Raw genomic sequence first — 41,904 nt, forward strand, 5'->3', positions numbered from 1 at the left:
TGAATCTTTTGTAAATTTGCTCTTTTACTTGTCTACTTTATTGACTATGGTCCAATGATGCTTATTGGCAGAAAAAAGTGTATGTTATGGTAAAACCGTAGAAGTAAAATTATAATTTGGCAGATGGATGCCATAGAACACCAAATGAGGGTAAGGATAAAATGAAAGATTTAATGATATATGTCCACGGAAAGGGCGGTTCTGCGCAGGAAGCCGAACACTACAAAATGCTCTTTCCGAATGATGAAGTGATTGGGTTTGATTACCGTTCCAAAACACCTTGGGAAGCCAAAGAAGAATTTTTCGCATTTTTTGCTGAAAAGAAAAACCGGTGCAAGCACCTCACCTTGATTGCAAACAGCATCGGTGCCTATTTTGCGTTATCCTCGTTGGATGAAACGCTGGTTGACAAAGCTTTTTTTGTCTCCCCGGTCGTGGATATGGAAAACCTGATTTGCAAGATGATGCAATGGTCAAATGTGACCGAACGGGATCTTGCAGAGAAATTGGAAATCGCCACAAATTTCGGGGAAATGCTGTCTTGGTACTACCTTTGTTATGTGCGTGAACACCCGGTTTTATGGAATGTTCCCACCTGCATTCTGTACGGCGAGCACGATAACCTGACATCTATAGAAACGGTATCCACATTTGCAAAGCAGCACCATGCAGATCTGACTATCATGCCCGGCGGCGAGCATTGGTTCCATACCGAGGAACAAATGCAGTTTCTGGACAATTGGATTAGAAAGACTGAGAACTGAACGAACATTGTAAGCGTATTCTCTTGACATTTTGCAAAAAATGATTATAATATAACTAACGAATATTAGTTAGCGAGGCTTGGTTATGAAACAGGAGGATACAAAGCAGAGAATTTTGGATAAAGCCTTGGAGCTGTTCTCTACGCAGGGATACGATTCCGTCAGCGTGGGAGAAATTGCAAAAGCGGTGGGCATTAAAGCTCCTTCGCTTTATAACCACTTCCCAAGCAAACAGGCTATTTTTGACGCCATCGTAGAATCCACGGCGGCGCAGTATGAGGCGGATACAGATAAGATCAACATTCATGTGCAGAATGCGCAAAAAGATATTCCAGTTTTTACGGAGATCACCGAAAACGCCCTTTTTGAAAAGGTACAGCAGATCTTCGAGTATTCTCTCCACAACGAAGCGATCAGCCGATTTCGCCGCATGATGACCATTGAACAATTCCGTTCACCGGAGTTGGCGACGCTCTACTCCAAACGATATGTGGAACGCATCCTGAACTATCACGCTGATATTTTCCGTACCCTGATCGCCTCCGGCGAGATCTGCGCAGAAAATCCGGATGCACTGGCCATGATGTATGTGGCTCCGGTAGTAACGCTCATAGGAGTTTGTGACCGCCAGCCGGAAAGAGAGCACGAGTGTTTGGATAAGCTCCAAAACCATGTGCGGCTCTTTTTTCGCATGGTTCATGGCAGCAGTTCGCAAAGAGGTGAAAGCCGTGAGTAAGTCGGATGAAAAATGGATCCTTTGCCCGGTTTGCGGAGCAAAAACACGGCTGCGACTCCTGCAAAGGACGGTGCTGAAGGACTTTCCGCTCTTTTGCCCCAAGTGCAAACAAGAGCGTATCATAAATGCGCAAAATTTTCAAATAGAAATCATCAATCAGCCAGACGCAAAGACGCAGTGCTGACCGCAATTTTTGTGGTCACGCACTGCATTTTTTTAGGAGGAAAACCATGAAAAAATCTTTGATACAAAAACTTGGACTATTGGGTGTTGTCAGCTTTCTTTCGTACACGGCGGCCGTGGTGTTTGCACCGCTGGCCTATCCAGGGTACAACTGGATGTCGCAGGCAGTCAGCGATCTGAGTGCTACCAATGCACCGTCGCTAGCACTGTGGAATCAGCTCAGTGCCTTTTACAATGTGTGCGAGGTTGTCTGTGCAACTGTTGTCTGCATCGGCATCCATGGGCAGAAAACCAAATTGCTCCGTTCCGGAATTTATCTGTTTGCCGTGATGGAGTGGATCTCAGCGGTCGGCTACCGGATGTTTCCACTCAGTGACAGCGGCTATGCCGGTGCGTTTCAGGATGTTATGCACATGGTCATCACCGCTTTAGTGGTGATGCTGTCCATCGTATCGCTGACCGTTATCATCGTCGCCGGAACGAAAAATAAAGCCTGCCGCTCTTACGGAGTATGCGCGGCGATCGCCCTCGGCATGATGCTCGTCGGCGCAATGGGCATGAAAATTGTACCGGTCGATTACTTCGGCATTGTTGAGCGCTTCAGCGTGTTTGCCGCGACGGGATTTAATGCAGCGCTGGGCATTCACCTGTTTTGTATGAAACCAAAAGAGATAGAGGAGTAAAATTTATATGAGTATCATTCCTTATGTGATAGAACAAACCAGCCGCGGCGAGCGGAACTATGACATCTTTTCTAGGCTGCTATCCGACCGAATCATTTTTCTCGGCGAAGAAGTGACGGACACATCTGCCAGTTCGATTATTGCCCAGATGCTTTTTCTAGAAGCACAGGATCCGGACAGAGATATTCAGCTTTATATCAACAGTCCGGGCGGATCGGTCACAGCCGGTTTTGCAATTTACGACACCATGCAGTATATCAAGTGTGATGTATCTACCATATGCATCGGTCTGGCCGCAAGCTTCGGCGCCTTCCTGCTGGCAGGCGGCGCAAAGGGCAAGCGGATCGCGCTTCCCAATGCAGAGATTATGATACATCAGCCGCTAATCGGCGGAAACGGTGTGCACGGCCCAGTTACGGACATTCAGATCGTATCTGAGCAAATGCAAAAAAACAAACAGCGGCTTACCCGCATTCTTTCAGAAAATACGGGAAGATCCTTTGCGGAGGTTGCCGCCGATACAGAACGCGACAATTATATGTCGGCGCAGGAAGCCCTTGCCTATGGGCTGATCGATAAAATCATTGATAAGAGATAAAGAGAAAAGCTATGTCAGAAACGAATATAACGATCCGCCTTGAAACTAAGAACGATTACAGAAAGATCGAAAACCTGCCTCGTGAGTCATTCTGAAATGTCTACCGCCCCGGCTGCATGGAGCACTATGTGCTGCAATACCATCGGAATGACCAAAATGCCTTTATCTGACTTCTTATGGTGGCAAAGGACCAGCAAGGAAAAGGGAGCAGCACTTTTATTGTGAAAGCAATATCTAAAACATTAAATGCCGAAAGATATATACGGATTATGTTGAACTATACCAAAACCAATCTATCTGCATAAAAATTTTGGCTCAAGCAGCATTTTTTGGTAACTGAAGCAAAGCTTGCGAAGGAATATTTTATACAGTTATTGAAGCAGAAAAAATGCTTTAGTTACACTTTGATAGTGTACGAAAAAAGTAATTTCAGTTTTCATAACCGCTGATAAAAGAAATGCAAGGATAAGCTATGGCTTTTGATTTTAAGAAAGAGTACAAAGAATTCTACATGCCAAAAACAATCCAGAGCTCGTAACAGTTCCGATGGCGAACTATATTGCTGTGTGCGAGACAGGCGATCAAAATCAAGAAGGCGGCGTTTATCAGCAGACCATCAGCGTTTTGTATTATACCGTTGCCTTTAATATTTTTATTAAGTTTCGTTACCTAAGGCAATATTATTTTCAAAAATTTTTTAAATAACTTTTTAGACAAATAAGCTCTGTCAGCAAACAATTTTTCATATAACTCTTTTGTTAATCGTGAAACGACTTGCCAATTCCTGTCATCAACATTGCCAAAAGTAAGGCAAACTGACAAAATTTCTTCCATATCATTGATAACCAAGTAAAGCTTGAAATCATAAAACCAGCCTGTAGAGCTTTTTCCACGCTGTGCAAAGTCTTTGAATACTTTATGGGAATAAATTCTATAAGAATTGTAAACATCCAGAGTGGTAGAATCAATAAAACTTATTCATGTACGCTTGCTAACTCTATACTTCAATAAGGTATAATGTTAATGGAACTATTGACATTTTCATAATTTCTACAAAGCGGTTATAGCTGACTATTTTAGGAAAATATCGCAAAATATTGCTAATAGTTCTTCCATGAAAATCTGTCCTTTCTTTTGGTTGGTGTTTGTTTTATGTTTCCATTATATCAAATCTTGGGCAGTTTTTCTTTTTTCTATTTTTTCATCGAACTCACGGATTTTAAAAAGACCTCCTGATATTCTTATTTGTGCAGTCGGCCAACCGCACTTCTATCATACCAGAAGGTCTTTTTACTATGTAATTTTTTACCTCCCTAGCAGAGCTAGGGTTTTATTTTGCTAAAGTTAACCAATAAAAAGTGTAGCAGATTTCTCTACTACACTTTTTAGTCCAACTTATTTTATGCACATAATTTGCTCCATTATTCGTGGCATCTTTATTATTCGTCCTTTTTATCAATATAATAAAGTTTTAACATATTTGTATCATGCCCAAGAGTAAGTACGCTCCTTGTCTTTTCGATCAGAAGCTTTAAGCCATATCCAAACATAGCACCGATAGTATACATTATAATATCATCTAAACATACTGAACCGGTATTAAGAACAAGTTGACAAAGCTCTAAGAATGCTCCACTAGCTATTCCTATAAGAATTATGGGAACAAGTCTGATTTTAGAGATAAATATAGGTAGGAAAAATCCTATCGGAATAAACAAGACGCAATGCCATAGAATATAGAAAATACCGGTAGTATGTTCCTCTGTTAAGCATTTTACTATCCGCATAAATGGCACAACTACAACCTGTCTGTCACCACTGAAATTACTATTAAACGGAAATATATCTTTACAAAAAATTATCATAACATAGATAATAAGCAATGCCATACTGCTCAGAAATAAAAACTTTGAAAAGCCATATCGCTTTTCTCTTGTATTCCATGAAGCAACTGCGAAAAGCTTTATGCTTGTAGTTATTGCAAATGGTATAAACCATATCAGCACCCATGAAATCATATCATAAAGCGTAAGTTCCTCGCCGAGTGGCTTTGAATTTCCGTTTATTGCTGAGGCTATGGTTTCAAATACAAACCGTATCGCTAAAAGACTCGTTGCCGTTATAAGTGCAACTCCCATAACGTCATATTTTTTTACAATCAAAAGTAAAACAACTGTAATTGCAACAGAAACAGAAAGAACATATAGTAACCAGAATTGCTGTTCGCATTGAACCTTAGCTTCTGTCGGAAGCAAAAAGAGCATAAGCCCTGCGGCTAATGCAAGGAAAAAATGCCCTATAGGCAACTTTTTCCCTTTTAAAAAATTCATAGCCTGCTCCTTTCACTATCAAGATAATCCTGTAAAATAATAACCGCCGCAACGCTGTCAACAACAGCCTTACGCTTTTTTCCTCTTGTATTGGTTTCGTTTAAGTATTTGTGAGCGGTCATAGTCGTACCACGCTCGTCCTGCATAATAAGCTCTAAACCCGTTTTTTGCTTCAAAAGCTCACCAAAGCTTCTTGCATTTTTAGCACTGTCGCCCTCAGAACCGTCCATATTTTTAGGAAGTCCGAGGACAATTTTTTCCGCTTTAAGTTCCTTTGCTTTCTCTGCAATCTTATCTGCAAGCACTTCGGGATTTCTTTCTGTAATCACACCAACAGGTGATGCAAGAAATCCGCTCTTATCGCATACAGCTAAGCCCGTTCTGACTTTTCCTAAATCGACCGACATTATAATCATAACGATATTTCCTTTGAATATATTATTTTCCGAACCGAGCTATAACTGTTCTGCAAGCTCGTTTAACTACTGTATATCCTTGAGATGCTCTGTATCATTTTCAGTTACGACTTCAATCCAATCATCATCAGCAACAATGGTGCTTATCGCACAATTTGTTCCCCAAGGCACTGTTTTAAGCTCATCAATCGGCTTTCCATAGGCATTGCAAAGCATATTTCTTATAGCACAGCCATGCGATACAACGCATACGCATTTGCCCTCATTGTTATCAATAAGCTTTCTCAACATTCTGCCGGCACGCTGATAAACGCTTTCCATTCCTTCGCTTTTTTCGGGATTAAAGCGTTCTGGGTGATTATCCCAGTTATCGCTCTGTTCAGGAAAAAGTCTTACAATATCCTTTATATACATTCCGTCCCAGATTCCTGCGTCTATTTCCATAAGGTCATCATCAAGAATGATTTTATCCTCAGAAATATTATGGCTTTCCGCAATACTTTTAGCCGTAACAAATGCACGTTTCAAGGGACTTGAATAAACAACATCTATCGGCTCATCTTTAAGCTTGTTTACAGTAGCCTCAATCTGTCTTTTACCCTTTTCGGTAATCTCTGTATTTATTCTTCCCTGAAAAAATCTCTTTTCGTTTCCCTCTGCCTGACAATGGCGGACTAAAATTATCTTTGTCATTACTATTCTCCCCTATACCAACGACTATATGAATCATCAACTCAGCCTGTTATAACAGTACCTGTAAGTTCTGTTACAGACTTCATACCGTTTCTATCGAGATAATCATTCAAGCCTTGTCTGATTTTTACTGGAGAATATGGGTCTGTGAAAAGTGCTGTACCGATTTGAAGTGCGTCTGCACCTGCCATAAGCATTTCAACAGCATCTTTCCAAGTAGTAATACCGCCCATTCCTATTATAGGAATATCAACAGCATTAGCAACCTGCCATACCATTCTTACTGCAACAGGAAATACAGCCGGACCTGACATACCGCCTGTAATATTTCTTATAATTGGTCTGCGTGTATTTATATCAATTCTCATACCTGTTAGAGTGTTTATAAGGGAAAGTGCGTCTGCACCCTCTGCCTCTGCTGCTTTTGCTATGGAAGCTATATCAGAAACATTCGGTGAAAGCTTAACTATAAGTGGCTTTTTGCAATATTTGCGTACAGCCTTTGTAATAGCACCAACGGATTCGCAAGAAGTACCGAACTGAACTCCGCCCTCTTTGACATTTGGGCAAGAAATATTCAGTTCAATCATATCAATATCAGTGTCGGAAAGTCGCTCAGCCATTTTGCAGTAATCTTCCTGAGTGCTTCCTGCAACATTTGCAATTATAACTGTGTTCTGCTCGCGAAGCCAAGGCAAGTCCTTTTCTATAAAATGCTCTACACCGGGGTTTTGAAGTCCGACCGCATTAAGCATACCTGATGGAGTTTCTGCTATTCTTGGCGGAGGGTTTCCCAAACGCTCCTTAAGGGTAATTCCCTTACAAGAGATTCCTCCCAATTCTTCAAGCGGATAGAACTCGCTGTATTCGTGGCCAAAACCGATAGTTCCCGAAGCTGCTATAATCGGATTCTTAAATTCTACACCTGCAATATTTACGCTTAAATCTGCCATCAGAATACAACCTCCTCTGCATTAAATACAGGACCATTTTTGCAAACATGCTTATAGCCTTGTGTGCCGTCTTCTCTATTGACAAGTACAGCACAACCTAAGCAAGCACCAACGCCGCAAGCCATTCTTTCCTCCAAAGAAATCTGGCAAGGCACACCTGCTTGACGAGCAATTTCTGCAACGCCTCTGAGCATAACCATTGGTCCACAAGCACAAACCATATCAGCATTTCCTATAACATCTTTCAGAGCCTCTGTAACAAAACCCTGTCTACCTGCCGAGCCATTATCTGTCATAAGAATATGTTCGTCGATTGATTTAAAATCTTTCTCAAGTATAACGGCACTCTTATCTCTGAAACCTGTAATAGTAACTGCATTATTGCTCTGTTTTGCCGCATATAACATAGGAGGTACACCAATACCTCCGCCGATAAATACTGTTCTTTGGTCCGGCTCTATCTTAAAGCCATTTCCCAAAGGAGCAATCATATCGACCTCTCCGCCAACTTCTGTTTGCGAAAGTATATCAGTACCCTCTCCACGAACCTCGAATACAAGACGAAACTCTGAACCGTTTATATCACAAATTGAAATCGGACGGCGGAGAGTTTTTCCCGGAACACGAATATGGACAAATTGTCCGGGCTTAGCAATTTCTGCAAGCTCTTTATTCAGAATTCTAAAATCAAAAATTGTGTCAGTCAGCTGAGTTTTCTTAACCAGCGGACATGGACGGGCATCGTATTTCATCAAATTCAATCCTTTCGGTATGATATAAATTGATTATAGCATATTTTTCCGTTTGAGGGAACATCTTTTTGAAATTCTAAGCAAAATTTAATTGCTAATTAACAGGAGCTTGATAAAAATTAAAAGTTTCGCTCAAGCCTTTTTAAAGGCTTGTAGTTTCCAAAGATGCTTACCTACAACAGAGCCTTTGGGTACAAATTCACAGCAAGGACGCACAATCACTCAATAAATCTTGTATAAACTAACATTTAGCTTTCATACAAAAAGTGCAGCAGATTTCTCTGCTACACTTTCTCACACAATTTTTAATTTTTTTTATTTTGGATATAATATTCGCAAAAACCATTCATACAACATTTATCGCATTTGGGTTTTCGTGCGTCACAGACAGCCCTGCCGTGAAGCACAAGTCTATGACAAAAGTCATTACTTTCTTCTGACGGAAGAACATCTCTCAATATCTTTTCTATCTTAGTTGCATCCTTAATTGAATGAAATCCAAGCTTTGATGTTATTCTTATGCAATGAGTATCGACAACCACAGCAGGTTTTCCGAAAATATCCCCCACAACCAAATTTGCTGTCTTTCTTCCTACACCCGGAAGCTTTATTAGCTTTTCGATTGTATCAGGTACTACTCCGCCAAAATCTGAAACAAGCATCTTACACATAGCAACTATATCTCTCGCCTTAGTTTTATAAAGTCCGCAGGAATGAATATATTTTTCCACCTCAGACACATCGGCTTCTGCGAAATCTTCCGCTGTTTTAAAACGTTCAAATAATGCCGGAGTAACCATATTTACTCTTGCATCTGTGCATTGTGCAGCAAGCCTTGTCGCTATAAGAAGCTGTAATGGCTCAGTATAAACAAGCGAACATATCGCATCAGGATATTCTTTTTTTAAAGCCTCAACCGCAAGCAATGCTCGCTGTTTTGAATCCATCTAATCACCTTTATTTTGATTTCTTTTCTTTGAGGTCTACTTTTCTTATTTCAGAACGCATTTCAAGTATCTTGCTCGGAATAACTGAAAAGCTATCGGCACCATATTTCAAGAATTTTTCTGTAAGTCGTTTATCAGCGGCAAGGTCACCACATATCCCAACAGGAATTTCCGCCTTATGAGCGTTTTGTATGGTAAGCTTAATAAGCCTTAGAACCGCTTTATGTGCTGTTATATAGAAATTTATAAGGTCCTCATTATTTCTGTCAACAGCTAAGGTATATTGAGTTAAATCATTAGTGCCTATGCTTATAAAATCTACCATTTCGGCAAGAATATCGCTTATAACCGCCGCCGCAGGTGTTTCTACCATTATTCCTATTTGTGTTGACGGGTCATAATTTATACCCTCTCGCTTTAATTCATCACGAACTTCTTTAGCTGTCTTTTTGAATGAGCGTACCTCGCTTACAGATGATACCATAGGAATACATATAGAAACCTTGCCAAAAGCTGAGGCTCTGTATATAGCTCTTAACTGCATTTTAAGTATGCTTTGATTTTCAAGGAGAAGTCTTATTCCTCGCATACCCATAGCAGGGTTATTTTCCTTTGATATATTAAAATAGCTACACTCCTGTTCCGGAAGCATATCGAGCATACATATTCTCGTAACCTTTTTTCCCATAGTTTTTGAGATTGCTCTATATGCCATAAATTGCTCTTCTTCACTTGGTAAAGAGGCTCTACCCGCAAAAAGAAAATCACTCTTTAAAAATCCTATACCCTCTGCATCATTATCTATTGCAACTTGAGCGCCGTCTATAGAACCTATTGTTGCCAAAAGTCCTATTTTCTTTCCATCTAAAGTTACGGTAGGAAGATTTTTTTGACTATTAAGCATATTGCGATATTCTTCATATCTTTGTTTCTTAGATTTGTATTGCAAAAGCAAGCCTTCCGGTGGGTCGACATATAGTATTCCCTGCTCTCCGTCAAGAATAGCATACCTGCCATTCAGACGCTCTAAAACCGCAGTAGTATTAGACATAGAAGGTATACCCATAATCCTTGATATAATAGACGCATGAGAAGTAAAAGAACCAACATTAGTAACAATACCAAGAATATTTTCTTTCTTAAAAGAAAGTGTATCGCTTGGATAAAGCTCTCTTGCTGCAATAATAAGAGGTTCAGTTATATTAACCTTATTTGCCTCATTTTCTGACATAAGCACATTGAGTAATTTATTAGATAAATCAACAATATCATCTGCACGCTCTCTCATATAATCATCTTCTAAGTTAGCGAAGATATTATAAAAATGCTCATAAGTTTTTTTAACCGCATATTCACAATTCATATGTTGATTTACTATTATATTTTTCGAATAATCTCTAAGGGAATTATCATTCAAAAGCATCTGATGAAATTGAAAAATCAAGGCGTTTTTATTTCCAATACTCTCTTTCGCCCGTTCATTCAAAACAGTTAGCTGGTCATAAACTATATCTATTGCTTCCATCAGTCTTGCCATTTCTTTTTCTGTATCTTGTATTGTATATCTTGGGATATTTTTCTTAGGATTGTTCAAATAATGAATCTTTCCGATAGCGTAACCCATAGATATAGCCGTTCCTTCAAATTTCAGCATAAAATTCACCACCTGTCATTTGCCGACAAAATACCGGTTTCACTTCGGAAGTTTAATATGTTAAGTTTGAATGTTATATCACACGAAATTATATATTTTCTATTGTATAGATTTTTTAAAAATAAATTTCCGAATTTACACCAAGATAAGTTCGACGAAATTTTAAAAAGCATAATATTTATCAAACAATACTATTTTATTATGCAATAATATTTATCTACCACTATAAAAATATAGTTTCTCAATTTCCTTAATCTTATTAAACACGATTTCATTCAATTTGTCAATACTTACAGAAAACTTTACATTTTCCGCTATCACATTCGTGCGGTATGCTATATCAAGTTGAAGACTTTTAGTATAAACTAACAAAAATTAAATTATAATATTGTATAAAAATACAGAATAATTTTGTTATTTTTTACTGATTTCTGCTAAAAATCAAAATGTTTTTATCAATAATATTTAAAGATGATATATAAAAAAAGCACAGCCCGAAACCCGAGCTGTGCTGAATATAGATAAATAGCTAATTTAATAATAGAATTTCAGAATTAAGACAAAGATTATTTTTCTTTAGTATCAACCTCTGTTTTAACCATATTGATAAATTCATCAACAGGAGTATTAGGCATCTCGCCTCTTTTTCTTGAACGAATTGTAACTGTATTAGAGGCAACCTCATTATCACCGATAACAAGAATATATGGTATCCTCTCAAGTCTTGCATTCTTAATCTTAGGGCCGATATTTTCTTCTCTGCTATCAACAGTTACTCTCATTCCGAGTGCTGTCAGCTTATCTGCGATAGACTGTGCATATTCGTTATGAACTGACTTGATAGGAAGAAGTCTTACCTGCTCAGGTGCAAGCCAAAGTGGAAGTACACCATTAAAACGCTCAAGCATATAAGCAAGAGTTCTTTCATAGCAACCAAGTGAAGTTCTGTGAATAATATAAGGAATTTTCTTTTGACCGTCCTTGTCGATATAGTACATTCCAAATCTTTCTGCCTCAAGCATATCAATCTGAATGGTAACGATTGTATCTTCCTTACCGAAAACATTCTTATACTGAATATCAAGCTTAGGACCATAGAATGCAGCCTCGTCAATACCGATTTCGTAATCGAGTCCAATATGGTCGAGAATCTTCTTCATAACAGCCTGAGATTCTTCCCACTGTTCCTTTGTACCTTCATACTTATTATTCTTATTTTCAGGGTCCCACTGAGAGAATCTGAATGTGCAGTTCTCAAGAAGACCTACTGTATCAAGGAAATATTTTGCAAGCTCAAGGCAGTTCTTAAATTCTTCCTCAAGCTGGTCAGGACGGAGAATATAGTGTCCCTCAGAGATTGTAAATTGACGAACCCTGATAAGTCCGTGCATTTCGCCACTTGCTTCATTTCTGAAAAGTGTAGATGTTTCTGTCAATCTCATAGGAAGTTCTCTGTAAGAACGCTGTTTATTGAGGAATACCTGATACTGAAATGGGCAAGTCATAGGACGAAGTGCAAAGCACTCTTTCTCCTCGTCATATGGGTCACCAAGAACAAACATACCATCAAGATAGTGGTCCCAGTGTCCTGAAATCTTATAAAGTTCTCTCTTTGCGAGAAGTGGTGTTTTTGTCAACAAGCAGCCCTTTGATTGCTCAACATCTTCAACCCATCTCTGGAGCAGCTGAATAACTCTTGCACCCTTAGGAAGAAGTACAGGAAGTCCCTGACCTACATAGTCAACAGTTGTGAAGTACTCAAGTTCTCTGCCTATCTTGTTGTGGTCACGCTCCTTAGCCTCCTCAAGCATCTTGAGATGTTCCTCAAGCATAGATGCCTTAGGGAAAGAAACACCATAAACTCTGCAAAGCTGGCGATTATTTTGGTTTCCACGCCAGTATGCACCAGTACAGGCTGTGAGTTTAATAGCCTTTACAGGAGCAACAGACATAAGGTGAGGACCTGCACAAAGGTCTATAAATTCGCCTTGCTTATAGAAACTGATTGGCTCTCCCTTATCTGCGTGTTCCTTGCAAAGCTCAACCTTATATGGCTCGTCTTTTTCCTCAAGAAGTTTAACAGCCTCATCAGGAGAAAGCTCAAACTTTTCAAGCTCAAGTCCTTCCTTAACGATTTTCTTCATCTCCGCTGTAATCTTTTCTAAGTCCTCAGGAGAGAATGGTTTTTCTACATCGAAATCATAATAAAAGCCTGTGTCAATCGCAGGGCCAATAGCAAACTTTGCCTCAGGATATAATCTCTTAACAGCCTGAGCAAGAATATGAGATGTAGTATGCCAGAAAGCCTTTTTACCATCAACATTATCAAAAGTGAGGATAGCAAGCTCACAATCCTCTGTAAGTGGAGTTCTTACATCACAGACATTACCATTAATCTTACAGGCACACATAGACTTATAAAGTCCTGCACCAAGTGACTTTGCAACCTCTGCAACTGTTGTTCCGCTCTCATACTCTTTAACAACTCCGTCTTTAAGCATTACCTTAATCATTTTTCAACAGCTCCTTATTAAAATAGAATTTACCAAACAGACAAAATAAAAACCGCCCCAAAACATCACTAAGGATACATTGGGACGGGGAATTTTCACCGTGGTTCCACCCAAGCTTAACGGATAATATAATAAAAATCCGTCATCTCGTTAATGTCCATAACGCAGGCAGGCGTTACTGCTTATTTCGCAGTAATGTTCAAAGGCGGTGTCGTTAATCATAGTTTCCACAAAGGCTTTCAGCCGATGACCTCTGCTCTCTTTTGAAACCGTATTTGAAAAACGCTTCCTTATCATTACATTTAATCTATTTGATTTCTAATGCTAATATAACACTTTAAAAATGCTTTGTCAATAGATTTTTTTAATCTCATTTCTTAGTTGTAATAGATAAAGTTTTTGAAGCATCTCCTTTTAAAGTACCGCTATTTGTGCTCTTAAAGGCCATAACTTTATAACTATATTTTGTATTTGAATTAAGACCAGTCACTTTTACAGAAAGGCTATTTGCACTATTCAGTGTTATAAGCGTTTTATATCTCTTTGATTTTGCATCATATTTATATACATAATAGCCTGTAGCTCCTGAAACTTTATTCCATTTAAGAGTTATTGTATTTTTAGTAGCTGTTCCTGTAAACTTATCTGTCGCTTTAAGAAGTGTTGAGCAATTTATATTATTAGCATAGCTTGAGTTTATAACATTATTATTTGATTTATAATAGGCAGTGACTCTGTAAGAATAAATTTTATTCGGAGTCAATCCGCTATCTATGAAAGAAAGTACCGAACCTCCCTCAATAGTTTTTATTTTTTTATAAGTACCGTTGCTGTCTTTGCGATATATATAATATCCGCTTGCATTTTTACTTTTACTCCATTGAATTTTAATTTTATTAGATGTACGACTTCCAAGCTTAGCATTTTGCGGAACGCTCGGAATCATACCCTTTGCCTCACTGCTTGTCCTTATTACATCAACATTATTGTTACTTGATTTACCTGTAATATCAATTTGACCTTTTTGGTTATTACTTGAATTACATGAAGTTACTTTATTCGATTTACTGCTTCCTGAAATTGTAATTCCGTAATCATTATTAGCTAAGAAAGAAGATGGATTTACAGTGTTATTGTTAGAATTATAAATCAAAATACCATTTCCGCCATTGTTTTTAGAAACATTATTTGTAAGTATATTATTTGAGCTTGAACCACGTATAGCTATTCCGCTCTTTTTGTTTGAATCAGCACTTACATCTGTAACTTTATTACCGCTTGAAGAACTACTTAGCGCAACTCCATAATTACCATTACCCTTAATTTTGCTTATATTCTTTATAGTATTTGCATTGCTTGAATTTAAAGAAATCCCATTTACAAGGTTTCCGAAAACGCTACCGCCTATAATCTGATTTTCATTTGAATAAGTATTAAGTGAAATACCGCTTCCGGTACATTCGGTAACAGTATTTGTCTTTATAATATTTTTATCGCTTGCCGAAAGATGTATACCATTTCCGCCGGAACCGTTAATTTTATGGCAATTATTATTTTCTATTCTATTACCATTACTTTGTTTTAGATAGATACCTCTGCTATCTTCACTTCCTTTAGAATTTGAAAAATCTATTACATTTTCATAGATTTTACTATCATTCATTAATCTTCCGGAAATTCCGGCATTAACCTTGCCAAATGCAGTAATATTATTATCAGAAATATTCACATCCTCAACATAGTAATTTTCTTCCGGAAGTGAATTTTTATTATTTGATTCTGTAATAGTCATACCCCATGCACGAATACCAAAAACATATGGAAGATTTGTATCTGCATTTTTACTTAATGATATAATATTTTTTGAGATAGTTGCTTTAGCATTTGAATCTATTTTTGCATTGCCAACCTTAGGATTATTATACAAATTTGGTTCCATATACTTAAAATCCACACCAGAACCTACATTTTTCATAGTATTGCCTGATATATTACAATTTTTCCAGTTTAGTGCAATAACTGATTGTTGTGTAATATCTTCAAAAATATTGTTTGTAACCTCTATATTTTCAAAATAAACTCCGTTTACGGCAGTATGATTTCCCACACCTCTGTTTACATTCTTAAATTTATTATTCGATATTTTCACATTTATACAAGGCGTATCATCAAAAGCAGGATATCCTATAAAAACATCAGAACTATACATAACATCAAGCTGAATCGCTTCTTTGCCGCCAGAAATGCCACCGTCCTTATAACCTTCAAAAGTACAGTCTGTGATTGTAACGCCATCAATACCTCCAAGCTCCACATGATGTGAACCTACATTATTGGTTACAGAAAGATTCTCAAGTGTTATATTGGTAGCGTGTGCAAATCTAAAGCTTGAAAATACCTTGCACTTTCCTTCTCCATATTTAGGACTTTCTGAATTTCCGTCCCAGATTCCGCCAACAATCTTAATATTCTTATATCCTGAATATCCATAAAGTTGATTTCCACCTCTTGGAAAAGCTGTCCTTAGCATACCTCCTGAAAGGTTTTGCTTGATTATATGAGCCCCTACTGCATAAATCTGTGTATTACTATAAATCTCAAGTGTGGAAGAAATAGTATAAGTACCCTTAGGAATAATAATTCTATACGGTACACTATCCATCGCAAAATCTCTTGCGACATTAAGGGCCTGTTGAACTTTAGATGTAATATCCGAACCACTTTTTGCTTCAATTTGAATATCAATAGTTTTTATGATTTTATCCGGTACAGTATTTTGTGTGACTATTGATTTCGAAGTATCATTGTCTGTTTTTGCATTTGCAGTTATAGGAACTGCCTGAATCATAGTTGCTGCAACTAATGCTGCCAAAATAATTTTAAATTGTTTCATTAAATCTCCTCATAAATAATATAATAACAGCTTAAAAAATCGTACAAGAACATTATATACAATATTTACATATTTTTCAAGAATTTGTTAATAAAAAAATATGCAATTTAGTACAAATTTTTCAATAAATTTTTGTCACCGCTCTGTCGAAACTTTGAATTTATAGAGGTATTATGTTATAATTAAATTAGATGCTTTTTATGGGGGTAAATTTATGAAAAAGCAATATCTTGATGAATCCTTTGAACTTTTACAGCAATTTCTAAGCTATATGCAGAATGTAAAAGGCCGCTCAGAAAATACTGTCAATGAATACTTTATTAGTTTGCGTACATTTTTCAGATATATGAAAAAGCACAAGGGAATCGTAGACCAAAATATCGACGAAGAAAAAATCACAATAGATGATATAGACCTTGATTTCATAAAAACAATCAGTTTTAATGATATAAGCTATTTTATGAACTATTGTATCAATGCACGACATAACGGAGCGGCGGCCCGTGCAAGAAAATCTTGTGCGATAAGAGTTTTTTTCAATTTTTTATATCAAAAGCTTAATTTAATCGAATACGACCCCTCTAAGGGACTTGATACCCCAAAATTATCAAAAAAGCTTCCGAAATTTCTATCTTTAGAGCAAAGCATAGAACTTCTCAATACTGTTGACGGAAAATATAAAGAGCGTGATTATTGCATATTGACACTATTTCTGAATTGTGGTATGCGTCTTTCTGAGCTTGTCGGAATAAATCTCACCGATATAAACTATGAAGAAAAAACTCTAAGGCTTTTCGGTAAAGGTAGTAAGGAACGAATAGTTTATCTGAATGAAGCCTGTATATCTGCAATTAAAGACTACCTCCCCCTTCGCCCTAATGGAAGCATTAAGTCATCTAAGGATAAAAACGCTCTGTTTATCAGCAGAAATGGAAATAGAATAAGCCCTAAAACTGTTCAATGGCTTGTCAAAAAATATCTTTCCGAAATCGGTCTTACATCATTAAATGGTTCTACAGGATATTCTGTTCATAAACTAAGGCATACCGCCGCTACTCTTATGTATCAGCACGGAAATGTTGATATTCGAATACTCAAAGATATTCTTGGTCACGAAAGTCTCAGCACAACAGAAATCTATACACATCTTTCAAACACACAAATGGAAAAAGCTGCTGAAAGCAATCCTCTTTCCAAAATCAAAAAAAGAAAAGATTAAAAATAAAAGACAGTACAACTTGTCCATAGTTTACAAATTGTACTGTCTTATTTATTTTCTTAAAATGTATTAATTTTATTCAGTCGTATCCGAATTATTATATCCGCAGTGGCAAATAGAAACAAAGTTATTGTTAAGTTTTCCGCACTGAGGGCATTTCCAAGCATTTGATTTAGGAATGAATGAAGTATCTTCTTCCTTAGTAGTTGCTCCGAAATCAAAATCAAACGGCTTTGTTTCACCACAACCACAAGTACCAACATAGTTATGATTATATTTTCCGCATTTTGGGCATTTCCAGAATTTAGTCATATCAATTTCTTGCTTAACTTCCTCTTCTTTCTTCTTGCGTCCGAAGAATGACCTCTTTTCCGGTTTTGTTTGAACCGACTGCGGCCCTGATTTCTTAGGCTCGTTTGAAGCTGATTTACCAAAGCCTAATTTATGTTCACCAAATTTCAAATCACGAATCTTTTCTTTATCAACTGAAGAAATTTCCATTGGAGCAGGTTTAGGCATATCTGTACCTATTTCTCTTTGAGGTTTAGATTCAATATCAACCGCTCTCATAGGAGCAAATGGCGGAAGATTATTTGAATTATCAGAGTTCAAACCACCTACCAATGGATTTACTGTGAAGCCATCAGGCTTAACATAACCGCATCTGCAATCAGTTATAAAATTCGCATGTAAAGCGCCACACTTAGGGCATCTCCATGCGTTTGATGGTGTTTCTTCATGTGCTGGCTTTGTTTCAGGCTTAGACTCCGAGCTATTATCTGTTGACATAAAACCAAAATTATCTAAAGGCTTAGATGCGCCACAGCCACAAGTACCAACATAATTAGCATTAACACGACCACATGATGGACAACGCCATTTGTTTGTCATATCAACTTCTTTTGAAGTATTCTCTTCCTCTTCTTTCTTGCCACCAAACAAACGAGATTTTCTATGTTTTACAGGTATAGGAGGAATATCTGCTTCACTTACTTTAGGTTTTGATTCAAAAGGCATCGGAGTAGTTTCCACTGATTTTGCAACCTCAACCGGTTTTTCAGCTTCAACCGGATTTTCAGCCTCAACTGGCTTTGCAACCTCAATCGGATTTTCAGCCTCAACTGGCTTTGCAACCTCAATCGGATTTTCAGCCTCAACTGGCTTTGCAACCTCAACCGGATTTTCAGCTTCGACTGGCTTTTCAACCTCGACTGGCTTTTCAACCTCGACTGGCTTTTCAGCCTCAACTGGTTTTTCAACCTCGACTGGTTTTACAACCTCGACTGGTTTTACAGCTTCGACTGGCTTTTCAACCTCAAATGGTTTTACAGCCTCGACTGGTTTTACAGCTTCGACTGGCTTTTCAACCTCAAATGGTTTTACAGCCTCAACCGGCTTTTCAACCTCGATTGGTTTCTCAGGCTCACTCGCAACTTCAAAGCCATAAGGGTCTTCTTCATCAACAATAGCCTCTAAAACATCATAATCTTCCTGAGCTTCTTTAATAGACTTCTGTATAAAATCAGGGATAATATTATAATCTGGTTCAGGCTCTTCTGTTGGCACAAAATCAATTGGAGCATTTATACCCGGAATAACAGGCCTTACAAGACTTTGATATTCATTTGAAGAGGTTTGAATATCAGAAACATCTATCTGCAATTTTTTATCATCAGATTTTGGTGCTTCTATCTTTTCAATAGGCGGTTCGGCAAGTTTAGGCTCTCTTATATCTACAACTGGTATAGGCTCTTTTTTCTTTTCAAAATCAAGTATGTCAGGTTCTATATCCAAGAAATCAGGGTCCTCTGGCACAAAATCAAAAGCTACTCTTTTTTCTGCAATAGTTGAAATAAATTTTTTACACTTAACATGGTCTGGGTGATTCTGATAGAATTTCAAAGCTCCGGGAGATTTAAAAACAGAATATAGAACAACATCATATTCCGATGAGGAATCTAAATTGTAGCCAAGTTCAACAGACTCAAGACCTTTAATCCTTCCGTCCAATGAATAAAGCATCTTGACCATTTGTTCCATATTTTTTTCTTTATCTTCATTGTCTTTGATTTTCCAAAAAACAATATGTTTTAACATATTGATCCTCCTAACAATAAAGTTTTTAAAACAATTCAAGTACCATAAATTTTACCATATTTTATTAATAACTTCAAGCACTTTTGAATAATTTTAATATATTTTTATTTCAAGACAAAAATCAAATTTATTTTATCTATATTATTCTATAAAAGCATTTTAGAAAGCAATTTTGCACTCTCCATAAGTTCTGAAACATTGTTAAAATTAGTTCTATAAACTTCTATAATAATATCTCCGTCGTAACCAATCTTTTTACATTCTAAAAAAAATTCTTTATAATTAAAGTTTCCGCAAAACGGAAGAAGACAATCTTTTTCGTCCATATGGTCATTTATATGAATATGTTTCAAGCCATCTCCCATTGAATTTAGAATTTCAAAGGGGCTATATCCCGAACGCACAGCTTGTTTTAAATCGAGCGTAAATTTTGCATTATCCGGAATTATTCTTTTCATAGCTCTTATAAAATCAGGCGATGACGCACGAAATTTATTTACATTTTCGTGCAGAATATCTACTCCAAAATTCTCTCCCCTTTTTGCAAGAATTTCAAAGCGTCTGCAATATTCTTCATCAGAAAGTTTATATCTATCCGGAAAAGCACCTCCATGAAGTATAAGTTTTTTGGCGCCTAAAATTTGAGCCGCCTTATAAAATTTCTCGTAAAAATCAACAGTATCATAAAATCTCCGTTCATAATTTGAAAAAAACAGAAATGGCTCTATTCTCGATAAAAAAGGATGTATAGACACAACCTCACAATCATATTTCAGAATATATTCATGAAGTTCTTCAAGATATTCAGGCTCAAGTTCAGAAAATGAATTGAAAAAAATTTCTATTATGCGAAATCCATTTTCTATAAGCGTAGCTACGGCATTTTCTGTTTCCATAGGATATAAACAAGCTGTCGACGCACCAATTCTCACAACTTTCTCTCCAAACTTATAAATTTTATTATAATTTTATGATATATTTAGGTTTTATTCAAGCTTTTTTTCAAAAATATGCTAAAAACCCCTCGCCTTTTGGCAAGAGGTTTTCTCTGATTTATTAAGAGTTTGAACTTGTTTAAGATTTGCTTGATTCCGCACTTGAAGAACCATCTATTGTATATGAATATTCTTTTGCCTGAACAAGCTTGTAATTTGATGGATAATCAAATTCTCCATTAGGAATTTCATGTGTCATAGAAGCAATTCTGAGGGAATAATAATCATTTCCGTTAATAATTTTCATTCCCTTGAATTCTTTGTTATCGAAATAATATCTTACATGCTGTTCCTCAGCTTTTGAAGCATCAGAAGATGTTGAAGACGATGAGGAGGCTAAGATTTTATATTCTTCATATTCCATTTCCTTATCGCCAAATTTTTCCTTTCCACTCTTAATCATTTCTATATCGGTAATATAGAAAAGCTGTGCAAGATATTCTGTATAGTTTTCTGCATAGCCTTCCTCAAACTCAGACCAAGTTACAGTCTTTTCTGTATCATCAATAACATAGCCCTTGTTATCCTTAATGATAGATTTGCTAAGATTATCCTTAGAGTCGCCTGTTGCCGCAGAAATATCATTTCCTTCACGAGTTATTATAACAATCTTAGATTTATCAGATGTGGTTGTAGACATATCAATCTCAAGACGATATTTATCCTCGTCAAGCTCTACAAAGAAATTATGTAAGCCATCTTTGAGCAAAGCTCCTGCAGCCTTTGCCATAGAAGCGTTTGAAAGCTTGTTTGTATTAGAAGTTTCTGAGGAAGATGCGGTTTCTGAAGATTTACTTTCTGATTTTGAAGAACTGCTATCAGTTTCAGAAGAAACCTTACTTCCTGAATTTGAATCTGAGGAACTCTTGTTTCCACTCTCTGATGTAGAACTTGATGTTCCGCCTTCTGCTTTAGAAGTGTTTGTTTCAGTTGCAGAATTATTATTGCAAGCTGCAAAAGAAGTTAGAATAAGTGCTGATAATATAATTGCAAAAAATCTTTTCATTTTAATACTCCTATTTTAGTTTGATGAAGTTGAAGATGATGTTGAAGAAGCAACTGAATCCTCAGAAAGTTCACTTCTCTCTGTAAGTTTATAATCTGATGGATATTCAAAATCAGAATCACTTACATTTTGGCTAAGCTCAAGAATCATTGTTGTATAGTAATAATCTCCCTGTGTATGCTTTAAGCCTGCCAACTTTCCGTCACTATCAAAATAATATCTTGCCCTTACAACGCTATTTTCTCCCGATGATTCAGAAGATGTCGTTGATGATGCAGAACTGGCATTCTCAGGTTCTTTATATTCTTCGTAATCATATTCCTTGCCATTTATTGTTTCTTTGCCACTTCCGCAAAGTTCAAGCGTGTTGATATAGAAAATATTTGCGGTATAAACTGTAAAGTTATCAACAAGGCCTTCCTCTACATTTGCCCATGTTACAGTCTTTTTGTTGTCATCAACTTCATAGACTTTATTATCTTTAACTATTTGGAGATTTGCGTCATAGTCTTCTGTTTCCATAAATGAAGATATTTTGTCGCCACTTCTCTTAACAGTATTTACACCTTTAACAACCTTGCCATTCGTAGATTCTGTAAGATATTCAACAGAATACTTTATGAGATATTTTTCTGAATCCATTGTGTTCATAAATTCCTGCAACGCCGGCTTTAAAAGCGGTCCACAACTGTCTGGAATTTTCAAATCTGAAATTGAATACTTAGTAGATTGGCTTGTTTCAGATGATGTGGTGCTTGATTCTGAATTTGATGTAGTCTTTGATTCGGCTTCTGATGCAACGCTGCTTTCTGCGGAAGATGATGTATTAGTAGATTCAACAGAAGATTCTTCATTGGAGCTACCATTACAAGCTGTAAACGACATAGCAATCATCGCTGCCATAATTAGTGCAAGTGATTTTTTTATCAAGTAAATAACCTCATTTCATTTATTGCATATTTCAACAAAAATTTTAAAAATCTATATTTTATAATATCATTCATAAATTTGTGTGTCAATACACAAAAAAAGAACAATTCGTAAATTATGAGTAATAAAGAACTATTAACAACGCAAGTAAAAAGGGCCTTGGCAAAAGCCAAAACCCCTATTATCATATAAAATTTGACATTTCTAAATCTTTTTTCAATCTTGCAATTATCTTTTTTTCAAGCCTTGATATGTAAGACTGAGAAATTTTCAGCTTATCTGCAACCTGTTTTTGAGTATGCTCGCATTTACCATTCAAACCAAATCTGAGTTCCATAATCTCCCGTTCTCTTGCTGATAGCTTATCTACAGCCATAAGTAACAGCTTATGTTCGGATTCGCGCTCAATATTGCAGTTTACACTATCTTCATCACAACTCAATATATCTGAAATAAGAAGTTCGTTGCCGTCCCAATCAACATTAAGCGGTTCATCTATAGAAATTTCGTTTTTTTGCTGTGAACTTTTTCTAAGAAACATAAGAATTTCATTTTCGATACAGCGAGAAGCATAGGTCGCAAGCTTAATGTTTTTTTCGGGATTAAAGGTTCTCACCGCCTTTATAAGACCTATCGTGCCAATAGAAATCAAATCCTCTACGCTTGCCGATTTTGATTCAAACTTCTTTGCAATATACACTACAAGCCTTAAATTATGCGTAATCAAAGTTTCTCTTGCTGATTCGTCGCCCTCGGCTAATTTTTTCATTACCAACTCTTCCTCGTTTTTTTTGAGTGGTGCAGGAAGTGTTTCTGAACCGTTTATATAATGAACCTCACCGAATTTTGAAAGCTTATACTTTAGCAGCTTAAATTTGACTATACATATAATTTTCTGAAAAATATTCATACTGTTTTCCTCCGCTAATTTAATATAATTTCTGATGGAATTATTGCTGAAAAACTTTCCGATAGTTTTCTATTTGTTACTGCGATATACGCCTCTGACTTTATACTTTTTCCGTTTAAAATAACTTTTATAGAATCAGGTTTAAATGCCGGTAATAAACCTTCTCCGCCCACACTATTATATGGAACAAGTCTTATACCGCTTACATAATCACAAGAAGTATTGCTAACCGAAACAGTCTTTGCAAGATAATTTGAAATCTCATTTGGCAAAATTACTTCGAGCTTTTCTCTTTCTGCGACTATAACAGGTAGATTTGAGAACGGTTCTTTCAGCATATTTCCCGTATCCGTTTTAGCAATCAGCTTAACGCTTTTTTCATTATTCTCAATCATAAGCCAACAAATTTCCTGACTTGCTAAAGAACGACCGCTTACTCTGCAAATAATCCGAATAATTATGTAACAGGCTAAAATTATTCCTACAAGCATAATCGGTGAAATATCTATATAAACAGCACCGTTCCTTATAGCAACAGGCGGTGAAAACAGCATAAAAAAAGCAATACAAGCTCCGCAGAAACAAAAAGTTATAAGAAAATATGCTGATACTGCTTTCAGAAAAGATTTTCTGCTTGTCGGAAAAAATGTTGCAAAAACTACCGCAAAAGCCGTCACAAGCCGAATTATAAGGCTTAGAAATTCATTCATCGGCGGCAGAAATATTACAAATGACGAAATTGCTCCAACTAAACTTCCTAAAACCATTCTTCGGTATCTTGCTTTTAGAGAAAGAAATTTCCTTACCGACAGCAACAGCATAAAATCGACAATGAAGTTCACGCAAAACAGTATGTCTATGTATATAACCCTATGCAAAAAAATCACCCCCGACTGCGTTTATTATCTCACAGTCGGGGGCTGAATTTATGTCATATTTTAAGGTCAGAATAATTACTTTCTTGTTCTGCCTATGTCTTTTCTGTAATGAGCGCCGTCAAAGTTGATTTTCTCAACAGCCGCATAAGCGTTGTCAAGAGCTTTCTCAAGAGTTTTTCCCTTTGCAGTAACACCTATGACTCTACCGCCGTTTGTATAGAACTTTCCGTTTTCAAACTTAGTTCCTGCGTGGAAAACAACTGCACCGTCAACCTGACCGTTCTCGTCAAAGCCGTTCATCTCGATACCCTTTTTGTATGCTTCAGGATAACCACCGCTTGCCATAACTATACAAGCAGCATTATCATTTGACCACTTGATGTCTACTTCGTCAAGCTTTTCATCAATAACAGCATTGACAATATCGACCAAATCGCTGTCAAGAAGTGTAAGAACAACCTGTGCCTCAGGGTCTCCGAAACGAGAATTGTATTCGATAACCTTAGGTCCGTCCGGTGTAAGCATAAGTCCGAAGTAAAGACATCCCTTGAAAGGTCTGCCCTCTTTGTTCATAGCCTCAACAGTCGGCATAAAGATTGTCTTCATACAAACTTCTGCAATATCGTCTGTGTAGTAAGGGTTAGGACTAATTGTGCCCATACCGCCTGTGTTAAGTCCTTTATCGCCGTCTAATGCACGTTTATGGTCCATAGAGGAAATCATAGGTTTGAGTGTCTTGCCGTCAGTAAATGCAAGAACAGAAACTTCAGGACCTGTAAGAAATTCTTCGATAACAACATTGTTTCCGGATTCACCGAACTTCTTATCTTCCATAATTTCCTTAACTGCGTCCTTAGCTTCCTCAAGGTTTTGTGCAATAATAACACCCTTACCAAGAGCAAGTCCGTCAGCCTTTATAACTGTCGGAAACTTATTCTGCTCCTCAATGTATGCAATAGCCTTTTCAGGGTCAGAGAAAACCTCATAACCAGCAGTCGGAATATTATATTTTTTCATAAGGTTCTTAGAGAAAACCTTACTGCTCTCGATTTCAGCAGCCTTTGCAACAGGGCCGAAAGCTCTGATTCCTGCATCGTTAAGAGCGTCAACAACACCTGCAGCAAGTGGGTCATCAGGTGCAACGAAAACAAGGTCTATATTCTTTTCTTTAGCAAAAGCAATAATGCCTTCCTTATCCATAACGCTGATATTAACACACTCAGCGTCTTTTGAAATACCGCCATTACCTGGGGCACAATAAATTTTTCCTGCTTTAGGACTTTCCTTTAATTTCTTGATAAGTGCGTGTTCTCTGCCGCCACTTCCAAGCATAAGTATATCCATTTTATATACCTCTTTTCTATGAAGTTAAGGTTTTTTATTAGTGATGGAAAAGTCTGATTCCTGTAAATGCCATTGCGATATTATACTTGTTGCAAACCTCAATAACATTATCATCACGAATAGAACCGCCCGGCTGTGCAATAAATTCTACACCACTCTTATGGGCTCTCTCAATGTTGTCACCAAATGGGAAGAATGCGTCTGAACCAAGAGATACTCCACTGAATGTCTTGAGCCATTCTTTTTTCTCCTCACGAGTAAGAGGCTCCGGTTTTTCTGTGAAAAACTGTTCCCAGATACCGTCTGCAAGAACATCTTCATAGTCGTCAGAAATATAAACATCAATAGTGTTGTCACGGTCAGGACGGCGAATATCCTCCTTGAATGGAAGTGCCATAACCTTTGGATTTTGGCGGAGATACCATATATCAGCCTTGTTTCCTGCAAGTCTTGTGCAATGGATTCTTGACTGCTGACCTGCACCGACACCAATAGCCTGTCCATCCTTTGCATAACAAACAGAATTTGACTGTGTATACTTGAGTGTAATCAAAGCGATAATTAAATCACGCTTTGCCTCATCGGTGAAAGTCTTGTTGTCTGTCGGGAAGTTCTTAAGCAATTCCTCGTCAATCTTGAGGCTGTTTCTGCCCTGCTCAAAAGTAACACCGTAAACCTGCTTATGCTCAATAGCTGCCGGAACATAATTAGGGTCAATCTTAACTATATTATATGTTCCTCTTCTCTTGCTCTTGAGGATTTCAAGTGCTTCATCTGTATAACCGGGAGCAATAATACCGTCAGAAACTTCACGCTTGAGAATTAAAGCTGTTTCCTTATCACAAATATCAGAAAGGGCTGCCCAGTCACCGTATGAGGACATTCTATCTGCACCACGAGCCTTTGCATATGCACTTGCAATAGGAGAAAGCTCCAAATCGTCAACAAAATAAATCTTCTTGAGAGTATCAGAAAGTTCTGTTGCAACAGCTGCACCAGCTGGGCTTACATGCTTGAAGGACGCTGCTGCCGGAAGTCCTGTTGCTGCTTTAAGCTCTGAAACCAACTGCCAGCTATTGAAAGCATCAAGGAAGTTAATATATCCGGGCTTACCATTGAGAACTTCAATAGGTAAATCTTCTCCGTTTTCCATAAAGATTCTTGATGGCTTCTGGTTAGGGTTACAACCGTACTTGAGTTCTAATTCGTTCATTCTGCTCATTCCTTTTATTATGAATTTTTGTTTACAATACGAGATTCAGTCTTGCCTGTTTTGATGTCGATATATCTTGCAAAGAATGAAACCTTATTATCAGGATTAAGGTTTTCCCAAACCTGTTTTGTAAATTCGTCAATATTGCCTGAAAGCTTTATACGCTTTGGCTCACCCTTAAATGACGGAATAGGACTACCGTCATGCTCATATGTGTGGATAAAATGTCCCTCGCCGGAAATAGGCTCTGCATACTCATAGAAAAATCTGAGTACAGCTTCTTCTCTGTTATTATCGCTCTTGAGAATAGACATCTTATATGAGAATGTTCCGTCGTGACGATTTACGATACCCGAAATTCTTGGTGTGAAATTCGGTGGGTCCGGCTCAAATGTACGAGTTCTGAGAGCGTCCTCAAAGGATTTTCCCTCAAGAATGAAATCACGAACAGTGTCCGTTTGGTCGCCGTTTGTAACAACTGTTGTTTCACCGATTTCTCTTACCGGTGCATAAATAATCAAAGATGGATCTTGAAGCTTTGATTCATCGAAAGCCTTTGTTTTAAGGTCTGCACCCTCAGCAACAAAAATTCTGTTACGGCTGTTTTCGCTTCTGCCCATAATGAAATAGCCAATAACTATTTTCTCGCCGTCATCACTTTTTCCTATAATAATTCCTCTGCCGGGATATGTGTTTCCGCTTAATTCTTCTTTAATATCTATCATTTTCGACTTCCTTTCGTTTACTATTTTATGCTTTTTCACCCATTTGGTAATTACTTCCTCCGCATGAATAAAAGTCGGTTTAGAATATCGAGGTTTTGCTTGCAAAACCGACTACGCGTCTTGGGGGCGGCGGCTCGCCGCTTTAAAAAGGCTTGAGCGAAACTTTTAACTGTCTTAAATTAAGTTGGTTAACAAATCGCAGGGGCGAACTGTGTTCGCCAGTTCAGTAGCATATTTTTTATTATTTACTACGAATATGAACCTTTCCATCTACAACTTCAAGTCTATCCTGACAGAAAAGTGATACTGCCTCAGGGAGAATCTTCCACTCACACTGTTCCATAACTCTGCGTTGAAGTGTTTCAGGTGTATCGTCCTCAAGAACATCAACAGCTTTTTGCAGAATGATAGGTCCTCCATCGCATACCTCATTGGCAAAATGGACTGTCGCACCTGTAACCTTAACGCCCTTTTCAAGTGCGGCTTCATGAACTCTAAGTCCATAAAAACCCTTTCCGCAGAATGATGGAATAAGTGCAGGGTGAACATTCATTATTCTATTAGGATACGCACGAGAAACCATTTCATCAAGGATAATCATAAAGCCGGCATAAACAATCAAATCAGCCTTTTCTTCTTGAAGAAGTCTTAGAATCTCCTTGCTGTAAGAAACTGAATCAGGATATTCCTTTCTTGGACAAACTATTCCCTTGATATTATGCTTTTTTGCTCTTTCGAGAGCATAAGCACCCTCTTTAGAAGCTATAACGCAAGTAATTTTGCCACCCTTGATTATTCCGCTCTCCTGTGCGTCTATCAAAGCCTGAAGATTAGTACCACCGCCAGAAACGAGAACAACTATATTTTTCATATTATACTCTCCCGAAAATTAGCAGATGATAACACCCTCGTCACTTTCAACAAGTTCGCCGAGAACATAAGCTTCTTCGCCTGCTGCCTTAATTGCTGCGATAGCCTTATCTGCGTCAGCCTTGTCTACTACAACTGTCATACCAACACCCATATTAAATGTGTTGAACATATCATGCTCAGGAATGTTACCAACCTTAGCAATCAAATCAAATATTGGAAGAACCTGTACATCAGCTCTTGCAATCTTAGCAGAAAGTCCCTTTGGAAGTGAACGAGGAATATTCTCATAGAAACCTCCGCCGGTGATATGAGAAATAGATTTAACCTTAACTGCGTCAAGTAAAGACTGAACAGCCTTAACATAAATCTTAGTTGGTGTAAGAAGTGTTTCGCCAAGAGTTGCACCAAGCTCATCATAGTATGTAGAAAGAGTTTCCTCGTTTACATAGAATACCTTACGGACAAGCGAAAAGCCATTTGAGTGAACACCGCTTGATTTAATACCAATCATTACATCTCCGGCTTTTTGTGTTGATGGGTCAAGAATCTTATCCTTATCTACAACACCGACAGAGAAACCGGCAAGGTCATATTCATCAACTGGATAGAAACCGGGCATTTCAGCAGTTTCTCCACCAATCAAAGCACAACCACTCTGAATACAGCCTTCTGCAACGCCAGAAACGATTGAAGCAATCTTCTCAGGAACATTCTTGCCTACTGCTATATAGTCAAGGAAGAATTGTGGCTTTGCACCGCAGCAGATAACATCGTTTACGCACATAGCAACACAGTCGATACCAACTGTATCGTGCTTATCCATAAGGAAAGCAATTTTCAACTTCGTGCCAACACCGTCTGTACCGGAAACAAGAACAGGCTTTTTGATATTTTCAACATCAAGCTCGAAAAGACCGCCGAAACCGCCTATTCCTGAAAGAACACCGGAAGTCATTGTCTTAGCGACATGAGCCTTCATAAGTTCAACCGCCTTGTAACCTGCTGTAACATCAACACCCGCAGCCTTATAGCTGTCACTGTAGCTTTTCATATTGTACCTCCGAAAAATATATTAAAATTATTTTAACAAGCAAATTTTAGCTTAGAGCTTCTTTGAATATTTATCCTCGTGTGATTGTCTTGAAGCCTCTATTGGATAATTTCCGCTGAAACAAGCGTCGCAGAAATCAATCTTACATTCATCAGCAATTCTATGCAAACCGTCTATGCTTAAGAAACCAAGAGAATCTGCACCGATTTCAGCACACATCTCATCAATGCTCTTATGTGCAGCTATGAGATTATCTGTGCTGTCAATATCTGTGCCAAAATAGCAAGGATACTTAAATGGTGGAGAAGAAATTCTAAGATGAACTTCCTTAGCTCCTGCTTTCTTTAGCATTGAAACAATATGCTTACTTGTTTCACCCTTAACTATAGAATCATCAATGAGAACAATTCTTTTGCCCTGAACATTTGATTTCATAGCGTTAAGCTTGATTCTCAAATTATACTGAGCGTGCTTCTTTCTATTGTTGTGGGCTCTGCCGATAAATCTGTTCTTTACAAGTCCAACGCCGTATTGAATACCTGATTGCATTGAATAACCGATAGCGGCGTCAATTCCGCAGTCAGGAACAGCACATACCATATCAGCCTCGACAGGGTGTTCCTTAGCAAGCTCAATGCCCGCTCTCTGTCTTGCAATATTTACACACATACCGTCAAGAACTGAATCAGGTCTTGCGAAATATACAAACTCGAAAAGACATAGGCTTGTTTTACCACCGCAATTATTCTTATAGCTGTGTACGCCCTCGTCATCAATTACAACCATTTCGCCCGGTTCGACATCTCTTACAAATTCTCCGCCAAGGCTATCGAAAACGCAAGATTCACTTGTGATAATATAATTCTTACCAAGTTTACCAATGCAAAGTGGTCTAAATCCTCTCGGATCACGCACACCAATTAAGCGTGATGGTGCCATCATTACCATTGAATACGCACCCTTAATTTTATCCATAGCATTCAGAACAGCTTCTTCTATGCTTGCAGTTTTAAGTCTTTCTTGAGCTATGATATATGCGATAACCTCAATATCACTATTTGATTGGAAAATCGCACCGCCACGATGAAGATATTCTCTAAGCTCAGAATAATTAGTCAAAGCACCATTAAGAGCAAGTGAGAGCTGACCATTGACATATCTCATAAGAAGAGGCTGAATTGATGTTCTGTCGTTTGCAACAGAAGCCGTTGTATGACGGACATGACCAAGAGCAATTTTAGCCTTTTTAAGCCTTGAAAGTTCCTTTTCGGGAAGAGCCTCCGGCACAACACCAAAGCCCTTGACAACGCTCATATTGCCGTTATCATTTATCGCAATACCGGCACCGAGAGTTCCTCTGTGCTGTAAAGCATAAAGTGCAAGATATGTTTCGTCAATAATATCAGTTGCATCATTTCCGAAAATACCAAACACACCACATTCATCGTGGATTTTATCCTCAATAAATAAATCTGTCATTATTTTAACTCCTATTTATTTCAAGGTGAATCAAAGTAATTAATTTTTGCCCAAAAGTTCCTTAACCTTATCTTGAATAGCCTTGTCCTTAGCCTCTACGCCATTCTTCATCTTGACCTTCTCGTCCTCAAGCTTTTTAGCAAGCTCATCATCAGAAAGTGCAAGCATCTGTACAGCGAGGATTGCAGCATTTGCAGCACCGTCAATAGCTACTGTTGCAACAGGAATACCAGAAGGCATCTGAACAGTTGCGAGAAGTGCGTCAAGTCCGTCAAGAGTTGAGGACTTTATCGGAATACCGATTACAGGAAGTGTAGTATTAGCCGCAAGAACTCCGCCAAGATGTGCTGCCTTACCTGCTGCTGAAATAATTACACCAAAACCATTTGCCTTAGCTGTTTTAGAGAAATTCTCCGCAGCCTCAGGTGTACGGTGTGCAGACATTACATGAACCTCAAACGGAACTCCGAAAGAATCAAGAGTCTTAATTGCTCCTGAAACTGTTGGAAAATCGCTGTCGCTTCCCATAATAATAGCTACTTTTTTCTTTTCTGACATTTTAATCTATCCCCTTTTTAATAATTTATGATTTATCAAGGCTGCATTTCGCAAAGTGAAAACTCATCATTATTTCCGCTCCATTTTCCATGGAAGAAATCTAAGAATAATTTTCTGCCATCTTCCATAGGCATATCGCTTTCATAAAGAGCAAGCTTTGGATTTTCCTCTGTTAATACGCCTATTTCCATATGTAATATATCATCATTCCAAAATGCCTGTACAAAAGAAACACTGTCTATCGGAACATCTTCTGCCGACAATACTATAAATTCGTTCCAATCGCTATAAAGATTTTCGAGAAAATCAATTATATCCTCGTCTGTGAAATTATCAAGTTCCTCTTGCTGATTTCTCAAAGTAAATCTTTTATTTTCTTACATTCTAATTCATCTTCTTTTTATTATACAAATTGTAATTTACCAACCTTTTATACTGCATATAAGTACTAATATCCATAATATCAGATTAACAACGCTTGACACAACATAATATCCACATATAATACTCACAATACTTGATACTATCATTACAATAGATAATACTGCCGTTAATTTGCTTCCTTTTATCTTTTTAAAAAAATTTTTAAACATAAATAACATATCCTCCTTACAAGTTACTATTTGTACAGATAGATATTATCATAAAATTATATTTTTCAATGAAGCTACAAATAATTATTTATCATAGCAAAACCATACCGAAAATCTAAATTGGGATTTATCACTTTACAACAAATGATAACACTGTCTCAGTTTCATCAAATGACGATATTTGAGGTACAAAATTTTTTGTTGCCTTTAGCCAAAGGGCTTTTGCCGGTATATTATAATTACTGAATTTAATCTCCCATCTGCCAAGATATGATTCAAAAATACGACAGATTGATTTTATAGCATAATGATTTTTTCTATACTTTGGAAATATAGTAAATTCTGCTATTGAATAATCTATTACCTCATTTAGACACGAATGCTTGTTTATCATAACAAAACCTATCAAGGCTTTATCATCAAAAATAAAATTAGCAATTCTACTATTTTCCTCAAAATATGCATCGAAGTATTCATATTCATAATTACCATTTGAATCTAAATCCATATCATAAAACGCTGACATTTCATAGCAATACTTTTGAAATATATTCCAAAATTTATCTTTATCTGCTAACTCAACTTTTTTTAGTGTAATCATACTATATTCTCCTTAAAGTTTCAATTCACGACAAAATAATATTAACAATAAACAACACAAGGCTGTGGATATGCTCCACAGCCTTAGTTGTCATCTGTTTTTGAATACACTTATACACCCTACGCCAAAAATTGAATTTTCACGCAATGTAAAGTGCATTGTCATAACCTCCGAGAATTAGTTTTTCAGTTATTTGTTTCAGTTGTCTGAATCTGTTGTTTAGGCTTTTCAGACTTCGGGGAAATATCTATATTTTTATCCGAAACCATTTCTTTCAATGTTGCGGCAAGAGTTGCCATAGATTGAATCTCGGACGGAATAATAATCTTTGTTGCTCTGCCGTCGGCGGCTTTTTCAAAAGCTTCAAGACTCTTAAGTGCGATAACCTTATCTGTCGGAGAAGCCTCGTTCAACATCTTCAAGCTGTCAGCATAGGCTTTTTGAACTGTCATAATAGCCTCAGCTTCACCCTGTGCCTCACGAATCTTACTCTCCTTGATAGCGTCAGCCTTGAGGATAGCAGATTCCTTTAAGCCCTCTGAAACAAGAATCTGAGAACGCTTATCGCCTTCTGCGTCAAGAATCTTTGCTCTTCTTTCACGCTCTGCCTTCATCTGCTTTTCCATAGCAGCTTGAATTTCTCTCGGCGGAAGAATATTTTTAAGCTCAACACGCTTAACTTTAATGCCCCAAGCGTCTGTTGCTTCATCGAGGATAACCTGAATCTTAGTGTTGATAACATCTCTTGAAGTAAGAGTATTATCAAGTTCAAGGTCGCCAATGATGTTACGGAGAGTTGTTGCAGTAAGATTTTCAATAGCTGCGATAGGGCTTTCAACACCATAAGCATAAAGCTTAGGGTCTGTGATATAGAAGTAAACAACAGTATCAATCTGCATTGTTACATTATCACGGGTAATAACAGGCTGAGGTGGAAAATCTACAACCTGCTCTTTTAAGGAAACTTTTTTAGCAATTCTCTCGATAAAAGGAATTTTTAAGTGTAAACCTGTTGACCATGTGGTCTTATAAGCTCCAAGTCTTTCTATAACATATGCGTGTGACTGCGGAACAATCTGAAAGTTTTTTACAATAATAAGAATTATGATAGCTGCAAGAATCAAAAGTACCCAACCTATAGGTTGCATAATAACACTTCTTTCTTAAAATTTATTATTTTTTAGTTTCTACAATTAGCTTTACTCCCTCTATGCTTTTAATATGAACCTCTGTATTTTCGGGAATAATTTCATCATTATCTGCGACAGCACTCCATACATCGCCCATAACCTTTACTCTGCCGACTTCTTTTCTGCCGTTTATCTGCGTAAGAACCGTACCCGTTTTTCCGATAAACATATCTGCATTTGTTGCTGTTTTTTCAAATTTCATTAGCTTTTTGGCAAGCGGTCTCGTAAGTATAATCGCAACAGCCGTTACCACTAAGAAAATTATAATCTGCAAGTAAATCGGCGCGCCGCAAAATTCTGCAATAATAGCGGCGACGCCACCTAAAGCCATCCAGATAGCTGTCAACTGAACAGATGTAATAAACTCAATAAAGCATGAACAGATAATAATACATAGCCAAATCCAAGGCATTTGCTCTTCCATATTCTCACCTCACAATCAGGATAACATTCATTTCATATCAAGCAATACACCTCGATATGAAATAACCGCTATACAGTTGAATACAAGGCATTGATTTTATATAGATTTATTTTACCATATATGCCGTAAAAAATCAAATAATACATAAAAAAGATAATTAAAATTTCTTTTAAAATTCTATTTTATGGAATCCAAAAAATTGTTGGTAAAATAAATGGCGCTGAAGAAATTATTGTATTATATAAAAATACTTTCCAAAAACTCATGCTAATATTTTCTCTATTCTTAATATATACTTTCATATTTACTATTAAAGTAATTATAAATAATATGCCAATTAGTATCAATGAGATATTGAAATATTTAATATATGTACTTCTCATATCATTCGTACTATCAAGATTTTGCATAATATTCAGCACAATAATTCTGCCAAGACCTGAAATAATTGAAATTAAAACTGTATTTATAATTGTTAAAATTATAATTTCTTTAAAAATTTTCATTTTTTCTTTCATAATTTTTCTCCATAAATTTTTAATATATGTTAAAACACACTGCTAAAATATACTGAGTAAACCACATTATAAAAAGTATATTAAATCCAAGTATTGCTAATATAGTATACTTCATTATATCAATTTCATATTTCTTACGAAGCCAACCATTTAAAATACATACATTAATTAAAACAACAATTATAATATAAAAAACTAAAATCAAATACATCATATAATAAGACCTTGCTGGTGCATATATATATATATGCTTCTTTTGATGAATATGTAAAATCACCTAAACCCGTTGCAAAGCTCATAACAAGTTGCCAAAACCAATATATAAAGCTCATAAAAAAATTAAGCAAAAATATCGCAGTATATTTTAGTACCTTTTTCATCATCAATCATTCCTATATTTAAATTTCCGTAAAGATATAAACATCAAATTATCATTAATAAAAGAATTATATCGCTTATACTGAATTTTTTCAATAAATTTATTAATCTTTAGATAAAATTATATTATATCGTAACTAAAAGTATATTTTTTAAAAAATTCTTTAAACTATTTCAAATTTCACCCAAAATATGCTATAATATGATTGTTATATCTACAAAATATATAAAATCAAATTTTAAGTATATATCACGAGGTGTAAACTATGGATTTTGACGCATTTACAGGCGGAATAGAGCCAGGTGGTCTACGAAATAAAAGCGATATATGTATCCTTATCTGCTATCTTATAAACTCAGCAAACAGACCACTTAAAAAAGACGATATTGTTTCTGTCATAGTAAATAATGGCCTTGCCAACTATTTTGAAACAAACGATGCAATGTATGACCTCCTCCAGAGCGGAAATATTGCAGAATTTGAGAATAAGAAGGATTATTATATTCTTACCGGCAGAGGAAAAATGATTGCAAATCAGCTTGATACTACATTACCATTCACAACAAGAGATAAGGCACTTTCTGCCTGCATATCGCTTCTTGCCAAACAAAAACTTCAAAAAGAAAACCCCGTTAAGGTTGAAAAGCTTGAAAACGGCGGATATAATGTTTCCTTCTCAATTACAGACGGAAGTATGACGCTTATGAGCTTTACAGTATTTATGCCTGATTATTCACAGGTTAATCTAATCAAACGCTCATTCTATAACGACCCACAATATATTTATACTGTTTTGCTTGCCGCTCTCACAGAAAATCGTGAAATGATAAAAGATTCTCTTGATAAGCTGATAGCAAAATAAACTTACTTTTAACATATCAGTTGAAGTAGTAGCATAGCTGTAACCCCTGGAATACCAAGAGTAGATGAAATTCCGAGAGAAAGCGGGCTTATAGGTATGCTTACACTTGTAAAAATAGAAATTATATTTATCACAAGCATACACGCAGGACCTAAAAGCAAGCCCAAAAGAGCCGAACGGATAGGGTGCTTCGACTTCATAATCTTCCGTATAGCAACCAATGCTAAAAATACTCCACCACATACCAATAAAATAGCCCACCACGGCATAAAATCAACCCCTCATACACTTTTTTACAATGTATGAGGGGCTGTCTTTTTTTATGCAGAAAATTTATATCGGAACAGCGTTATTTTCGTCATAAATTCCATAATAGATACTAATAGCTGATGATACTGCAAGACTAAGCAATGTATAATCCTCGTTTAAAATTTCAAGCTCGTGGCATTCGCCAAGCTTACACCAGCTATGCTTTTGAGCAGCAACAATATTTTTGCCATGGTCTGTAAGCGTATAATCTCCTGTCAATAATACTCCGTCAAAATATGCACTTGCTCCATAGATTGCCATAGGCGATTTTGCCTGAGGTGTCATTATAAATATAATTCTTTTCCTGCCAATCCTTACCCTAAAATGTGGAAATGCAAACGGAGATGAGGTTATTGCGACAAACTCTTCGCCATTCATATTTGAGATTTCCATTTTCTGATTATTGCCCGAATTTTCGCCGGAAACCTTAAAAATTTCATTGCCATTGGAATCAAATATAGCAAGTCGTGAATCAACATCAGAATTATCACGAATTATAAAATATTTCATAACACCCACCTCCAAGCAATAAATTACTCAGGAAAATATTTCAGCATAATAAGTTTTAATGGTATATGTGTGATTCTTGAAATTTCCTCAGCACTAAGGTTATCATCTGTCGGAAAAATTTCGCCTTGTAAAAGAAGATTAACTGCGAACAAATCCGCTTCACGCTCATATTTTGATGTGCAAAGATAAGTTCTGCTATTAAGGCTGATTGAATTTGTTTCGCTATGTAAAATTATATGTCCAAGTTCGTGAGCACATACTACTTTTGCTTCATCTTCATCAACGGTATTATTTATCACAACAACAAAGCTTTTCAAAATCTTTATAAAAAAGCCGCGAACACAATCAGGTAATTCCTGATATATAACATTAACGCCGAGATAATCGCAAAGTTCAAACGGCGAATTAGTATTATATTTTTGAACAAGATTAGAGGTAATTCTTTCAATATTCTCCATATCTAACCTCCGTTTCTATTCCGACTATTTACCGCAACGGCGGCGGCAACCTTTATTGCGTCAATAATCTTTCGCCTGTCATCGTCAGTCATCGGTTCTCCGTCAAACATAAGACCACTCTGATTAGCAAGCATTTCAGTAAATTCATCTATAACCTCACTAACATCACGATTTTCATTTTGGTTTAAAGACTTACCATCATCTAAGCCAAGAAGATAATCTGTAGTAGTATTTAGTACAGCACAGATTTTTAAGAGCATTGTACTATCAGGCTCTCTCCTGCCCTGCTCATACATTCCTACTGCTGAAGATGCCACACCTAATTTATTAGCAAGCTCCCTTTGTGTAAAACCACATCGTTTCCTGCAATCTTTTAGTCGTTCTGAAAATATGCTCATATCAGACACCTCTCAAATTATTATAACCATAAAATAAATTACTATTATTTTGCCTTATCAGCTAATGCAAATATTATACCACACGCTGTGTGTAAAATCAACTATTTATAAAAATTTTTTAACGAACAAATTTTCGAGAAATCTATTGACATTTGTTAATCACTTTGCTAAAATTAAATCATAGAGAGAACATAGATTCAAAAACTTTATTGTTCTCTCATTATTTTTAATTTCTCATAACACAATTCGTGTATGAAAGGGGTATTTATATGAATTATAATGAAATGTCAAGAGAATATAAAATAACTGCTAATGAACTTATGAAAAAAATAGAAAATCTAAAGATCGAAAAAAAAGGTAGCTATGGAGCTCATCTTAAAGAGCTTAACCATAGAATTAAAATACTTGAAGAAATGTATGTCGACTGCGATTTTACCGCAAGAATTATGAAAGAGCGTGCAACAAAGAATCTCAAAAATTAAACTTATTATAAGTAGGTGGTCAAAATGCGTAAAAAACTTCTTTCCATATCAAGCGAAATTGATAATTATACATCATTCATAAAATATCAAAGCAAGGGAACAAATTCAAGCAAGCTAAATGAATATAAAGACGGACTTCGTAAAATAATAGATAATGAGCTTACCGAAAAACAGCGTTTCTGCTTTTATCATCGTTATTATGAAAAACAAAGTGTAAAAGAAATCTCAAATAATCTCGGAATAGCTGATGCAACTGTTTACAAGCATATACGCAACGCTATGAAAACAATAAAAAATTTTGTAGCAATTTATGGAGATGAATATTTTAAATAAAGCCTGTCAATATTATTATCAGGCTTTATCAGCGTTATTCAAAACGCATAACAAAGGAGGTCATTTATTATGATGGATAAAATCGCGCTAATACTTCTGATAATCGGAGGTCTTAACTGGGGTTCTGTCGGAATTTTTCAGTTCGACATTGTCGCTTGGATATGCGGCGGTCAGACAGGAATTGTCAGCAGAATAATCTATACGCTTGTTGCTCTTTCAGCAATATGGTGCATATCACTTCTTTTCAGAGATAATGCCGAAAAAAGCGATTCTAACCACGCCCAACAACAATAAACCTGACATAGAGCATAAAAATAGCGGAGTAACATATAATCAAGTTACTCCGCTGATTTTTTATTATTTGCTTATTAAATCTCTTGTATCTCTTGCGATAAGAAGCTCTTCGTTTGTAGGAATTACAAATACCTTAACAGCAGAATCAGGTGTAGAAATCAATCCGCACTTGCCTCTCTTTGTTTCAGCATTAACCTTTTCATCAATCTTAATGCCAAGATACTCAAAGTATTTGCATACGCCTATTCTATGGCTTGCTTCGTTTTCACCGATACCGGCTGTAAAGATAATCGCATCACAACCACCAAGAACTACCATATAGCTACCGATGAACTTTGCAATTTCATATTCGAGCATTTCCTTTGTAAGAATTGCTCGTCTATTTCCCTTAGCAGCAGCAACACAAATATCTCTGTCATCGCTTGAAATACCGGAAACACCAAGCATACCTGATTTTTTATTGAGTAGGTCGCTCATCTCTGATGGTGTAAGACCTTCCTTTTCTGCAATAAATGTAACAACCGATGGGTCAAGAGTACCTGTACGAGTTCCCATCATGAAGCCGTCAAGTGGTGTAAGTCCCATACTTGTATCTACAACCTTGCCGCCATTTACCGCAGTTATTGAAGAACCATTGCCAAGGTGGCAGCTTATAATCTTTGTATCCTTAACATCTTTACCGAGAAGTTCTGCACACTTTGCAGTAACATATCTATGTGAAGTTCCGTGGAATCCATAGCGGCGAATACCATATTTTTCATAGTATTCATAAGGAATAGGATACATGTAAGCCTTGGGAGGCATTGTTGAATGGAAAGCTGTATCAAATACAACAACCTCAGGTACATCTTTACCAAAAACACTTCTGCAAGCTAAGATACCCTCAACATGAGCTTTATTGTGAAGTGGTGCAAGAGGAATAAGGGATTCAATTCCCTTGATAACATCATCGTCTACGATTACAGACTTGCTATAAAGCGAACCACCCTGAACAACTCTGTGACCGATAGCAGCAATATCAGAAATATTCTTAATAACACCATTTTCAGGGTCGAGCATAGCCTTTACAACACAATTAAAAGCGTCTGTGTGGTTATTCATAGGCACAGGCTCGTCCTTAATCTGAAAACCTGTGTGTGACTTAAAGGTAAAAATACTACCCTTTGTACCAATTCTCTCACAAATGCCCTTTGCGAGAACTTCTTCGTTCTCCATATTTATAAGTTGGAACTTTAATGAAGAACTTCCTGCGTTAATAACGAGAATGTCCATTATAAATACTCCTTTTTGTTGCAAATTTGTTTTTAATTTATTATAATAATAATACATTCTACGGCACATTTCAACTTTTTTTTAATATGAGGGGTGATTTTTTGAATCTTTTTTCTGTAATCAGCGAATTTAATCCATTTCACAACGGACATAACTATCTCGTAAAATCTATGCGTGAGCAAGGTGCAACTCATATTGCGGCAATTATGAGCGGTAACTTCACTCAGCGTGGCGAACCTGCAATTATCGACAAATATATCCGAACAAAAGCCGCACTTGAAAGTGGCGTTGACCTTGTCTTGCTTCTGCCTGTAACATATTCAACCGCTTCAGCGGAGCAATATGCCTTTGGCGGAGTTACTATAGCAGATGCTTTGGGTTGTTGCAATTCACTTTTCTTTGGCAGTGAGTGCGGAGATATTAAAAAACTTGAAAAAATATGTGCAACCTTTGAAAGTATAGAATTTAAAGCTTGGTTTGCGGGATATGTTTCAAGCAATGAAAGCTATGCACGGGCAATCGAACTCTCGTTGACAAATATGCTTGGAAGCGAATATGCCGATATTATTCGTGCTCCAAATAATCTTCTTGCGGTTGAATATGTCAAAGCCATTCGTGATATAGGAAGTTCTCTTATACCTAAAACAATCGTAAGAAGTGGCGTTGCACACGATTCTAAAATTCCTAACGAAAGCTATGCCTCTGCATCATTTATACGCTCTTTAATTAAATCTAATTCCAGCTATGAAAAATTTGTTCCAAAAAGAAGTTATGAACTTATTCAAAATGCTATTCGTCAGAAATCTGCTCCTGTAGATTTTTCAAATTTTGAAAAGCTTATCATTTACCGCCTTAGAACAATGACAGAAAACGAATATAAGGAACTTCCGAATATCAGTGAGGGTATAGAAAACAGACTAAGAAATGTTTCCCTAAACGCTACAACACTCGAAGAGCTTTTCGATAAAATCAAAACAAAACGCTATCCTAATTCAAGACTAAGGAGACTCGTTCTAAGAGCTTTGCTTCATATTACAGACAATGACTGTTCCTCTAAACCTCAATATATTCGTGTGCTTGGTTTTAATGAACGAGGTAAGGAAATATTGAGAGAGATGCGCACAACGGCAAAGCTACCGGTAATTATGAAAGCTCAAGATATAAAGGCGCTTAGCTTAGAGGCGAAACGACAGTTTGAGTGTGAAAGCATAGCTGATGATATTTACGCTCTTGCATTGCCCAAGACCGGAAAATTTGGCAAAAACTTTACGGAGAATATAATTATAAGATAATTATGCTTGATTTTACTAAGTTAAACATGGAAGAAATCCAAGCCTACTGCAAAAGCGATAGGGCTATCATAAATTTTCAACTTCTTCCGTCTTTTATGATAATACAAGAAATTGCTATAATTCTTGCGTCATATGGAATCACAAAATTTTCTGCTGAAGATGTAAAGGAACTCTTCATTGCACTTGATATGCACAATGAGAAAGGTCGCAGTATCATTCCTTCACGCAAAAAAATTGCTGGCGTTCTTGAAACTCAGCCACGAAATTCCATTATCACATTAACAGAAAAAGACGGAATTTTCACTGTAACAAAATTTGATGATTCGGGTTATCGTTGCGAAGTTGAAAGATTAGTGGCGTGCCACCACTGCGGCGAGCCGCCGCTCCCAAGACGCGTTCCGCTTTTTCATTAAATTATCATTTGCTATTCGCGTCGAAGTTTTTTAATTGAAAACTTCGCTTAAGGTGGCGAACCGCCGCTCCCAAGATACATTCCGCTTTTTCATTAAATTATCATTTGCTATTCGCGTCGAAGTTTTTAAATTGAAAACTTCGCTTAAGGTGGCGAACCGCCGCTCCCAAGATACATTCCGCTT

45 protein-coding genes and 1 other annotated feature are annotated in these 41,904 nt (G+C 36.8%); of the genes, 12 read left to right on the plus strand and 33 right to left on the minus strand.

The window, feature by feature from the left end:
* Positions 1–161: 161 nt before the first annotated feature.
* The 5 genes from ACLU24_RS06075 to ACLU24_RS06095 all read left to right on the plus strand — a co-directional run bounded on the left by ACLU24_RS06075 (position 162) and on the right by ACLU24_RS06095 (position 2,964).
* Entirely contained in the window at positions 162–764 is a 603-nt protein-coding gene (locus ACLU24_RS06075) for an alpha/beta hydrolase (protein ID WP_412611054.1), read from the plus strand.
* An 85-nt stretch (positions 765–849) separates the two neighbouring features.
* Complete coding sequence (locus ACLU24_RS06080) at positions 850–1,500, plus strand: TetR/AcrR family transcriptional regulator (RefSeq protein ID WP_412611055.1); 651 nt, start codon at positions 850–852, stop codon at positions 1,498–1,500.
* Positions 1,463–1,684, plus strand: coding sequence for a cysteine-rich KTR domain-containing protein (locus tag ACLU24_RS06085; RefSeq protein WP_412611056.1), 222 nt, complete (start codon positions 1,463–1,465; stop codon positions 1,682–1,684). Before ACLU24_RS06080 ends, ACLU24_RS06085 begins: the two co-directional genes overlap by 38 nt.
* Before the next feature lie 46 nt (positions 1,685–1,730).
* Positions 1,731–2,366, plus strand: a complete 636-nt coding sequence (locus ACLU24_RS06090; protein ID WP_412611057.1) for a DUF998 domain-containing protein — start codon at positions 1,731–1,733, stop codon at positions 2,364–2,366.
* 7 nt (positions 2,367–2,373) lie between these two features.
* On the plus strand, positions 2,374–2,964 hold the full coding sequence (locus ACLU24_RS06095; protein ID WP_412611058.1) for an ATP-dependent Clp protease proteolytic subunit: 591 nt from the start codon (positions 2,374–2,376) through the stop codon (positions 2,962–2,964).
* Positions 2,965–3,633: 669 nt separating this feature from the next.
* Here the strand turns inward: ACLU24_RS06095 and ACLU24_RS06100 are convergent.
* The 10 genes from ACLU24_RS06100 to ACLU24_RS06145 all read right to left on the minus strand — a co-directional run bounded on the left by ACLU24_RS06100 (position 3,634) and on the right by ACLU24_RS06145 (position 16,115).
* Positions 3,634–3,942 (minus strand): transposase, encoded by a 309-nt coding sequence (locus ACLU24_RS06100; protein WP_412611327.1) that lies wholly within the window; start codon positions 3,940–3,942, stop codon positions 3,634–3,636.
* A 461-nt stretch (positions 3,943–4,403) separates the two neighbouring features.
* Positions 4,404–5,294: a VanZ family protein gene (locus tag ACLU24_RS06105; protein WP_412611059.1), complete on the minus strand. Its 891-nt coding sequence runs from the start codon at positions 5,292–5,294 to the stop codon at positions 4,404–4,406.
* A complete protein-coding gene (gene ruvX, locus ACLU24_RS06110) occupies positions 5,291–5,710 on the minus strand; it encodes a Holliday junction resolvase RuvX (RefSeq protein ID WP_412611060.1) in 420 nt (139 codons plus the stop codon). The genes ACLU24_RS06105 and ruvX overlap by 4 nt, the downstream gene beginning before the upstream one ends.
* A gap of 66 nt (positions 5,711–5,776) precedes the next feature.
* On the minus strand, positions 5,777–6,403 hold the full coding sequence (locus ACLU24_RS06115) for a histidine phosphatase family protein (RefSeq protein WP_412611062.1): 627 nt from the start codon (positions 6,401–6,403) through the stop codon (positions 5,777–5,779).
* Between the two features lie 41 nt (positions 6,404–6,444).
* Positions 6,445–7,356, minus strand: coding sequence for a dihydroorotate dehydrogenase (locus ACLU24_RS06120; protein ID WP_412611064.1), 912 nt, complete (start codon positions 7,354–7,356; stop codon positions 6,445–6,447).
* The gene (locus ACLU24_RS06125; RefSeq protein WP_412611066.1) at positions 7,356–8,108 is read right to left on the minus strand and encodes a dihydroorotate dehydrogenase electron transfer subunit; all 753 of its coding nucleotides are present in this window, start codon (positions 8,106–8,108) and stop codon (positions 7,356–7,358) included. The genes ACLU24_RS06120 and ACLU24_RS06125 overlap by 1 nt, the downstream gene beginning before the upstream one ends.
* Positions 8,109–8,413: 305 nt before the next feature.
* Positions 8,414–9,055 carry an endonuclease III gene (nth, locus tag ACLU24_RS06130; protein ID WP_412611067.1) on the minus strand — a complete coding sequence of 214 codons (642 nt, stop codon included), beginning with the start codon at positions 9,053–9,055 and terminating at the stop codon, positions 8,414–8,416.
* A 10-nt stretch (positions 9,056–9,065) separates the two neighbouring features.
* Positions 9,066–10,709 (minus strand): phosphoenolpyruvate--protein phosphotransferase, encoded by a 1,644-nt coding sequence (ptsP, locus tag ACLU24_RS06135; RefSeq protein WP_412611068.1) that lies wholly within the window; start codon positions 10,707–10,709, stop codon positions 9,066–9,068.
* Between the two features lie 566 nt (positions 10,710–11,275).
* A complete protein-coding gene (thrS, locus tag ACLU24_RS06140; protein ID WP_412611070.1) occupies positions 11,276–13,222 on the minus strand; it encodes a threonine--tRNA ligase in 1,947 nt (648 codons plus the stop codon).
* A gap of 77 nt (positions 13,223–13,299) precedes the next feature.
* Positions 13,300–13,528, minus strand: a binding site (T-box leader).
* Positions 13,529–13,592: 64 nt separating this feature from the next.
* Complete coding sequence (locus ACLU24_RS06145; RefSeq protein ID WP_412611072.1) at positions 13,593–16,115, minus strand: right-handed parallel beta-helix repeat-containing protein; 2,523 nt, start codon at positions 16,113–16,115, stop codon at positions 13,593–13,595.
* A gap of 214 nt (positions 16,116–16,329) precedes the next feature.
* On the opposite strand from ACLU24_RS06145, the gene ACLU24_RS06150 reads away from it, so the two are divergent.
* Complete coding sequence (locus ACLU24_RS06150; RefSeq protein ID WP_412611074.1) at positions 16,330–17,334, plus strand: tyrosine recombinase XerC; 1,005 nt, start codon at positions 16,330–16,332, stop codon at positions 17,332–17,334.
* 75 nt (positions 17,335–17,409) lie between these two features.
* Here the strand turns inward: ACLU24_RS06150 and ACLU24_RS06155 are convergent, their stop codons facing one another.
* From ACLU24_RS06155 to ACLU24_RS06240, 18 genes are all read right to left on the minus strand, one after another.
* A complete protein-coding gene (locus tag ACLU24_RS06155; RefSeq protein WP_412611075.1) occupies positions 17,410–19,431 on the minus strand; it encodes a Dabb family protein in 2,022 nt (673 codons plus the stop codon).
* A gap of 146 nt (positions 19,432–19,577) precedes the next feature.
* Positions 19,578–20,363 (minus strand): sugar phosphate isomerase/epimerase family protein, encoded by a 786-nt coding sequence (locus tag ACLU24_RS06160; protein WP_412611077.1) that lies wholly within the window; start codon positions 20,361–20,363, stop codon positions 19,578–19,580.
* A 142-nt stretch (positions 20,364–20,505) separates the two neighbouring features.
* Positions 20,506–21,432, minus strand: coding sequence for a hypothetical protein (locus ACLU24_RS06165; protein WP_412611079.1), 927 nt, complete (start codon positions 21,430–21,432; stop codon positions 20,506–20,508).
* Between the two features lie 15 nt (positions 21,433–21,447).
* Positions 21,448–22,362 carry a hypothetical protein gene (locus ACLU24_RS06170; protein ID WP_412611080.1) on the minus strand — a complete coding sequence of 305 codons (915 nt, stop codon included), beginning with the start codon at positions 22,360–22,362 and terminating at the stop codon, positions 21,448–21,450.
* Positions 22,363–22,546: 184 nt separating this feature from the next.
* On the minus strand, positions 22,547–23,272 hold the full coding sequence (gene sigE, locus ACLU24_RS06175; RefSeq protein WP_412611081.1) for an RNA polymerase sporulation sigma factor SigE: 726 nt from the start codon (positions 23,270–23,272) through the stop codon (positions 22,547–22,549).
* A 14-nt stretch (positions 23,273–23,286) separates the two neighbouring features.
* A complete protein-coding gene (locus ACLU24_RS06180) occupies positions 23,287–24,150 on the minus strand; it encodes a sigma-E processing peptidase SpoIIGA (protein ID WP_412611082.1) in 864 nt (287 codons plus the stop codon).
* 75 nt (positions 24,151–24,225) lie between these two features.
* On the minus strand, positions 24,226–25,494 hold the full coding sequence (gene purD, locus ACLU24_RS06185) for a phosphoribosylamine--glycine ligase (RefSeq protein ID WP_412611083.1): 1,269 nt from the start codon (positions 25,492–25,494) through the stop codon (positions 24,226–24,228).
* A 37-nt stretch (positions 25,495–25,531) separates the two neighbouring features.
* Positions 25,532–26,707, minus strand: coding sequence for a phosphoribosylaminoimidazolecarboxamide formyltransferase (locus ACLU24_RS06190; RefSeq protein WP_412611084.1), 1,176 nt, complete (start codon positions 26,705–26,707; stop codon positions 25,532–25,534).
* Between the two features lie 17 nt (positions 26,708–26,724).
* Positions 26,725–27,432: an IMP cyclohydrolase gene (locus ACLU24_RS06195; protein ID WP_412611085.1), complete on the minus strand. Its 708-nt coding sequence runs from the start codon at positions 27,430–27,432 to the stop codon at positions 26,725–26,727.
* 241 nt (positions 27,433–27,673) lie between these two features.
* Positions 27,674–28,303, minus strand: a complete 630-nt coding sequence (gene purN / locus ACLU24_RS06200) for a phosphoribosylglycinamide formyltransferase (protein ID WP_412611086.1) — start codon at positions 28,301–28,303, stop codon at positions 27,674–27,676.
* Positions 28,304–28,321: 18 nt separating this feature from the next.
* Positions 28,322–29,356, minus strand: coding sequence for a phosphoribosylformylglycinamidine cyclo-ligase (gene purM, locus ACLU24_RS06205; RefSeq protein WP_412611088.1), 1,035 nt, complete (start codon positions 29,354–29,356; stop codon positions 28,322–28,324).
* A 51-nt stretch (positions 29,357–29,407) separates the two neighbouring features.
* Positions 29,408–30,835 (minus strand): amidophosphoribosyltransferase, encoded by a 1,428-nt coding sequence (purF, locus tag ACLU24_RS06210; RefSeq protein WP_412611089.1) that lies wholly within the window; start codon positions 30,833–30,835, stop codon positions 29,408–29,410.
* Between the two features lie 39 nt (positions 30,836–30,874).
* Complete coding sequence (purE, locus tag ACLU24_RS06215) at positions 30,875–31,393, minus strand: 5-(carboxyamino)imidazole ribonucleotide mutase (RefSeq protein WP_022264805.1); 519 nt, start codon at positions 31,391–31,393, stop codon at positions 30,875–30,877.
* 35 nt (positions 31,394–31,428) lie between these two features.
* Entirely contained in the window at positions 31,429–31,752 is a 324-nt protein-coding gene (locus ACLU24_RS06220) for a hypothetical protein (RefSeq protein ID WP_412611091.1), read from the minus strand.
* Positions 31,753–32,116: 364 nt separating this feature from the next.
* Positions 32,117–32,587 carry a hypothetical protein gene (locus ACLU24_RS06225; protein WP_412611092.1) on the minus strand — a complete coding sequence of 157 codons (471 nt, stop codon included), beginning with the start codon at positions 32,585–32,587 and terminating at the stop codon, positions 32,117–32,119.
* 185 nt (positions 32,588–32,772) lie between these two features.
* On the minus strand, positions 32,773–33,735 hold the full coding sequence (locus ACLU24_RS06230) for an SPFH domain-containing protein (protein ID WP_412611093.1): 963 nt from the start codon (positions 33,733–33,735) through the stop codon (positions 32,773–32,775).
* A gap of 25 nt (positions 33,736–33,760) precedes the next feature.
* On the minus strand, positions 33,761–34,201 hold the full coding sequence (locus ACLU24_RS06235) for an NfeD family protein (RefSeq protein WP_412611095.1): 441 nt from the start codon (positions 34,199–34,201) through the stop codon (positions 33,761–33,763).
* Positions 34,202–34,383: 182 nt separating this feature from the next.
* Positions 34,384–34,719 carry a hypothetical protein gene (locus tag ACLU24_RS06240; protein WP_412611097.1) on the minus strand — a complete coding sequence of 112 codons (336 nt, stop codon included), beginning with the start codon at positions 34,717–34,719 and terminating at the stop codon, positions 34,384–34,386.
* Between the two features lie 644 nt (positions 34,720–35,363).
* Between ACLU24_RS06240 and ACLU24_RS06245 the strand changes: the two genes are divergently transcribed.
* Positions 35,364–35,960 (plus strand): DUF4364 family protein, encoded by a 597-nt coding sequence (locus tag ACLU24_RS06245; protein WP_412611098.1) that lies wholly within the window; start codon positions 35,364–35,366, stop codon positions 35,958–35,960.
* Positions 35,961–35,968: 8 nt separating this feature from the next.
* Here the strand turns inward: ACLU24_RS06245 and ACLU24_RS06250 are convergent, their stop codons facing one another.
* The 4 genes from ACLU24_RS06250 to ACLU24_RS06265 form a co-directional block, all read right to left on the minus strand.
* Positions 35,969–36,229: a pro-sigmaK processing inhibitor BofA family protein gene (locus ACLU24_RS06250; RefSeq protein ID WP_412611100.1), complete on the minus strand. Its 261-nt coding sequence runs from the start codon at positions 36,227–36,229 to the stop codon at positions 35,969–35,971.
* Positions 36,230–36,293: 64 nt separating this feature from the next.
* A complete protein-coding gene (locus ACLU24_RS06255; protein ID WP_412611102.1) occupies positions 36,294–36,779 on the minus strand; it encodes an LURP-one-related family protein in 486 nt (161 codons plus the stop codon).
* 23 nt (positions 36,780–36,802) lie between these two features.
* The gene (locus tag ACLU24_RS06260; protein ID WP_412611103.1) at positions 36,803–37,237 is read right to left on the minus strand and encodes an ImmA/IrrE family metallo-endopeptidase; all 435 of its coding nucleotides are present in this window, start codon (positions 37,235–37,237) and stop codon (positions 36,803–36,805) included.
* Between the two features lie 2 nt (positions 37,238–37,239).
* Positions 37,240–37,635 (minus strand): helix-turn-helix domain-containing protein, encoded by a 396-nt coding sequence (locus ACLU24_RS06265; RefSeq protein ID WP_412611104.1) that lies wholly within the window; start codon positions 37,633–37,635, stop codon positions 37,240–37,242.
* A 269-nt stretch (positions 37,636–37,904) separates the two neighbouring features.
* Between ACLU24_RS06265 and ACLU24_RS06270 the strand changes: the two genes are divergently transcribed.
* From ACLU24_RS06270 to ACLU24_RS06280, 3 genes are all read left to right on the plus strand, one after another.
* On the plus strand, positions 37,905–38,117 hold the full coding sequence (locus ACLU24_RS06270; protein WP_412611105.1) for a hypothetical protein: 213 nt from the start codon (positions 37,905–37,907) through the stop codon (positions 38,115–38,117).
* Between the two features lie 24 nt (positions 38,118–38,141).
* The gene (locus ACLU24_RS06275) at positions 38,142–38,450 is read left to right on the plus strand and encodes an RNA polymerase sigma factor (RefSeq protein ID WP_412611106.1); all 309 of its coding nucleotides are present in this window, start codon (positions 38,142–38,144) and stop codon (positions 38,448–38,450) included.
* A gap of 69 nt (positions 38,451–38,519) precedes the next feature.
* Positions 38,520–38,744: a DUF378 domain-containing protein gene (locus ACLU24_RS06280; RefSeq protein ID WP_412611107.1), complete on the plus strand. Its 225-nt coding sequence runs from the start codon at positions 38,520–38,522 to the stop codon at positions 38,742–38,744.
* Between the two features lie 63 nt (positions 38,745–38,807).
* Here the strand turns inward: ACLU24_RS06280 and ACLU24_RS06285 are convergent, their stop codons facing one another.
* Positions 38,808–40,016: an acetate/propionate family kinase gene (locus ACLU24_RS06285; protein WP_412611108.1), complete on the minus strand. Its 1,209-nt coding sequence runs from the start codon at positions 40,014–40,016 to the stop codon at positions 38,808–38,810.
* A gap of 101 nt (positions 40,017–40,117) precedes the next feature.
* Between ACLU24_RS06285 and ACLU24_RS06290 the strand changes: the two genes are divergently transcribed.
* Positions 40,118–41,308 (plus strand): tRNA(Met) cytidine acetate ligase, encoded by a 1,191-nt coding sequence (locus tag ACLU24_RS06290; RefSeq protein ID WP_412611110.1) that lies wholly within the window; start codon positions 40,118–40,120, stop codon positions 41,306–41,308.
* A 2-nt stretch (positions 41,309–41,310) separates the two neighbouring features.
* Positions 41,311–41,721, plus strand: coding sequence for a hypothetical protein (locus ACLU24_RS06295; RefSeq protein ID WP_412611112.1), 411 nt, complete (start codon positions 41,311–41,313; stop codon positions 41,719–41,721).
* Positions 41,722–41,904 lie beyond the last annotated feature (183 nt).

This window comes from Pseudoruminococcus sp. (assembly GCF_047012705.1).
Taxonomy (GTDB): Bacteria; Bacillota; Clostridia; order Oscillospirales; family Acutalibacteraceae; genus Pseudoruminococcus.

Coding starts and splice junctions, on each gene's coding strand:
- ACLU24_RS06075 (WP_412611054.1), top strand. CDS start 162: ATGAAAGATTTAATGATATATGTCCACGGAAAGGGCGGTTCTGCGCAG.
- ACLU24_RS06080 (WP_412611055.1), top strand. CDS start 850: ATGAAACAGGAGGATACAAAGCAGAGAATTTTGGATAAAGCCTTGGAG.
- ACLU24_RS06085 (WP_412611056.1), top strand. CDS start 1,463: ATGGCAGCAGTTCGCAAAGAGGTGAAAGCCGTGAGTAAGTCGGATGAA.
- ACLU24_RS06090 (WP_412611057.1), top strand. CDS start 1,731: ATGAAAAAATCTTTGATACAAAAACTTGGACTATTGGGTGTTGTCAGC.
- ACLU24_RS06095 (WP_412611058.1), top strand. CDS start 2,374: ATGAGTATCATTCCTTATGTGATAGAACAAACCAGCCGCGGCGAGCGG.
- ACLU24_RS06105 (WP_412611059.1), bottom strand. CDS start 5,294: ATGAATTTTTTAAAAGGGAAAAAGTTGCCTATAGGGCATTTTTTCCTT.
- ruvX (WP_412611060.1), bottom strand. CDS start 5,710: ATGATTATAATGTCGGTCGATTTAGGAAAAGTCAGAACGGGCTTAGCT.
- ACLU24_RS06115 (WP_412611062.1), bottom strand. CDS start 6,403: ATGACAAAGATAATTTTAGTCCGCCATTGTCAGGCAGAGGGAAACGAA.
- ACLU24_RS06120 (WP_412611064.1), bottom strand. CDS start 7,356: ATGGCAGATTTAAGCGTAAATATTGCAGGTGTAGAATTTAAGAATCCG.
- ACLU24_RS06125 (WP_412611066.1), bottom strand. CDS start 8,108: ATGAAATACGATGCCCGTCCATGTCCGCTGGTTAAGAAAACTCAGCTG.
- nth (WP_412611067.1), bottom strand. CDS start 9,055: ATGGATTCAAAACAGCGAGCATTGCTTGCGGTTGAGGCTTTAAAAAAA.
- ptsP (WP_412611068.1), bottom strand. CDS start 10,709: ATGCTGAAATTTGAAGGAACGGCTATATCTATGGGTTACGCTATCGGA.
- thrS (WP_412611070.1), bottom strand. CDS start 13,222: ATGATTAAGGTAATGCTTAAAGACGGAGTTGTTAAAGAGTATGAGAGC.
- ACLU24_RS06145 (WP_412611072.1), bottom strand. CDS start 16,115: ATGAAACAATTTAAAATTATTTTGGCAGCATTAGTTGCAGCAACTATG.
- ACLU24_RS06150 (WP_412611074.1), top strand. CDS start 16,330: ATGAAAAAGCAATATCTTGATGAATCCTTTGAACTTTTACAGCAATTT.
- ACLU24_RS06155 (WP_412611075.1), bottom strand. CDS start 19,431: ATGTTAAAACATATTGTTTTTTGGAAAATCAAAGACAATGAAGATAAA.
- ACLU24_RS06165 (WP_412611079.1), bottom strand. CDS start 21,432: ATGAAAAGATTTTTTGCAATTATATTATCAGCACTTATTCTAACTTCT.
- sigE (WP_412611081.1), bottom strand. CDS start 23,272: ATGAATATTTTTCAGAAAATTATATGTATAGTCAAATTTAAGCTGCTA.
- purD (WP_412611083.1), bottom strand. CDS start 25,494: ATGGATATACTTATGCTTGGAAGTGGCGGCAGAGAACACGCACTTATC.
- ACLU24_RS06190 (WP_412611084.1), bottom strand. CDS start 26,707: ATGAACGAATTAGAACTCAAGTACGGTTGTAACCCTAACCAGAAGCCA.
- ACLU24_RS06195 (WP_412611085.1), bottom strand. CDS start 27,432: ATGATAGATATTAAAGAAGAATTAAGCGGAAACACATATCCCGGCAGA.
- purN (WP_412611086.1), bottom strand. CDS start 28,303: ATGAAAAATATAGTTGTTCTCGTTTCTGGCGGTGGTACTAATCTTCAG.
- purM (WP_412611088.1), bottom strand. CDS start 29,356: ATGAAAAGCTACAGTGACAGCTATAAGGCTGCGGGTGTTGATGTTACA.
- purF (WP_412611089.1), bottom strand. CDS start 30,835: ATGACAGATTTATTTATTGAGGATAAAATCCACGATGAATGTGGTGTG.
- purE (WP_022264805.1), bottom strand. CDS start 31,393: ATGTCAGAAAAGAAAAAAGTAGCTATTATTATGGGAAGCGACAGCGAT.
- ACLU24_RS06225 (WP_412611092.1), bottom strand. CDS start 32,587: ATGATTACACTAAAAAAAGTTGAGTTAGCAGATAAAGATAAATTTTGG.
- ACLU24_RS06230 (WP_412611093.1), bottom strand. CDS start 33,735: ATGCAACCTATAGGTTGGGTACTTTTGATTCTTGCAGCTATCATAATT.
- ACLU24_RS06235 (WP_412611095.1), bottom strand. CDS start 34,201: ATGGAAGAGCAAATGCCTTGGATTTGGCTATGTATTATTATCTGTTCA.
- ACLU24_RS06240 (WP_412611097.1), bottom strand. CDS start 34,719: ATGAAAGAAAAAATGAAAATTTTTAAAGAAATTATAATTTTAACAATT.
- ACLU24_RS06245 (WP_412611098.1), top strand. CDS start 35,364: ATGGATTTTGACGCATTTACAGGCGGAATAGAGCCAGGTGGTCTACGA.
- ACLU24_RS06250 (WP_412611100.1), bottom strand. CDS start 36,229: ATGCCGTGGTGGGCTATTTTATTGGTATGTGGTGGAGTATTTTTAGCA.
- ACLU24_RS06255 (WP_412611102.1), bottom strand. CDS start 36,779: ATGAAATATTTTATAATTCGTGATAATTCTGATGTTGATTCACGACTT.
- ACLU24_RS06260 (WP_412611103.1), bottom strand. CDS start 37,237: ATGGAGAATATTGAAAGAATTACCTCTAATCTTGTTCAAAAATATAAT.
- ACLU24_RS06265 (WP_412611104.1), bottom strand. CDS start 37,635: ATGAGCATATTTTCAGAACGACTAAAAGATTGCAGGAAACGATGTGGT.
- ACLU24_RS06270 (WP_412611105.1), top strand. CDS start 37,905: ATGAATTATAATGAAATGTCAAGAGAATATAAAATAACTGCTAATGAA.
- ACLU24_RS06275 (WP_412611106.1), top strand. CDS start 38,142: ATGCGTAAAAAACTTCTTTCCATATCAAGCGAAATTGATAATTATACA.
- ACLU24_RS06280 (WP_412611107.1), top strand. CDS start 38,520: ATGATGGATAAAATCGCGCTAATACTTCTGATAATCGGAGGTCTTAAC.
- ACLU24_RS06285 (WP_412611108.1), bottom strand. CDS start 40,016: ATGGACATTCTCGTTATTAACGCAGGAAGTTCTTCATTAAAGTTCCAA.
- ACLU24_RS06295 (WP_412611112.1), top strand. CDS start 41,311: ATGCTTGATTTTACTAAGTTAAACATGGAAGAAATCCAAGCCTACTGC.